Below are 56,431 nucleotides of genomic sequence, written 5' to 3'. Positions count from 1 at the left end.
CGCTCCGAGATGCCGGCCGAGCTGAACTTCACCCCGGAGCAGACCAGTGCCCTGTGCAAGAGCTTCATCGACAAGCTGGTGGAGCTGCACAACGTCGATTACAACGCCTGCGGCCTGGGTGACCTGGGCAAGCCCGAGGGTTACGTCGAGCGTCAGATCAAGGGCTGGAGCGATCGCTACGAGAAAGCCCTGACCCCGGATGCGCCGACCTGGGAACCGGTCAAGGCCTGGCTGAACGACAAGATGCCGGCCGACCACCACAAGCCAGGCATCGTGCACAACGACTACCGCTTCGACAACGTCATCCTCGACCCGAACAACCCGATGCAGATCATCGGCGTGCTCGACTGGGAGATGACCACCATCGGCGACCCGCTGATGGACCTGGGCAACACCCTGGCCTACTGGATCGAAGCCGGCGACCCGGCGCCGGTGCAGCTGATGCGCCGCCAGCCGAGCAACGCCCCCGGCATGCTCACCCGCCAGCAGTTCGTCGACTACTACGCCGAGCAGGCCGGCATCGAGATCAACAGCTTCGATTTCTATTACACCTACGGCCTGTTCCGCCTGGCCGGCATCGTGCAGCAGATCTACTACCGCTTCTATCACGGCCAGACCCAGGACAAGCGCTTCGCCCAGTTCATCCACATGAACAAGCTGCTGGAACAGATGTGCCTGCAGGTCATCGGCAAATCCACTCTCTAACCCCGGGGTAACCACCATGTCCAAGACCCAACTGTTCGATCTCGACGGCAAGATCGCCTTCGTCTCCGGCGCCAGCCGTGGCATCGGCGAGGCCATCGCCAAGCTGCTGGCCCAGCAAGGTGCTCATGTGATCGTCTCCAGCCGCAAGATCGAAGGCTGCCAGGCCGTGGCCGACGCCATCGTCGCGGAAGGTGGCAAGGCCACCGCGATCGCCTGCCACATCGGCGAGATGGAGCAGATCACCAGCGTCTTCGCGCAGATCAAGGAGCAGTTCGGTCGCCTCGACATCCTGGTCAACAACGCCGCCACCAACCCGCAGTTCTGCAATGTGCTGGACACCGACCTGGGTGCCTTCCAGAAGACCGTGGACGTGAACATCCGTGGCTACTACTTCATGTCCATCGAAGGCGGCAAGCTGATGAAGGAAAACGGGGGTGGCAGCATCATCAACGTCGCCTCGATCAACGGCGTCTCCCCCGGCGAGTTCCAGGGCATCTACTCGGTGACCAAGGCTGCGGTGATCAGCATGACCAAGGTGTTCGCCAAGGAGTGCGCGCAGTTCGGCATTCGCTGCAACGCGCTGCTGCCGGGCCTGACCGACACCAAGTTCGCCTCGGCGCTGACCAAGAACGACGCCATTCTCAAGCACGCTCTGCAGCGCATCCCGCTCAAACGCGTGGCCGACCCGAGCGAGATGGCCGGCGCCGTGCTGTACCTGGCCAGCGAAGCCTCCAGCTACACCACCGGTGTGGCCCTCAACGTGGACGGTGGCTTCCTTTCCTGAGGCCCTGGCCAGAATGAAAAAGGCACCCGATGGGTGCCTTTTTCGTTTCAGGACGACCAGCCACACGCACGGACCGGTTTCACTGACGCATCCCGCGACCACTGACCAGCAGGCGGATGCACAGCGTGTAGAGCGCCGCAGTGGCCAGCAGCATGAAACCGATGGCCACGCCGATACGGATGTCCGACACCCCAAGGATGCCGTAGCGGAAGGCGTTGACCATGTGCAGGATCGGGTTGCCCAGCGAGACCGCCTGCCAGAACGGCGGCAACAGGGTGATGGAATAGAACACCCCGCCCAGGTAGGTCAGCGGCGTCAGCACGAAGGTCGGAATGATCGAGATGTCGTCGAAGTTGCGTGCGTACACTGCATTGACGAAGCCACCGAGGGAGAAGATGGTCGCCGTCAGCAGCACCACCAGCACGGTCACGCCGAGGTGATGCACCTGCAGGTGGGTGAAGAACAGCGACAGCATGGTGACGATCACGCCCACCGCCAGCCCGCGCAGCACGCCCCCGACGACGAAGCCGATGAGGATGGTGTGCGGCGATACCGGCGACACCAGCAGCTCCTCGACGTTGCGCTGGAACTTGCTGCCGAAGAAGCTCGACACTACGTTGCCGTAGCTGTTGGTGATCACCGACATCATGATCAGCCCCGGGACGATGTACTCCATGTAGGTGAAACCGCCCATGTCGCCGATCTGCCGGCCAATCAGATTGCCGAAGATGACGAAGTACAGAACCATGGTGATCGCCGGCGGCAGCAGGGTCTGCGGCCAGATGCGCAGGAAACGCCGCACCTCGCGGTGGACGATGGTACGCAGGGCCACCAGGTTGGCGGCGAATTCGCTGTTGAGGTACTGGGTATTCATTGCGCCACCTTGGCCAGGTTCTTTTCCACCAGGGAGACGAACAGCTCCTCCAGGCGATTGGTCTTGTTGCGCAGGCTGAGCACCTGCACCTGCTGCTGCGCCAGTTGCTGGAACAGGGCATTGAGGCCCTGGCTCTTCTCCACCTGCACCTCCAGGGTGTGGTGGTCGAGCAGGCGCGCCGGGTAGCCGACCAGATCAGGCGCCTCGCGGTAGGAGTCCTGCAGGTCGAGCAGGAAGGTCTCGACATGCAGCTTCTTCAGCAGGTCCTTCATGCTGCTCAGCTCGACGATGCGGCCGTGGTCGATGATGCCGATGTTGCGGCACAGCTGCTCGGCCTCCTCCAGATAGTGGGTGGTGAGGATGATGGTGATGCCCTGCTTGTTCAGGTCGGTGAGGAAGCTCCACATCGAGCGACGCAACTCGATGTCCACCCCGGCGGTGGGCTCGTCGAGGATCAGCAGGCGCGGCTGATGCACCAGCGCGCGGGCGATCATCAGGCGCCGCTTCATGCCACCGGACAGCTCGCGCGAGGCGACATCACGCTTCTCCCACAAGCCGAGCTGGGTCAGGTACTGCTCGGCACGCTCCTTGGCGATGGAGCGCGGAATACCGTAGTAGCCGGCCTGGGTGACGACGATGTCGAACACCTTCTCGAACTGGTTGAAATTGAATTCCTGCGGCACCACGCCCAGGCAGCGCTTGAGCGCATAGGGCTCGCGGTCGAGGTCGTGGCCGAACACATTGACCGTACCGCCGCTCTTGTTCACCAGCGTGGAGAGAATGCCGATGGTGGTGGACTTGCCGGCGCCGTTGGGTCCGAGCAAGGCGAAGAAGTCTCCCTCGGCGACGTCCAGATCGATGCCGTGCAGGGCCTGGAAGCCGTTTCCGTAGGTCTTGGTCAACTGGCGAATGGTCAGGGCGGAGCTCATGAAGATGGGGTTTCCCGCGCGAGTGAGGTCGTTGAAGGCAGCTCTGAAAACATGGGCGAAGCAGTCAGCACGATACCGACGGCGGCCCTGCGAGAACAGGCGAAAAGCGCTCGCAGCCGCGCTGCAGATCAGCCGGGCCGGCAAAGCGTTTTCAGAGATGCCTTGTTGATGAGGGCGAAGAGGCGTGATTGCAACCGGGTGTTTCCGCTCTTCGCAGGCATGCACCCTACCGACCCTGGCGTGCGGAGAAAAGGCCGTCGTGACGATCTTGACTATCGACTCAGTCGATAACACCCGCCTCGCGCTGCATGTCGCCGCTGGGTTGCTGCGCGCCCGGCTCGAACAGATGCGGGTAGCAGTGGCGCAGGTGGCCGAAGAACAGCTGCTCGGGCAGGTCCTCGAACTGGCCGTGGTCCTGCAGGTATTCCATGTAGCGCTCGCCCTGCTCGTTGTAGGGGTGGAAAACGCTGTCACAGGTACCGTCAAACGCCAGCGGCGCCACCTTGAACACCCGGCACAGCGCCTCGTTGAACGCAGGTGTGGCCTTGACCCAGCGACCATCGAGGTACAGCTCGGTATAGCCATGCATGGCGAACACCTCGCTGCGCAACAGCTCCAGCAGACGCGGGGTGGACAGGTGATTGCGCACGTCGGCCAGGCCGATGCGCGCTGGAATGCCGCAGTGCCGGGCGCAGGCCGCGAGCAGGATGGCCTTCGGCACGCAATAGGACTCCCCCGCCAGCAGCGCATGGCTGGCCTTCAGCGTCTGTGCATCGAGGCTGAAGGCATAGGGGTTGTAGCGAATCTCGTCACGCACGGCGAGATAGAGTGCGACAACCTGACTGCGCGGTTCTCGTGACGCACCACGGTAACGTTCGGCGAACTCGATTACCCTCGGGTGGTCACTGTCAATGAAGCGGCCGGGACGTAGGTAGGTCTGCATGGGGGCTCCTGAAGTTCGTTTCAGTGTAAACCTGCCGATTGCGCCAACTTAACGACGATCCGGCCAAGCTCACCGCCCTTGCCGCCATTTATGGCTATGCTCGGGGCGTCGCCCGCTCGAATCATGGAGGAATGCAAATGCTCGTCATCTGGTTGCTGGTCCTGCTACTCGGGGTCGTCTATCTGGCCCATAGCCGTACCGCCGCCCTGCCCGCGCTGGGCATCACCGCCGCCTACCTGCTGGCCATGGCCCTGTTCAGCCCGGTACCCGGCTGGCTGCAGCTGCTGCTGTGGATCGTCACCGGCGCGGTCGCCGCCTTCATCCTGCTCGGCGACCTCCGCCGGCAGCTGTTCACCAGCCCGCTGTTCGCCTGGTTCCAGCGCGTGCTGCCGCCCATGTCGAGCACCGAGCGCGACGCCATCGAAGCCGGCACTGTCTGGTGGGATGGCGAGCTGTTCAGCGGCAGGCCGGACTGGGACAAGCTGCTGGCCTACCCCAAGGCCACGCTGAGCGAGGAAGAGCAGGCCTTCATCGACGGCCCCACCGAGGAACTCTGCGGCATGATCAGCGACTGGCAGGTCGGCCAGCAGCTGGACCTGCCGGAGAAAGCCTGGCAGCACATCAGGCAGCACGGTTTCTTCGCCCTGATCATCCCCAAGGAGTACGGCGGCAAGGGCTTCTCCGCCTACGCCCACTCGCAGGTGGCGATGAAGCTGGCCACCCGCAGCGGTGACCTGGCGTCCACCGTGATGGTGCCCAACTCGCTCGGCCCTGCCGAGCTGCTGCTGCACTACGGCACCGACGCGCAGCGCCAGCACTACCTGCCGCGCCTGGCCAGCGGCGAGGACATCCCCTGCTTCGCCCTCACCGGCCCGCTGGCAGGCTCCGATGCCGGCGCGATGCCCGACACCGGGATCATCTGCAAGGGCCAGTGGAATGGCGAGGAAGTCATCGGCCTGCGCCTGAACTGGGAGAAGCGCTACATCACCCTGGGCCCGGTCGCCACCCTGCTCGGCCTGGCGTTCAAGGCCTATGACCCCGAGCACCTGCTGGGCGATCAGGAAGACCTCGGCATCAGCCTGGCCCTGGTGCCCACCGACACCCCCGGCGTGGAAATCGGTCGCCGCCACCTGCCGCTGGGCGCCGCCTTCATGAACGGGCCCAACAGCGGCAAGGACGTGTTCATTCCGCTGGACTACCTGATCGGTGGCCAGGAGTACCTCGGCAAGGGCTGGATGATGCTGATGAACTGCCTGTCGGTCGGGCGCTCCATCTCGCTGCCGGCCGTCGGCACCGGCGCCGCCAAGTTCACCAGCCTGACCACTGGCCAGTACGCCCAGCTGCGCGAGCAGTTCAACGTGCCGCTGGCCGCCTTCGAAGGCATTCAGGAGGCCCTCGCGCGCATCGGCGGCAACGCCTGGCTGATGGACAGCGCGCGCATCCTCACCGCCAATGCCGTCGACCTGGGCGAGAAACCGTCGGTACTGTCGGCGATTCTCAAGTACCACCTCACCGAGCGCGGCCGCGAGTGCATCGGCCACGCCATGGACGTGCACGGCGGCAAGGGCATCATCATGGGCCCGAACAACTACCTGGCCCGCTCCTGGCAGGGCGCGCCGATCTTCATCACCGTCGAGGGCGCCAACATCCTCTCGCGCAACCTGATGATCTTCGGCCAGGGCGCCATCCGCTGCCATCCCTATGTGCTCAAGGAAATGGCCCTGGCAGACCGCGAGGACAAGGACCAGGCGCTGGCCGAATTCGACACGCTGCTGATGAGCCATATCGGCTTCGCCGTGGGCAACGCCGCCAGCAGCTTGCTCCTGGGCCTGACCCTCAACCGCCTGGGCCAGGTTCCCGGCGACGACATCAGCCAGCCCTACTACCGTGCGCTCAACCGCCTGGCGGCTGCGTTCGCCCTGTGTGCCGACAGCAGCATGATGCTGCTCGGCGGCGACCTGAAGCGCCGCGAGCGCCTCTCCGCACGCCTCGGCGATGTGCTCAGCCACCTGTATCTGGGCTCGGCGGCGCTCAAGCGCTATCACGACCTGGACTACCCGGAGGCCCTGCGGCCGCTGCTGCGCTGGGCCATGGAGGAAAACCTGTACCACGCCGAGCAGGCCCTCGATGAGTTGCTGGGCAACTTCCCCAACCGCCTGTTCGGCTGCCTGCTCAAGGTGCTGGTGTTCCCGCTGGGCCGCCGCCATCAGGGCCCGAGCGACGAACTGGATGCCGAAGTCGCCGCGATCATCGGCCGCCAGGCCGGCGACCCGGCCCTGGAGTCGGTACTGGAAGGCTGCTACCGCCCGCAGGCCGACCAGGATTCGGTCGGCGCCCTGCAGCATGCGCTGAACCTGGTGCACGCCAGCCACGACGCCCGCAAGCGCCTGCACCAGGCACTCAAGGATGGCAGCCTGCAACCGGCCCCCGGCCAGGACGCCATCGAAGCGGCGATTGCCGCCGGCATTCTCGACGGCGAGCAAGGCCAGCGCCTGCAGGATGCCGAAGCGGCGCGGCGCCGCGTGATCGACGTCGACGACTTCGCCAAGGAAGAGCTCAAGCTCGGTCGCGGCAAGGTGCGCTGACAGCAGCCGGCACCAGGCCGGCAATCACCCGGACGGGACAGCGGGCGCCAGGAACTCTATACTCCTGCGCCCGTTTTACCCTTCAGGAAATCGCATCATGGCCAGCCATCTCGAACACCACCTCGCCCTGCTCAACCACCTGCGCGGCATCCTCGTCGCCCTGGGCGAAGCCGAACAGGTGCTCGACGACAGCCACGCCCTGTTCCTCGAGCGTTACGACGAACTGCTCGCCGAACTGCCGCGCGACCCGGTCTCTAGCCAGTACCTGGGCCAGGACCTGATCAGCCAGGTGTTCAACCGCTACCCGCAGATCGCCCATCTGGTGCCGCGCGACCTGCTGTGGTTCTTCGGCGGTGATTGCCTGCACTTCATGCCGGACGAGGAAATTGCCCTGTACCAGACGCTCGATGAACGCCGCTTCGCCGCCGAAGAGAACGGCGAGCCGTTCGACTGGCACCAGGAAAAGCAGCTGTTGACGCTGCCCACCGACGGCGCCCGGCACTGATCCGCACCTGAATGCACCACGAGTCGTCATGTCGCAGGTCGTGGCGATGACAGCACGCAGGTTTCGTGCATAAATACCCCCACCAGTATTTATGAGGATCGATCATGCGCACCCTGCTGCTCGCCGCCCTGCTTACCAGCGACACCCTGTATGCCGCCACGCCCTGGCAGGAGGACGCAGCCAAGCAGATACCTGCGTTCGCCGAACAGCTGCTCGGCACCGTGCGCCAGGCCATCGCCGATGGCGGGCCGGGCGCAGCGGTTCAGGCCTGCCACGCACTGGCGCCGCAGATCGCCAGCGAACACAGCCGGCAGGCCTGGCAGATCGGCCGCACGTCACTGAAGGTACGCAACCCGGACAACGCCCCCGATGCCTGGGAGCGCCGCGTACTGCACGATTTTGCCGCAGCAGCCGCCAGCGGCACGCCCGTCACGCAGCTGCGCCATGCCGAGGAAGTCGACGGGCAGTACCGCTACATGCAGGCCATCGCCGTCGGCGAGCCTTGCCTGGCGTGCCACGGTGCGACGATCAGGACAGAGGTAGAGAATGCGATTGACCAGTACTATCCGCATGATCAGGCCCGCGGCTACCAGCTTGGCGAACTGCGCGGCGCCTTCACCCTGAGTCGCCCCATCGCACAGGACACGCCATGACCGAACCTACTGACCTGCACGCACGCATGCTCGAGCAGCAACAAGCGATGCTCAAACGCCTGGCCCGGGTCGAGGGCCAGATACGCGGCATCCAGGCAATGATCAGGCGCGGTGAGGATTGCGCCGCCATCGCCCAGCAGTTCTCGGCGGCGCGCAGTGCGCTGGACAAGTCCTATCGGCTGATGCTCACCTGCCTCATCGAAGAAGCCATGCTCGACCCGGAGCAGGACACCGAAGCGTCACTGCAGCGCGTACGCGAAATCTTCACCAAGTACACCTGATCCCCCTCTCCGGCGTGCGTACGAGTCCGCCGGATCTGGCAAAGCCAAGTCATTCAACGACTTGCAGGACGGTTATGGCCGTCCTGAACAAGGCCACCCTCGCTTATTCCATATCAATCTATGCATAGAACCAAAACACAGTTAAGCTCTTTCTTAACTAAATACTCCCACGAGTATGAGAAGGAGCCTGGTCATGCAGCCCGATGTCGTCGAATTCTTCGATCCTGCCACCTACACCTACAGCTATGTGGTCATTGACCCAGCCTCGCAGCATTGCGCGATCATCGACTCGGTGCTGGACTACGATGCCGCCTCCGGGCGCACCTCGCACGCCAGCGCCGAACGCATCGTCGCCTTCGTCAGGGCACGCGACCTGCACGTCGAGTGGCTGCTGGAAACCCACGTGCACGCCGACCACCTCTCCGCCGCGCCCTTCCTCAAGCGCGAACTGGGCGGCCAGTTGGCCATCGGTGAAAACATCAGGGTGGTGCAGAACACCTTCGGCAAGCTGTTCAACGCCGGCAGCGAGTTCGCCACCGACGGCAGCCAGTTCGACCGCCTGCTTCGCGATGGTGACGAGTTCCGCATCGGTGAGCTGCGTGGCCGGGCCCTGCACACCCCTGGCCATACCCCGGCCTGTATGACTTACCTGATCGGCGACGCCGGCTTCGTCGGCGACACGCTGTTCATGCCGGACTACGGCACCGCGCGCTGCGACTTCCCCGGCGGCGATGCCCATGTGCTGTTCCAGTCGATCCAGAAGCTCTTCGCCCTGCCCGACGACACCCGCCTGTTCATGTGCCACGACTACAAGGCACCGGGCCGCGACGATTTCCGCAACCAGACCACGGTCGCCGAGCAGCGCGCGCACAACGTGCACGTTCACCAGGGCATCGCCGAGGCCGATTTCGTCGCCATGCGGCGCGAGCGCGACGCCACCCTGGGCATGCCCAACCTGATCCTGCCCTCGGTACAGGTCAACATGCGCGCCGGTCAGCTGCCGCCGGCCGAAGGCAACGGCACCCGCTACCTGAAGATCCCTCTCGACGTGCTCTGAGGTCATCACCATGGAATCGCTCAAGCGCCTGACCCCGTTCATCGCCGTGGCAGCCCAGTTGCAGCCGGCGGACATGGGCATGCTCGCCGCTGCCGGTTTTCGCAGCGTCATCAACAATCGCCCCGACGGCGAAGATCAGGGCCAGCCCGGCTCCGCCGAACTGGCGGTCGCCGCCCAGGCCAGTGGTCTGGAGTACTACCACCTGCCCGTGGTTTCCGGACAGATCGGCGATGACGACGTCAGCGCCTTCAATGCCCTGCTGACACAGGCGCGCGGCCCGCTGCTGGCGTTCTGCCGAAGCGGCACTCGCTCGACCAGCCTGTGGGCACTGAGCGAGGCCCACCACCTCGACCCGCAGGTGCTGCTCAGCACCGCAGGCGAGCACGGTTACGACCTCAGTGGGCTGGCGCCACGCCTGCAGCAGCGCTGGCAGCAGGCGCCGCTGCCCCAGGCGCAGTCCGCCAGCACGCCCACCCAGCGCTACGACGTGGTCGTGGTCGGAGGCGGCGCGGCGGGTTGTGCGGTGACTGCCAGCCTGTTCAAGCGCAACCCCGAGCTGCGCATCGCGGTGATCGAACCGCGTGAGCAGCACTACTACCAGCCGGGCTGGACCCTGGTCGGCGCCGGCGTGTTCGACCGCGCCCGCACCGAGCGCCCGATGGCGCGCTGCATTCCCCATGGCGCGCACTGGATCCACGCGGCGGTGGCCGGCTTCGAGCCGGAGCAGCAACGGGTGGTGCTGGAAGACGGCAACCGGATCAGCTATCGCGCCCTGGTCGTGTGCCCCGGCCTCAGCCTGCACTGGGATGGCATCGAAGGCCTCAGGGAGACGCTGGGCAAGAACGGCGTGACCTCCAACTACCAGTTCGAACTGGCGCCCTATACCTGGCAACAGGTACAGAACCTGCGCGAGGGCCGCGCCCTGTTCACCCAGCCGGCCATGCCGATCAAATGCGCGGGAGCGCCGCAGAAGGCCATGTACCTGTCGTGCGACTGGTGGCTCAAACAGGCGGTGCTGGCGCAGATCGACGTCGAGTTCTGCTCGGCAGGCGCGGTACTGTTCGGCGTCGCGGCCTTCGTTCCGCCGCTGATGCAGTACGTCGAGCGCTATGGCGCACAGCTCAACTTCAATACCGATCTGATTGCCGTCGATGGCCCCGCCAGACGGGCCTGGTTCCGGCAGACCGATGCCAATGGCGAAAGCCGGACGATCGAAAAGACCTTCGACTTCCTGCATGCCGTCCCACCCCAGCGCGCCCCCGAGTTCATCCGCCAGAGCCCGCTGGCGGGTGCCGATGGCTGGCTCGAGGCCGATCACGAAACCCTGCGCCACCCGCGCTTCGGCAACGTCTTCAGCCTGGGCGACGTCTGCGCGGCGCCCAATGCGAAAACCGCAGCCGCCGTGCGCAAGCAGGCCCCGGTCGTCGCCGAGAACGTGCTGGCGCTGCTCGCTGGCCGAGGCCCACAGGCGATCTATGACGGCTACGGCTCCTGCCCGCTGACGGTGGAGCGCGGCAAGGTGGTGCTGGCCGAGTTCGGCTATGGCGGCAAGCTGCTGCCGACCTTCCCCCTGGACCCGACCGTGCCGCGCCGCCTGGCCTGGGACCTGAAGGTGAAGATGATGCCTGGCATCTACTTCGACCTGATGCTCCGGGGCCGCGAGTGGCTGGCCGAGCCCAGGCACCTGCCGCATCAGCCCCTGGCGGTGGAGGCACCCGCAGCGTGTGACTTCGACAAGGAGCAGAAATGAAGCTGAGCCACTGGCTGCCCTGTCTGCAATGGGGGCGCACGTACAACCGCGCCAGCGCCTCGCAGGATGGACTGGCCGCGGTGATCGTCACGCTGATGCTGATCCCGCAGAGCCTGGCCTACGCCATGCTCGCGGGCCTGCCGCCGGTGACCGGCCTGTACGCCAGTATCCTGCCGCTGCTGGCCTATGCCGTGTTCGGCACCAGCCGCACCCTGGCCGTCGGCCCGGTGGCCGTGGTCTCGCTGATGACCGCCGCCAGCCTGGCACCGCTGTTCCCTGCCGGCAGCCCGGAATACATCGGCGCCGCGATGCTGCTGGCCTTGCTCTCGGGCCTGCTGCTGGCCGCGATGGCCATGCTGCGCCTGGGTTTCGTCGCCAACTTCCTCAGTCATCCGGTGGTTTCCGGCTTCATCAGCGCCTCCGGCATCCTCATCGCCGTCGGCCAGCTCAAGCACCTGCTGGGCGTCTCCGCCTCCGGCGAGAACCTGCTGCACCTGCTGCCAGAGCTGCTGCAGGCACTGCCACAGACACACTGGCCCACGCTGATCATCGGCCTGCTCAGCCTCGCCTGGCTGGGATGGGCCAGGGGCTACCTCAAGCAGACGCTACAACGCCTCGGGCTGTCGGCGCAGCTGGCCGGCAACCTGGCCAAGGCCGGGCCGGTGCTGGCCATCGTCGTCGCGATCATCGCGGTCAGCCTGCTGCACCTGCAGCAGGCCGGGGTCAAGGTCGTCGGCAGCGTGCCCCAGGGCCTGCCCGGCCTGACACTGCCGACGCTGAACCTGGAGCTGGCCGTGCAACTGCTGCCGGCCGCGCTGCTGATCAGCCTGGTGGGCTTCGTCGAGTCGGTCTCCGTCGGCCAGACACTGGCGGCGAAACGCCGCCAGCGCATCCAGCCGGACAACGAGCTGCTCGGCCTGGGGGCGGCGAACCTTTCCGCAGCCTTCAGCGGCGGCTTTCCCGTCACCGGCGGTTTCGCTCGCTCGGTGGTCAACTACGATGCCGGTGCGCAAACCCCCATGGCCGGCGTGTTCACCGCCATCGGCATCGGCGTCAGCGTGATGCTGCTGACACCCCTGCTGCACGACCTGCCACAAGCGGTGCTGGCAGCCACCATCATCGTCGCGGTGCTCAGCCTGGTGGACCTACGATCGCTGCGCCATACCTGGCGTTACTCGCGCCAGGATGGCGCAGCGCAGGCCGCGACCCTGTTCGGCGTGCTGCTGATTGGTGTCGAAGCCGGCATCCTCATCGGCGTCGGCCTGTCGCTGCTGCTGTTTCTCTGGCGCACCAGCCAGCCGCACATGGCTGTGGTCGGCCAGGTACCGGGCAGCGAGCACTTTCGCAACGTCGAGCGCTTCGCCGTGGTCGAGTCACCCAGCGTGCTGTCGCTGCGTGTCGACGAGAGCCTGTACTTCCCCAATGCCCGCTATCTGGAAGACCGCATCGGCGAGCTGATCGCCAGCCGCCCGCAGGTGCGTCACCTGGTGCTGATGTGTCCGGGCGTCAACCTGATCGACGCCAGCGCCCTGGATTCGCTGCACGCCATCGTCGAGCGCCTGCATGCGGCCGGCGTGCAGCTGCACCTGTCCGAGGTCAAGGGACCGGTGATGGATCAGCTGCGCCGCTCCGACTTCCTCGAACGCTTCGCCGGCCAGGTATTCATCAGCCAGTTCCAGGCGCTCAAGCACCTGGCGCCGCAGCTGACCCGGGAGACCCTGGAACGTGCCGTTACTCCCTCCCCCATACGCGACGAAAGGAACGTTTCATGAAAAGCGCACATGACCTGGTGGCCGCTGCCAGGAGCCGCATCGACGAAGTCGATCTGCCGCAGGCTGACGCGGCCATCCGGGCTGCCGACCTGCTGATCGACGTGCGAGAGGCGGACGAGTTCAGCGCGGCGCACATTCCCGGCGCCGTCCACATCCCTCGCGGGCTGCTGGAGTTCAGGCTGAGCAACGACCCGCAACTGGCCAACCGCGACCTCAGGCTGGTGCTCTACTGCAAGAACAGCGGACGCTCGGCGCTGGCCGCCGACGCCCTGCGGGAAATGGGCTACCGCCAGGTGCTTTCCCTGGCAGGCGGTATCGATGCCTGGCAGGCCGCCGGACGCGACGTGCTCGCCCCCAGCCTGCCGGAATTCGACTGAAACGGCCTGTGACCGGGAACGCCTGTCACCGTCGGCAGGCTAATCGCGGTTCTACTGACCTGCATCAATCCCCGGCACTTCTATACTCCCCCAGGTAATCAGTAACATTAGGACACACACTGCCAGCGAGCGTCGCCCGCTCAGGGCCGCCCGCTGCCGGCAAGGAGCTCCTGGATGTCCGCACGCCAACCCTCCGCCTCCGTATGGCGCATCCCGCTGGTACGCGAGATCGCCGTGATCCTGCTGATCAAGCTGACCCTGCTGCTGAGCATCAAGGCCATCTGGTTCAACGAGCCGACCGTCCCCGGCGACGGCCAGCAACGCGTCGAGGCCCACCTGTTCGGCCCCGCTACCACCCCCTCTTCAATACCCACCGAGGAGAAACCGAGATGATCTCGGAATCAGTCGTCGACCTGTCACGCCTGCAGTTCGCCATGACAGCGATGTATCACTTCATCTTCGTCCCCCTGACCCTGGGCCTGGCCTTCCTGCTGGCGATCATGGAGTCGGTCTACGTGATGACCGGCAAACAGGTCTATCAGGACATGGTCAAGTTCTGGGGCAAGCTGTTCGGCATCAACTTCGCCCTGGGCGTCACCACCGGACTGACCATGGAGTTCCAGTTCGGCACCAACTGGGCCTACTACAGCCACTACGTCGGTGACATCTTCGGCGCGCCACTGGCCATCGAAGGGCTGATGGCCTTCTTCCTCGAATCCACCTTCATTGGCCTGTTCTTCTTCGGCTGGGATCGCCTGTCCAGGCTGCAGCACCTGACCGTGACCTGGCTGGTGGCACTGGGCTCGAACCTCTCGGCGCTGTGGATCCTGATCGCCAACGGCTGGATGCAGAACCCGGTGGGCGCCGAGTTCAACTTCGAGACCATGCGCATGGAGCTGACCGACTTCGGCGCCCTGCTGTTCAACCCGGTGGCCCAGGTCAAGTTCGTGCACACCGTGGCGGCCGGCTACGTCACCGGTTCGATCTTCGTCCTGGCGATCTCCAGCTACTACCTGCTGAAAAAGCGCGACCAGGGCTTCGCCCGCCGCTCCTTCGCCATCGCTTCGGCCTTCGGCCTGGCCTCGATCCTCTCGGTGATCGTCCTGGGCGACGAATCCGGCTACGAGATCGGTGACGTGCAGAAGACCAAGCTGGCCGCCATCGAAGCCGAGTGGGACACCCACCCGGCACCGGCCGGCTTCACCCTGTTCGGCCTGCCCAACCAGCAGGAGCAGCGCACCGACTATGCGGTGAAGATTCCCTACGTACTGGGCCTGATCGCCACCCGCTCGCTGGATGAAGAGGTCAAGGGCATCAAGGACCTGCTCATCGAACACGAGGCACGCATCCGTACCGGCATGAGCGCCTACGCGCTGCTGGAGCGCCTGCGCGGCGGCGACAAGTCGGCAGAGACCATCGCCGCCTTCAACGAGGTCAAGAACGACCTGGGCTACGGTCTGCTGCTGAAGAAGTACACGCCGAACGTGGTCGATGCCAGCGAAGCGCAGATCAGGCAGGCGGCGCTGGACACCATCCCCAACGTGTTCAGCCTGTTCTGGACCTTCCGCATCATGGTCGCCTGCGGCTTCCTCATGCTGGCGCTGTTCGCCTGCGCCTTCTGGGCCTCGGCGAAGAAGAACGAGGAAAGCAAACCCTGGCTGCTGAAATGGGCGCTGTGGAGCCTGCCCCTGCCGTGGATCGCCGCGCAGACCGGCTGGTACGTGGCCGAGCATGGTCGCCAGCCCTGGTCGATCGGCGAGGTGCTGCCGACCCATCTGTCCGCCTCCAGCCTGTCGACCGGCGACATCTGGGGCTCGCTGACGGCGCTGATCGCCTTCTACAGCCTGCTGCTGGTGGTGGAGATGTACCTGATGATCAAGTTCGCCCGCCTCGGCCCCTCCAGCCTGCACAGCGGACGCTACCACTTCGAGCAACAGCAGCCGGCCCACGCCTGAGGACTTCGTCATGTTCGACTACGAAACACTGAAACTCGTGTGGTGGGTACTGATCGGCGTGCTGCTGATCGGCTTCGCCCTGACCGATGGCTTCGACATGGGCGCCATGGCGCTGATGCCCTTCGTGGGCAGGACCGACAACGAACGCCGCGTCGCCATCAACACCATCGCCCCGCACTGGGACGGCAACCAGGTATGGTTCATCACCGCCGGCGGCGCGCTGTTCGCCGCCTGGCCGATGGTCTACGCGGTGGCCTTCTCCGGGCTGTACTGGGCGATGCTGCTGGTGCTGTTCGCCCTGTTCTGCCGGCCCGTCGGCTTCGACTACCGCAGCAAGGTCAGCGACCCGCGCTGGCGCAGCGCCTGGGACTGGGCCCTGTTCGTCGGCGGCGCGGTGCCTGCGCTGGTATTCGGCGTGGCCTTCGGCAACCTCTTCCTCGGCCTGCCGTTCCAGCTCGACGACATGATGCGTTCGACCTACCACGGCTCCTTCTTCGCCCTGCTCAACCCGTTCGCGCTGCTCTGTGGCGTGGTCAGCCTGAGCATGCTCTGCACCCATGGCGGCGCCTGGCTGATGCTGCGCACCGAGGGTGACCTGGCAGCGCGTTCGCGCCGCGCCACCTACCTCTGTGCCCTGGTATTCCTGGTTGGCTTCCTTCTCGCTGGCAGCTGGCTGGCCATGGGCATCGAAGGCATGACCCTGGCCAGCGCCGTGGATGCCGGCGCCGCGCTGAACCCGCTGAACAAGCAGGTGATCGCCGACAACGCCGGCTGGCTCGGCAACTATGCCCGTTACCCGGTGACCCTGGTCGCCCCCGTGCTGGCCCTGCTCGGCGCCCTGCTGGCGATTCTCGCCAGCACCTGGCGACGCGCCGGCCTGGCCTTCGCCGGCAGCAGCCTGATGATAGTCGGGGCCATCTGCACCGCAGGCTTCGCCCTGTTCCCCTTCGTCTTCCCCTCGAGCCTCGATCCGGCCTCCAGCCTGACCCTGTGGGACGCGGTATCGAGTCGCAAGACCCTGGGCATCATGTTCGTCGTCGCCTGCATCTTCGTTCCGCTGATCCTCATCTACACCCTGTGGGGCTACGTGAAGATGTGGGGCAAGCTCAACGAGCAGAGCATCGAAGCCAACCCCCACGGCCTGTATTGAGGAGAAACGCGATGTGGTACTTCACCTGGATTCTTGGCGTGCTGCTGGCCTGCAGCTTCGGCATCATCAACGCCCTGTGGCTGGAAACCACTCAGGACCTCGACACCGAGAGCGAGCATGAGTGAACTGGCCCTGAGCGAGCGCGCGCCACTGCGCGCGCTCTCCTGGCTGCTGGCGGTGCCCATGGCGCTGGTGCTGCTGATCCATCCCGGCGCCATGCTCGACAGCCAGGGAGGCTACAGCCATTCGCTGCTGATGCTGGTGATGTGGGGTGTGTCCTGCGCCTTCATCCACGGCGTCGGCTTCACGCCGCGCCTGCGGCTCTGGCGCACGCTGTTCTCGCCCTGGCTGGGCTGGGGACTGTGCGGGCTGGGCTATGCCCTGCTGGGCCTGGCACAAGCGACCTGAAGGCAAATCGCAGAAACGAAAACGCCGCTCGAATGAGCGGCGTTTTCGTTTATTTGGAGCGGGAAACGAGACTCGAACTCGCGACCCCGACCTTGGCAAGGTCGTGCTCTACCAACTGAGCTATTCCCGCGGTACAACTTGAAGTGGCGTCCCCTAGGGGACTCGAACCCCTGTTACCGCCGTGAAAGGGCGGTGTCCTAGGCCACTAGACGAAGGGGACCTGGAACTTCGTTTGAAACCCTGCCGAAGCAGCATTTCGAAAATCTGGAGCGGGAAACGAGACTCGAACTCGCGACCCCGACCTTGGCAAGGTCGTGCTCTACCAACTGAGCTATTCCCGCATGTACAACTTAAAGTGGCGTCCCCTAGGGGACTCGAACCCCTGTTACCGCCGTGAAAGGGCGGTGTCCTAGGCCACTAGACGAAGGGGACACACCCCGGAACATCAAGCAACTTTCCGGCTTCCTTCGCTCTGTTTCTAGCATTGCGCTGGAAGTGGCGCGCATTCTATGGAGCCTTTCGGAGTCCGTCAACCTCTCTCTAAAAAATTTTTAAAATCAAAGACTTCAGACCATAAATTGACATGGCACTAGGAGCCATGCGGCCAAGCCACTACACTCGGTCGAAAAGTCGATTTCCGAGAGGTCCCAAGCAGTGTCCGCACTCGTGATTACCCTGCTGATCGTCGGCGGCATCGCCCTGTTGATGGTGATTGCCTATATCAACCACGCCGTCGAGAACAGCAAGCTGGAGAAGGCGCGCCAACGTGCCGACCTGCTCGACCGCATCCGGCGCTGCCAGGACCTCTCCGAACGCCTGCCAGGCCAACTGATGACCCCGCAGCTGAAGCTGCTGCTCGCCAAGCTGCAACTGCAGGCCAGTGAACGCCTGCTGCCGCTGGAAAAACAGAACGCCACGCTCAAGACCGACATCGAGACGCTGAAGGCGCAGATCGCGCAAGGCGAATCCATCGCGGTGAAGAATCCCCCACAACCGATCGCCAACGAAGCCAAGGCCAAGGATGTGCGCTTCCTGCTGGAGAACCTTCACGCCCTGGTCACCGGTTCGGTACAAGGCGGGCTGCTGCCGGCCAACGAAGGCAAGCACTGGCTGAAGCAGATCCGCCAGATGCTGGTGCTGGTGCATATCGAGTTCTTCAGCACCCTGGGCCAGGCGGCCCTGCAACAGAAGCAGCCAGGACAGGCCCGCCTGGCCTTCGAGCGAGGCGTCCAGTACCTGCGCAAGCAGCCTGAGCCCGCCCAGTACCAGGCGCAGCTCAAGCGCTTCGAAGAGCAGCTGGCGCGCGCCAACGCCATGGTACTCAACAACAACGCCCCGAGCGTCGAGGAGTCCAGCGAGCTGACCGAAGGCCTGAAGAACCTGGGAGACGACGACTGGAAGAAGAAGAACATCTACGACTGAGCCTCGCGCGACTTCATCCGGCCCAGTCGAAAACACCGTTCGCCGATAGCAAGGAACCGCAATGAGCCTGACCGTCTACGGGGCACCCCTGTCCCCTTTCGTCCGCAAACTCTGCCTGTGCCTGATCGAAAAGGAGCTGGATTACGAGCTCGAGGTGGTCATGCCCTTCGGCCAACCCGACTGGTTCCGTGAGCTCAACCCGCTGGGGCGCATTCCGGCCTTTCGCGACGGCAACCTCAAGCTGGCCGACTCCAGCGTCATCTGCCAGTACCTGGAAGAACGCTACCCCGAGCGCAAGCCTCTCTATGGTGCGGACGCGCAGCAGCGCGCCAAGGTTCGCTGGCTGGAGAAGTACGCCGACTACGAGCTGGCCCCCTTGTGCACCTTCACCGTGTTTCGCCATCGCGTGCTGAAAACCAGCATGGGCCAGCCCTGCGACGAGGACAAGGTGCAGCAGACGCTCAAGGACAAGCTGCCCGGCCATTTCGACTATTTCGAGACAACCCTGGGCGACGCGCCCTACTTCCTGGGCGAGCAACCGAGCATGGCCGACCTGGCGCTGGCCAGCCAGCTGCTGAACATGGAACACGGCGGGGAGACGCTGGACACTGCGCGCTGGCCGAAGCTGGCCGCTCACTACCAGCGCATCAAGGCCAGCGCTTCGATGCAGCAATTGCTCCCGCGCGAACTGCGCACGCTGGAAAAGATCGGCATCAAGCGCTGAACCGGGAACGCCCGCGCGGGCAAACAACCCCGCCGAAACGCCCCCTGAAAGAACAATGCCCCTGATCCTTGCGAGGATCAGGGGCATTTCACGTCACCTGAGCGCTGCGCTTACCAGTCCTTCAGCGCCGCCTCGGCAGCAGAATTCATCGGCTCGGCCAGCAGCCCGGTCGGGGTCAGGCTCACGCTGTACACGGCATCCGCCGCGATCGGCAGGTAGGTCACGCGCAGCGCCTGCGGATCGAACAGCAGCAGGTCACGCTGGCTCAGGCGCAACCAGCGCCACAGGTCGACGCCATAGGGGCTCTCGGCCAGCTGCACGCGGCCATGCTGCGCCAGTGCCTGCTGCTCGATGGCGAGAAAACGCCCGGAAAGGCGCTCCAGGCGGTAACCGGGCTCGAGGCCGATCAGCTCGGCCAGGCCCTTCCAGCGAATCAGCCGGCCATCGAGCTGCCACATGTCACCCTCGAGGGTGACGACCCGCTCCCGCCCGCCTTCCAGCAGGCTGACCCGATAGCGCTGCGGGCCATCCGCCTTGAAGCTCAGCGTCACCAGCGGCTTGCCCGGCTCCAGCGGCTCGTAGGTATACAGATCGTAGGCCACCAGGCCTATCAGGCCGGCCAGTGCGAGAAACGCCAGGCCGCAGGTGCCGCGCAGCCAACCGAGGAACCAGCCTGTATTGAGCAGAACGCGCAATGCCACCAGTAGCGCCAGCACGGCCAACAGCGCCACGGCCCAGGCCAACCCATCGTATTGCATCGCTCGCATTCCTTCTCTGACGAAATCCCGGCATTATGCGCAGCTCTCCCTGCCACGAACAGCCGCCAGGCTGCGCACTTGCCCACAAGTCGACATTTTTAATATGCCCCTGCTCGAACTCGCCATCGACCCCAGCACGCTGGCCATCCTCGCCCTGGTTGCCTTCATCGCCGGTTTTATCGACGCCATCGCCGGCGGCGGTGGCCTGCTGACCATCCCGGCACTGCTGACCGCTGGCCTGCCACCGCACCTGGTGCTGGGCACCAACAAGCTCTGCGCCACCTTCGGCTCGGGCACCGCCGCACTGACGTTCTACCGGCGCAAACTGTTCGATCCGAAACAGTGGCGCAACGCCCTGCTGGCTACCCTGATCGGCGCCCTGCTCGGCGCCGTCATCGCCCACTGGATGCCGGCCGCCTGGCTCAATCAGATGCTGCCAGCCGTGGTCTTCGCCTGCGGCATCTACCTGCTGTTCGGCCGCATGCCGGAGGCCCCGGCCGAACACGACCTGCCGATCGCCAAAGCCCGCCAGTGGCCTCAAGGCCTGGGGCTCGGTCTATATGACGGGGTGGCCGGCCCTGGCACGGGCGCATTCTGGACGGTCAGCAGCCTGCTGATGTACCCGCTGGACCTGGTTCGTGCCAGCGGCGTCGCACGCACCATGAACTTCGTCAGCAACGCGGCGGCACTGGTGGTCTTCATCGCCTTCGGCCAGGTGGCCTGGGTGCTCGGCCTGAGCATGGGCGCAGCCCTGATGATCGGCGCCTTCCTGGGCGCGCGCACCGCGATCAAGGGCGGCTCGAAATTCATTCGCCCGGTGTTCATTCTGGTGGTATTGGCACTGACCGCCCGCCTGGTCTGGCAACACTGGGTCGCCTGAGCGACCTCGCACCGCGCACGAGCAGGCCTTGCGCCTGCTCTGTCAGGCCTGCAGTTCGGGCTCCGGCAGACCCAGGCGGCGTGCCACGTAGAGATCGATCAGGTAACGCGCGATAGAGCGCGAAGCCGGCAGCGGCGGCAGGTCGTCGACACGGAACCAGCGCGCGTCCTCGATCTCGTCCTCCTGCATGACGATGTCGCCGCCGGCGTACTCGGCATGGAAGCCCAGCATCAGCGAGTGCGGGAACGGCCAGCCCTGGCTGCCGATGTACTGCAGGTTCCGCACCTCGACACCGACTTCCTCGCGCACTTCACGCGCCACGCAGTGCTCCACCGACTCGCCTGGCTCGACGAAACCGGCCAGGGTGCTGTAGATCCCCGTGACGAAGCGCGGCGAGCGCGCCAGCAGGACCTCGTCGCCGCGCGTGACCAGGACGATCATGCTTGGTGAAATCCGTGGATAGTGCTGCGATTCGCAGTTGTCGCAGCGCATCGCCCGCTCGCCGGGCAACTGCCGGGTCGCAGCCCCGCAGCTGCCACAGAAACGGTGCTCGGCATACCAGGTGCCGATCTGCGCGGCGTAGGCGAGCATGCGGAAGGTTTCCGCCTCGCCCTGCAACATGAACTGACGCAGGCTCTGCCAGCTGCAGCCCTCGAGCTGGGTCGACGGTTTCACCTGCAGCAGGTAGACCGCATCCTCGCCGAAGTAGCCAATGCCTTGCTCTCCGACTATTTCCAGGTCCTGGCGCTTGATCCAGTCACGCGGGAACAGGACGCCGTTGCTGTCGGCCAGAAAGTGCTGCTGGTTGTACAGCAGCGCCCAGCCCCCCGCCTGCGCGGGGTCGAGAAAGGCATTGCGCCAGGCCATCAGGCGGCCACCGGCATGCCCAGCGCCTTGACGCTTTCCTCGGCCAGGTCGAGCACGCTGGGCCGCGTTTCCGGACGCATCACGGCACCGGCTTCCAGGTAGTACTCCAGGCTGCTGAGAGCATCCGCCAGGGTTTCGAGCATCTGCTCGGAGGGCATCTGCCCCGAATCGAGCATGCGCGTCTGGATGTAGTCCGCGCAGGCACCGACCAGGTTCGCCGCACGACGCTGCTCGAGGAACCACAGACCACCCCGGACCGCCTGCAGGCTGAACGGTACGTTGGCCAGGTGCATCTTGTCGCCGCCCGCTTCCAGGTAGGCGGTGATGGCCCGCTTGGCCAGCGCCAGGCCGGCCTGAGCCTCGTCGACCACCACGATGCGCGCTTCGTTGAGCTGGTGATGGGCGAAGGAGTCGGCCTCGTTGCCAGGCTCGGCCGCCGCCGGCCGCGCCTCTCGCCCTTCACCCCGCTCCAGGCTGGCCACCATGCCCTCGACATACAGCACCGCGTCGGCAAGCTTGTGCAGCTGCTCCGGTTGCGGCGGTGTCTCGGCATTCCAGGCGGCGACGTGCGGCAACTGGGCGCTGAGCGAGTTGCCAGCGGAATTCAAGCCGACCATGCCAAGGGTCTTGGCCAGCTTGCCCAGCAACGCATGCAGGGTACCCAGGGTCTCGCCCTGCAGGGTGCCGCGCTCGAGCAGGTCGAGCATGTCCTTGACGCTGGCCAGCTCCTCGCGGATCGCCGAGGACAGCGAACGCATCACCGCCTTGCCCGGCCCGGACAGGCGCTGGTATTCCTCTTCCAGCAGGTGATCGGTGAACGGCAGCGGCGTCAGGCCGAATACCTCGCGCATGGCGCTCGCCTGGGGGCCGTGGCTGTCCGCCAGCGCGACGAGGTACAGCAGCTCCTTCAGCAGGCTGCGCGGGGCTTCGTACTGCGGGTTGCCCAGCATCAGCTTGAGTTCGCGGTCGACCCGCGAGAACAGCTGCTTGCGGGACTTGCGCGCCAGCAACTGCGCGTCGCACTGCGCCTCGATGGCCGCCGCGCCGATCCAGCACATGCGCCCGCGCGGCTCGTTGGCGAACAGGCTGTCGAGGCGCACCATCGCCCGCACCATCAGCTTCAGACTGGCCTGCGGGTTCTGTTCACGGATGAAGCCCAGCAGGCCGACCTGGTACATGTGACGCAGGCGCTTGCCTTCCGTCAGCTTGGCCGCGCCATCGAGTGGCTGGGTCGCGGTGTGCGGCCGCGCATGATCGAGGCGCACGCTGAAGAAGAAGCTCTCCGGCAGGGGCTGCTGTGCCCCGGCCTGACGCAGGTCATTGATCGCCGGCAGCAGCAGCTCGGGCATTTCCTGGCGATGGGCATCGACGTTTTCCAGGTAGCGGCGCAGCACGTGCAGCGCATTGCTCAGCGCCGCCAGTTGCACGTCACGCTCCTCGCCCGCCCCGACCGGAATGTCGGTGGCCTGGTCCAGCACTTCCTGAGCCAGCAGCTCGGCTCCGGCCAGCTCGATCAGGTTGAGCGTGCCGCGCACCTGCTGCAGGCTCTCTACCGCCTGCTGCAGCAGGCTGCCGTTGTGCCGCTCGGCAATGAAATGCTCCAGGCTCTGCTCGGCCTCTTCCATGGTGACGAACAGCTCGTCGCGCACCAGACTCAGGGATGTGGCTCCACTTACCATGCTCTATGCACCTCGCGGTTCGCTCGCATCAAACGACAGTGGAACGGCATCAGTCGGCGAACTCCGGCTTCTGCTTGCTCATGTGCGCGGTCATCGCCAGGCGCAGGTCTTCCGACTGCAGCATGGCGGCATTCCAGGTGGCAATGTACTCGAGACCATCGTCGACCCGATGATCACGCATGTAGCGAATCATTTCCTTGGTTCCTCGTACCGCAACCGGTGATTTGCTGGCGATCTCCGCGGCGATGCCCATGACCCCGTCCAGCAGCGCTTCCTGGCTGGCATAGGTGCGGTTGACCAGGCCGATACGTGCGGCCTCGGTGCCATCGATGCTGCGCCCGGTGAAAGCCAGCTCGCGCATCATGCCATCGCCGATGATACGCGGCAGACGCTGCAGGGTGCCGACATCCGCGGCCATGCCCATGTCGATCTCCTTGATGGAGAACTGCGCATCGACCGTCGAATAACGCATGTCGCAGGCGCTGACCAGGTCGATGGCACCACCGATGCAGTAACCCTGGATCGCCGCCAGCACCGGCTTGCGGCAGTTGTCGACGGCATTGAAGGAGGCCTGCAGCTCGAGAATCTTGCGGCGCAGGGCGTCGGCGTTGCGACCGACGTCCTTGCCCAGCTGCGCGCCGACCGAAGCCAGCAGCATCAGGTCGATGCCCGAGGAGAAATGCTTGCCCGCACCGGAAAGCACCACGACACGCACTGCGTCGGTGGCATCGACCCAGCGGAAGATCTCGATGATCTCCCGCCAGAAATCGGCGTTCATCGCGTTGACCTTTTCCGGACGATTGATCTGCACATGGGCGATCTTGTCCGCCAGGTCGACGCGGAAGGCTTTGTAGTCGGACATGGCAGGCATCCTCAGCCGCAGCTCGGCACAATAATTATTTTGTGATTAATAACCGAGCAACTATAACAAGCACGCCATAAAAGTCGATGCTTGCCAGTGTGACGCAGGGCACGCCCCGGATGTTAACGAACGCTTTGAATATCCGTGGTAAGGGTTTGATCTGCCGAGAATCCCGCTCCCCGGCAGAGCGACCCTGCGGTCATTCCACCAGGCAATCCACGCAGTACTGCCCCGCCTCGGTCTGCAATCCGTGCACGTCGATGTCGAAGCCCGGGAAGGCCTGGTCGAAGGTCCGCGCGAAGGCCAGATAGTCGAGAATAGAGCGCGTCGCTGCCGTGAAGCGCTCGCCCGGCATGATCAGCGGAATGCCCGGCGGATAAGGCACCAGCATCACCGCCGCGATGCGCCCCTGCAGCTGATCGATGGGCACTGCCTCGACCTCGCCGCGCACCAGCCGATCATAGGCGTCGGCCGGCTTGATCGCCACCTCGGGCAGCGCCGTGTACATGCTCTTCAGCGCCTTGGCCGTGGCGTTGTCGCGGTAGCAGCCATGCAGCGCATCGCACAGGTCGCGCAAGCCCATGCCCTGGTAGCGCCCGGCGCCGGCATGGGCGATGGACGGCAGCACGTCGATCAGCGGCAGGTTGGCATCGAAGCTGCGTTTGAACTCCAGCAGCTCGGTCAACAGCGTGCTCCACTTACCCTTGGTGATGCCCATGGAGAACAGCACCAGGAAGGAGTACAGGCCGGTCTTCTCCACCACCAGGCCGCGCTCCCAGAGGAACTTGCTGACCACGGCGGCGGGAATGCCCTGTTGCTCCAACTTGCCCGCCGCGTTCAGGCCGGGCATGACCAGCGTGACCTTGATCGGATCGAGCAACACGTAGTCGTCGGCCACCTCGCCGAAGCCATGCCAGTCGGCATCCGGCTGCAGCACCCAGTCGGCCGTGGCCAGCTCATCGGCGCCGTCGACCGCCCCCGGCTGCCAGATGCTGAACCACCAGTCGTCAGCACTGAGGTTGCGGCGCACGTTAGCCAGGGCGCGGCGGAAGCTCAGCGCCTCGTCGAAGGTTTCCTGGATCAGCGAACGACCGGCCGGCCCCTCCATCATCGCCGAGGCCACATCCAGCGAAGCGATGATGCCGTACTGCGGCGAGGTCGAGATGTGCATCATGAACGCCTCGTTGAAGCGATCACGGTCGAGCTGGCGCTGCCCGCCATCCTGCACATGGATCATCGACGCCTGGCTGAAGGCCGCTAGCAGCTTGTGCGTCGAATGCGTGGTGAACACCAGCGGCGAGTGCTCGTCGCACTGGGTGCCCATGCCAAAGCGCCCGGCGTAGAAGTCGTGGAAGGCGGCGTAGGCGTACCAGGCCTCGTCGAAGTGCAGCACCTCGACCGAATCGCCCAGGGCCTGCTTGACCATCTCGGCGTTGTAGCAGAGCCCGTCGTAGGTGGAGTTGGTCACCACGGCCAGCTTGACCTTCGGCGCCCGGCCGCGCGCCAGCGGGCTGGCGTCGATCTTGGCCTGGATCGACTCCCGGCTGAACTCGCTCAGCGGAATGGGGCCGATGATGCCCAGCTCGTTACGCTCGGGGCAGAGATACAGGGGAATCGCCCCGGTCATGATGATCGAATGCAGGATCGACTTGTGGCAGTTACGGTCGACCAGCACCAGGTCGTCACGGCCAACCATCGAGTGCCAGACGATCTTGTTCGCCGTGGAGGTGCCGTTGATCACGAAGAAGGTGTGATCGGCGCCGAAATTGCGCGCAGCCCGTGCTTCGGCCTCGGCCAGCGGCCCGGTGTGATCGAGCAGCGAGCCCAGTTCCGGTACCGACACTGAGAGGTCCGAGCGCAGCGTGTTCTCCCCGAAGAACTGGTGGAAGGCCTGGCCCACCGGGCTCTTGCGATAGGCCACGCCACCGCCGTGCCCAGGCGTGTGCCAGGAGTAGTTGGACTGCGCGGTATGCTGCACCAGCGCCTTGAAGAAGGGCGGCAGCAGGCCTTCCAGGTAGTTGTGAGCGGCACGCGCCACCTGCCGCGCCAGGAAGGACACGGTGTCTTCGTAGAGGTAGAGGATGCCACGCAGGTGGTTGAGATCGGCCATCGCCTCGGCCGGCGCATTCTCGATGGTGACCTGTTCGCCGAGGGCGAAGATCGGCAGCTGCGGCGCCCTGACCCGCGCCACGCGAATCAGCTCGACCATGTCCTGCAGCAGCCGGCTGTTCTCACCGGCGCCTTCGGCGGCGACGAGGATGCAGGCCAGGCCATGGTGGGTCGAGGCGACGATGCGCCCCTCGGCCGCACTGGCCGTGGGCAGGATGCTGAAGCCGTCCTGGGTGAGTTCCTGAGCGATGGCGCGCACCCGATCACCGGCCACGGTGTCGGCCTTGATGTCGCGGTGCACGATTAGGACGGGAAACTTGAGATCTTTATACATTGTGACGTCCTGAAGGCTGGCAGGCCTGGCCTGCCCATCGCCTCAGGTTAGAGGCTCCCCCCTGGCGGCGGAACCCCCTGTGCATCACGCTATAAGAAAAGGTCGCAATTGCGCTGTTCGGTTATTCCGGCGCCTTTTCCAGCTGGGCCCACAATGCCGGGCCGCCGGAGGATTTCTCGATGGCGGCGAGCCGCGTCAGATGCGCCGCCAGCTCGTCTTCACTGGCGCGGATGACCCGCGTGCGAGGACGAGCGGCATCCAGCCGGCGAATCGGCGTGGCCTGCTGGCGCCCGCTGCCATCGCCATCACCGCCCTCGCCCGCCAGCGACAGGTGGGTCTGCCCACCGGTCATGGCCAGGTAGACGTCGGCCAGGATCTCGGAGTCGAGCAGTGCGCCGTGCAGCTCACGGTTGGAGTTGTCCACGCCGTAACGCTTGCACAGCGCATCCAGGCTGTTGCGCTGCCCCGGATGGCGCTCGCGCGCCATCATCAGGGTATCGAGCACCGAGCAGTAGTCACTGACATCGGCGCGCTCGCTCTGCCCCAGCAGGGCGAACTCGTTGTTGATGAAGCCGACGTCGAACGCCGCGTTGTGGATGATCAGCTGGGCGCCCTTGATGAACTCGTAGAATTCATCGGCCACTTCCCTGAAGCGCGGCTTGTCGGCCACGTAGTCGTTGGTGATGCCGTGGACCGCGATGGCGCCTTCGTCGATCTCGCGGTCCGGATTGAGGTAGACATGGAAGTGACGCCCGGTCAGGCGCCGCCCCAGCAGCTCGACACAACCGATCTCGATGATCCGGTGCCCGTCCGTGACCGGCATGCCCGTGGTTTCGGTATCCAGCACCACATAGCGGTTGGGGGTGTTATCGGTCGTCACGCCTTGTCTCTCTCATCGTTCAGGTTGCCGCAGAAGCGCGACATGTTAACCCAGGTTGCCGGGCATCACTCAGCGCGCTGCGCGCACCTCGTCGACCCCGCGATTGGCCAACTGGTCGGCACGCTCGTTGCCCGGATGCCCGGTGTGACCACGCACCCACTGCCAGCTGACCTGGTGGCGATTCACCTCCTCGTCCAGCTTCTGCCAGAGGTCGGCATTCTTCACCGGCTCCTTCGAGGCGGTTTTCCAGCCACGCTTCTTCCAGTTCGGCATCCATTCCTGAATACCCTTCATCACGTACTGCGAATCGGTCACCAGCTTCACCGCGCAAGGACGGGTCAGCGCGATCAGGCCGGCAATCGCGGCCATCAGCTCCATGCGATTGTTGGTGGTACTCGGGTCGCCGCCCCACAGTTCCTTCTCCACGCCCTTGTAGACCAGCAACGCGCCCCAGCCGCCGGGGCCGGGATTGCCCTTGCAGGCGCCATCGGTGTAGATCACCACTTCATCGGTTTCAGACATTCATCAGCTCTGTACGGGTTTGACCAACCGGGGCGCGGTGCCTAGCTGTCCAGATCGCGCCGGCTGACCTTCGCCACCGGCATCGGCAACAGCTTGCCCATCGGCTCGCGGCGCGCCTGCCGCAGCGGACGCAAGCCGACCACCAGCTTGCGCGCCACCAGCAGGTAGAAGCCGGCACCCGGCAGCTGCCAGGTATCGCCCCAGCGCTCCATCCGGCGCAGGCGCATCTGCCAGGCCAGTGAAGCGAGCGGCGGACGATAGCACCCGAACCGGCGTTTCTCCAACGCAAAGCCGAGCAGCGCCAGCCAGTCGCCAACGCGCCCGGGGTCGATGCAACGCGCCTTGCTCAGGCCATCGCGCGCGAACAGACGGCGAGCGCCCCAAGCGCTCCAGGGGTGAATGCCCAGAATCAGCAGATGCCCACCGGGCCTGACGCTGCGCGCCGCCTCGCGCAGCAGGCCGTGAGGCGACAGGCTGAAGTCCAGGCCGTGCTGCAGCAGCACCACATCGGCGGCGTGCTCGCCCAGCGGCCAGGACTGCTCTTCGCAGACGATCTGCACACCGGGCAGCGGTGCCCCCAGGCGCACGTTGTGCTGAATCTGCCCGGCCTCCGGCGTGCGCTCGGCACCCGGACCGTAACTCACCAGATAGCCGCCGAAGAAACGCGCCAGCTCGTCTTCCAGCAAGCGCCGCTCCTCCTCCAGCAGCAACTGCCCGAGTGGTCCGGAAAGCCAGTCGCGCGCCTCGCTGATGAGCTTGAGCCACTCAGGATCGGCCTGAGCGAATACCTGATCGGTCATCGCTGCCTCCGCATGACAGTCTCTGCATCCAGTGTCTAAGATGCACCTTTATATCCAGCTTAGCGACCCACAATGATTCAGATCGACGCGCTACCGGCCTTCACCGACAACTACCTCTGGCTGCTGCAGGAGCCGACCAGCAAGCGCTGCGCAGTGGTCGACCCGGGCGATGCGGCGCCGGTGCTGGCGTGGCTGGAGGCGCACCCCGACTGGTGCCTCAGCGACATTCTCATCACCCACCATCACTTCGACCATGTCGGCGGCGTCGAGACGCTGAAGAACGCCACCGGCGCCCGCGTGGCCGGCCCGGCGGCGGAGAAGATCCCGGCACGCGAGCTGGACCTGGGCGACAACGACACGCTCGAGGTGCTCGGCCTGCGCTTCCAGGTCCTTGCCGTTCCGGGGCACACCCTCGGCCACATCGCCTACTACAACGCCGAGCAGCAGCTGCTGTTCTGCGGCGACACCCTGTTCGCCGGTGGCTGTGGCCGCCTGTTCGAAGGAACGCCGCAACAGATGCACGCCTCGCTCGGCCGCCTGGCTGCCCTGCCCGGGAGCACGCAGGTCTACTGCACCCACGAGTACACCCTGAGCAACCTGCGCTTCGCCCATGCCGTGGAGCCGGACAACCCGCGCCTCAGCGAGCGCCTGGCCGAAGTGACGCGCTGGCGCGAGGCGGGCCGCATCAGCCTGCCCTCCTCGATCGAGCTGGAACTGGCTACCAATCCGTTCCTGCGCACCGACGCGCCAGACGTCATCGCGGCGGCTGCGAACCGTGCGGGCGAATCCCTCGACGAAGCCAGCGCGGTGTTCGCCAGCCTGCGTGCGTGGAAGGATAAATTCTGATTCGCCGACGAACGCGCTGGCGCCTTGCCAGCAGCGGTTTTCTGGCGCCATGACCCAGGCATATTGAACCAAGTGAGGGGGATGCAGGTCACAATTGGCTGGTGAAAACTTGACCAACCTTGACCCGATTCCTAGAATCGCCCGATCTTTTTGTCGGGAAAAACACCTCACCCAATGCCTTTTTTGTCACGTAAGCCATTGAATTTCAAGGCATTGGCGCGAAGCTCTCGAGTGCTCGCGGTGATGTGTTGCATAACCCTGGCCGGCTGTCAGAGCCTGCCCAGCGAGGGCCCGGACGGCGCGACCGATACCTCGCGCGCCGTCGGCCTGGAGCGCGAGCCCGAGTGGCTGAGCAACGAGATCAAGCCGCGCGAGTACAACGATATCTGGGAGCGTCTGCGCGATGGCTTCCAGCTGCAGGACGAGATCGGCGTCAACCCGCGCATCGAGCGCCTGCGTCTCTGGTACGCCAGCAACCCCCGGCACGTCAACGCCGTCAGCGAACGCAGCGCGCCGTACATCCACTACATCGTCGAGCGACTGGCAGAGCGCGACATGCCGATGGAACTGGCGCTGCTGCCGGTCATCGAGAGCGCCTACGACCCCCAGGCCTATTCCCCGGCGAACGCCGTCGGCCTGTGGCAGTTCATCCCCTCCACGGGTCGCCACTTCAATCTGCGCCAGACCAACTGGTATGACGGCCGCCGCGACGTCACCGCCTCCACCCAGGCGGCGCTGAACTACCTGAGCCGCCTGCACGAGATGTTCAATGGCGACTGGCTGCTCGCCCTGGCCGCCTACAACGCAGGCGAAGGCCGCGTCAGCCGCGCCATCGAACGCAACGAGAAACTCGGCCTGCCCAGCGACTACTGGAACCTGTCGCTGCCCAAGGAAACCGAAGATTACGTGCCCAAGCTGCTGGCCCTGTCGCAGGTGATCCTCACCCCCGAGGCCTACGGCGTGAACCTGGCGCCGATCGCCGACGCGCCCTACTTCGAACAGATCGCCATCAAGCAGCACATGGACCTGTCCCGCGTGGCCAAGCTGGCCGACCTGGACGAGGAGGAACTGCTGCAACTGAACCCTGCCTACAAGCGCGGCATCACCCTGGACGGCCCGCAGCACCTGCTGGTGCCTACCGACAAGGCGGAAATGCTCAGCGCCAACCTGGCCCTGATGAAGCCCCAGGAGCTGGTCGATTGGCAGACCTATACCGTGCGTTCCGGCGATAGCCTGCATGCCATTGCCAATCGCAATCACCTGACCGTCAGCATGCTCAAGGACGTCAACCGTCTGAGCAGCAACAACCTGCGCATCGGCCAGGTGCTGACCATTCCGGGCAAACCCGGCGCCCAGCCGAGCGAGCCGCTCTACCAGCAACGCAGCACGCTGGCCAGCGCAAGCCGCACCTACAAGGTGAAGAACGGCGACAACCTCTGGCAGATCGCCCGCGAACACCAGGTTGCCGTGCATGACCTGCGCCGCTGGAACGCACTGCAGGGCAACAACCTCAAGGTTGGCCAGGTGCTCAATCTGGCCGCCGCCGAGAGCGCACCACAGGCCGTCGCCACGACACGCCGGCAGAACGCCGCACGCGACAAGGCGACCTACTATCGCGTGCAGCAAGGTGACTCGCTCTACGTCATCGCCAAGCGCTTCAAGATCGAGCTCAAGCACCTGCAGGCCTGGAATCCGCGCAGCAACACGCTGCGCCCAGGGCAGATGCTGACGCTCTACCTGCCCTGATCAGCGTTTGCTGATCGCCTCCAGGCAACGCCCGGTCAGCTGGGTAAAACGCTGGAACGCCACGAACTGCTCGTGGCGCAAGGCGCGGCCGGACAAGCGACTGTCGGCATAGAGCACGCCGATCTCCCGCGTACCCGCGACGATCGGTGCGATGAAGAACATGCCACTGCCGAGGCTGCGGCGAATCGGCTGGGTGACCAGCTCGGCCAGGTTGTAGCTGGCCGGCACACCCATCCAGATCGCTTCGCGATGGCGCAGTACGTAGCTGAAGATGTGCGGCTGCTCCGTCTGCTCCGCCGGCAGGACGAAGTCCTCCAGCCAGTGCTGGGTGTCTTCGCCAACCACGCGCTTGGCGCGAAAGCGACTCTGGCCATCGGCCAACACCGTGAGCATGACCCGCTCCAGCCCCACACCTCGATGCAGGCCTTTGAGCAGGGTATCGAGCACCAGGCCGACATCGGCTCGCGCACTGACCATCAGCCCCAGGTCCTGCAGCGCCTGCTGCATCAGCAGCAGGTCCGGCTGCAGCAGCCGCGCGCGCCGCTCCTCCTGCTGCAGACGAATCTGCTCCGGGTCGGTATTGGGTATCAGGCGGCACAGCTTGCTGGCACCGAAGGTTGAGGCGACCTTGACGGCCTCCTCGGCGCTGGCCAGTACCTGCTGCAGGGTTTCCTCCTGGGTCAGCGCGGTGAAGCTGGCCACCTTGGCCAGCACCTCCTCCATCTCTGCGCAATCCCAGCCATCGAGCGCAGCCTCGCTGATACGCACGCCCAACTGCACGGCATAGGCGGCGGGGTCGTGCTGATTGCTCCCGGCCTGCGCCAGGCTGGCGGTCTCACCCAGGTTCCAGCTCTTCAGCAAGGCCTGCGTCAGCTGCCGAAAGCTGGTGCCGAGAACCTCGCGCACCGCTTCATCGACGTCCACCCCTGGCCGCTCGAGCACCGCGACCAGCTCATCGGCCTGCTCGCCAGCGCAGCCCCAGAACGCCAGCTCACCCAGGTGATGCAGCAAGGCGGCGATGAACACCTCCTCGGCATGCCCGGAGAGGGCGTAGCCCGCAATGTTGCGCGCCTGCACGGCGGCGTGGAAGGAACGCGCGAGCAGCATCTGCAGCTGCTCGCGCGGGGTTCGGGTCAGCAACCCGTCGATCAGGCTGACCGACAGGCCGATCAGGCGTACGTTCTCGAAACCGATCAGGACGATGGCCCTGGAGATGGTCTTGATCGCTTCCTGCGACGGGTTGTAATAGACGCTGTTGCCGACGCGCAGCACCTTGGACGTCAGCGACGCGTCGCGCAGCAGCACATCGGCCAGTTGCTGCACCGAGGCGGAGTCCTGCTGGGCAAGGCGCTGCAGGTCCTGCACGACGGCGGCCAGCGCGGGGAGTTCGGCTTGGTTGAGGCGATCGATCCATGACTGCAAACCATGGCTACGTTCCGGCAAAATCTTACCCTCTAGGTGTATCCTTCAAGTGTATGTCAAAGCGCCACGACTGCTCGCTCGCCAGCCCACTCTTTTTCCTGCCGATACAAGCTGTTACTGTACCGCTCAAGAAGCCCAAACGCCGCCATGGATCGGATCTCACCTCCCGATGCGACCCCTCCTCCTGCTGTTCCTCAGCCTGGCCTTGAGCTTTCCCGCCTCTGCGACTATCAGCGAGAGCCACGGCTACGCCCAGTTCGGGACGCTCAAGTACCCTGCCAGCTTCAGTCACTTCGACTGGGTCAACGCCGACGCGCCCAAGGGCGGCACGTTGCGCGTCATGGCGTCCGGCACCTTCGATACGCTCAACCCCTACACGTTCAAGGGTACCAGCCCGATCTCCACTGCACATTTCCTGCAGTACGGCGTCAATGAACTGAACGAACCGCTGATGGTGGGCACCGGCGCCTACGATCCCTCGGGTGACGAGCCGGCCTCCAGCTATGGCCTGATCGCCGGAAGCGTGGAGTACAGCGAAGACCGCAGCTGGGTGGTCTTCAACCTGCGCCCGGAGGCGCGCTTCAACGATGGCAAGCCGATCACGGCCTATGACGTGGCCTTCTCCTATCGCCTGCTGCTTGCCGAAGGCCATCCGCAGTACCGGACCAACCTGCAGGAGGTGAAGCGTGTCGACATCCTCGGCCGTCACCGCATTCGCTTCGTCTTCAAGCGTGCCGGCAACCCCCTGCTGATACTGCGCCTGGGTGAACTGCCGGTCCTGCCGCAGCACTACTGGAAAGGCCGCGACTTCAAGAGCACCACCTTCGAGCCACCACTGGGCAGCGGCCCCTACCGCATCGTCGAGGTCGTGCCCGGGCGACGCCTGGTGTTCGAACGGGTGAAGAACTGGTGGGGCAAGGACCTGCCGGTCAATCGCGGCAAGTACAACTTCAACCGGGTTGAAGTGGAGTTCTACCGCGACAACAACGTGGCCTTCGAAGCGTTCAAGGCCGGTGAATTCGATTTCTACATCGAGAACCAGGCGAAGAACTGGAGCAACGGCTACAACTTCCCGGCCGTCGCCCGCGGCGAGGTGGTCCGCGCCGAGATTCCGCACCGCATCCCGACCCAGACCCAGGCACTGTTCATGAACAGCCGGCGCGCCCTGTTCAGCGACCGCCGAGTGCGCGAGGCACTGGGCCTGATGTTCGACTTCGAATGGACCAACCGCACGTTGTTCAACAACGCCTACGTGCGCGCCGCCAGCTACTACCCCAACAGCGAATTCTCGGCGACCGGCAAGCCCGAGGGCGCCGAGTGGCTGCTGCTGTCACCGCACCGCGACAAGCTCCCCGCCCGCCTGTTCACCGAGCCACCGACCCAGCCGGTGACCAACGGCCGTGGCATCCCCCGGGAAACCTTGCGCCGTGCCCTCGGTCTATTGGCCGAAGCCGGCTGGAAGCCGGTCGGTCAGGAGCTGCGCAATGCCCGCGGGCAGCGTCTCGAATTCGAGATCATGCTGGTCAACCCCAGCCTCGAGCGCATCCTCCAGCCCTACACCGCCAACCTTGCCAGCATCGGCATACAGGCCAACCTGCGTACCGTGGACCGCGCCCAGTACAAGCAACGCCTCGACCAGTTCGACTACGACATGATTCTGCTGACCCTGCCACAAACCCTCAGCCCGGGCCTGGAGCAGTCGCTGTACTTCCACTCCAGCCAGGTGAACGTCAAGGGCGGCAAGAACTACGCCGGAATCAACGACCCGGTAGTCGACGAGATGATCGACAAGCTGCTCTCGGCGCAGACCCGCGACGAACAGATCGCCGCCACCCGCGCCCTCGACCGCGTGCTGCTGTGGCAGTACTACAGCATCCCCAACTGGTACATCAATTATCACCGCCTGGCGTACCGCAATCGGTTCGCCTTCGTCACCACGCCGCCCTACACGCTGGGCCTGCGTACCTGGTGGCTGAAGCCAACGGAGAACGCTCGATGACCCACCCGCTGCGCAGTTTCCTGCTTCACGGCAGCAGCCTCATTCTGCTCGGCCTGGCCGGCCTGGCCTTCGCCGCCCCGCAACACGCCGTCACGCTGTATGACGAACCGCCCAAGTACCCCGCCAACTTCACCCACTTCGAGTACACCAATCCCGATGCGCCCAAGGGCGGCACTTTCCGCGAGGCCGGTTTCGGTGGATTCGACAGCCTCAACCCGTTCATCAGCAAAGGCGTGGCCGCCGACGACATCGGCCTGATCTACGACACCCTCGCCGTACAGAGCATGGATGAGCCCTTCACCGCCTACGGCCTGATCGCGGAGAAGATCGAGAAGGCGCCGGACAATGCCTGGGTGCGCTTCCTGTTGCGCAAGCAAGCGCGCTTTCATGACGGCACCCCCATCACCGCCGAGGACGTCAAGTTCACCTTCGATACCCTGATGGAAAAAGGCGCGCCCATGTACCGCGGCTACTACGCCGACGTCGACCACGTCGAGGTGGAGTCGCCACACAGCGTGCGCTTCGTGTTCAAGCATGCCGGCAACCGCGAGCTGCCGCTGATCGTCGGCCAGTTGCCGGTACTGCCCAAGCACTGGTGGGCCGAGCGCGACTTCGCCAAGGGCAATCTCGATGCTCCGCTGGGCAGCGGCCCGTACCAGGTCGGCCGGGTCCAGGCCGGGCGCAGCATCCGCTACGAACGGGTCAAGGACTGGTGGGCCAAGGACCTGCCGGTCACCCGTGGTTTCTACAATTTCGACGCCATCCAGATCGACTACTACCGCGACAATACCGTGGCCCTGGAAGCGCTCAAGGCGGGCCAGTTCGACTATTGGCTCGAGACCAGCGCGAAGAACTGGGCCACGGCCTACAACACGCCGGCCGTCGCCAACGGCCAGCTGATCAAGGAAGAGATCCAGAACCGCAACCCCACCGGCATGCAGGGCTTCATCTTCAACACCCGCCGCCCGCAGTTCCAGGACCGCCGAGTGCGAGAGGCGCTGGGCCTGCTGTTCGACTTCGAGTGGGCCAACAAGCGCCTGTTCAACGGTGCCTACAGCCGCACCCACAGCTACTTCGACAACTCCGAACTGGGCTCCAGCGGCTTGCCGGGCGACGAGGAACTGGCGATTCTCGAGCCGCTGCGCAACCAGATTCCGCCCGAGGTGTTCAACGAGGAGTTCCGCGTGCCAGTCACCGACGGCAGCGGCATCATCCGCGAGCAGCAGCGCCGCGCCTATCAGCTGCTGCAACAGGCCGGCTGGCGCATCGACGGCGACCGCATGCTCGACGCCAACGGCCAGCCGGTGACGTTCGAATTCCTCCTCGCGCAGACCGAGTTCGAGCGCATCCTCCTGCCCTTCAAGCGCAACCTTTCCGACCTCGGCATCGAACTGGTCATCCGCCGTGTCGACGTCTCGCAGTACATCAACCGCCTGCGCTCGCGTGATTTCGACATGATCGTCGGCGGCTTCGGCCAGTCCAACTCGCCCGGCAACGAGCAGCGCGAGTACTGGCACTCCTCCAGCGCCGACAACCCGGGCAGCCGCAACTACATCGGCCTGAAGGACCCGGCCATCGACCAGCTCGTCGAAGGCCTGATCAACGCCGACTCCCGGCAGGACCTGATCAGTCACACCCGCGCCCTGGATCGCGTGCTGCTGTGGGGCTACTACGTGATCCCCAACTGGCATATCAAGACCTGGCGCGTGGCCTACTGGAATCGCTTCGAGCATCCCAAGGTCACTCCGCTCTACGACATCGGCCTGCATACCTGGTGGGTGCGCCCCGGTCTCGAGCAACCGGACGAAGAGCAGCAGCAAGCCGCTGAACAGGCGGAGCAATAAGCATGCTGGCCTATATCATCCGCCGTTTGCTGCTCATCATTCCGACCCTGTTCGGCATTCTGGTGATCAACTTCATCATCATCCAGGCCGCGCCTGGCGGCCCGGTCGAGCAGATGATCGCCAAACTCGAGGGCTTCGAGGGCGCCACCAGCCGCATCGCCGGTGGCGGCGCCGAAGTCTCGGTGGCCGGCTCCAACTACCGCGGTGCCCAGGGCCTCGACCCGCAGCTGATCAAGGAAATCGAGAAGATGTACGGTTTCGACAAGTCGGCGCCGGAACGCTTCTGGATCATGCTGAAGAACTACGCGCAGCTGGACTTCGGCTCCAGCTTCTTTCGCGACGCCCAGGTCATCGACCTGATCATCGAGAAGATGCCGGTCTCCATATCACTGGGCCTGTGGAGCACCCTGATCATGTACCTGGTCTCCATCCCGCTGGGGATCGCCAAGGCCACCCGGCACGGCAGTGCCTTCGACATCTGGACCAGTTCGGCGATCATCATCGGCTACGCCATTCCCGCCTTCCTCTTCGCCATTCTGCTGATCGTGCTGTTCGCCGGCGGTAGCTACTGGGACTGGTTTCCGTTGCGCGGCCTGACCTCCAACGACTTCGAGTCGCTCAGCCTCGGCGGCAAGATCCTCGACTACCTCTGGCACCTGGTGCTGCCGGTCACGGCACTGGTCATCGGCAACTTCGCCACCCTGACCCTGCTGACCAAGAACAGCTTCCTCGACGAGATCAACAAGCAGTACGTGATCACCGCCCGCGCCAAGGGCCTGACCAACCACCGCGTGCTCTATGGTCACGTCTTCCGCAACGCCATGCTGCTGATCATCGCCGGCTTCCCGGCGGCCTTCATCGGCATCTTCTTCACCGGCTCCCTGCTGATCGAAGTGATCTTCTCCCTCGACGGCCTCGGCCTGATGAGCTTCGAGGCGGCGATCAACCGCGACTATCCGGTGGTCTTCGGCACCCTGTTCATCTTCACCCTGCTGGGGCTGATCGTGAAACTGATCGGTGACATCACCTACACCCTGGTCGACCCCCGTATCGACTTCGAAAGCCGGGAGTGTTGAGCATGAAACTGTCCCCGCTCAATCGCCGCCGTCTCGACCGCTTCAAGGCCCACAAGCGTGGCTGGTGGTCGCTCTGGCTGTTCCTCATCCTGTTCGGACTGAGCCTCGGCGCCGAACTGATCGCCAACGACAAGCCGCTGGCCGTGCGCTACGACGGCGAGTGGTACTTCCCCGTACTCAAGCGCTACCCGGAGACCGTGTTCGGTGGCGAATTCCCGCTGCAGGCCAACTACAAGAGCCCGTACATCCAGGACCTGATCGCGGAGAAGGATGGCTGGATGCTCTGGCCGCCGATCCCGTTCAGCTATTCGAGCATCAACTACGACCTGGAAGTCCCGGCCCCGGCGCCGCCCTCGGCGCAGAACTGGCTCGGCACCGACGACCAGGGGCGCGACGTGCTGGCACGGGTCATCTACGGCTTCCGCATCTCGGTGCTGTTTGCCCTGACACTGACCCTGGCCAGCTCGGTGATCGGCGTCATCGCCGGCGCCCTCCAGGGCTTCTATGGCGGCTGGGTCGACCTGCTCGGCCAGCGCTTCCTGGAAATCTGGTCCGGGCTGCCCGTGCTCTATCTGCTGATCATCCTGGCCAGCTTCGTGCAGCCGAACTTCTGGTGGCTGCTGGGCATCATGCTGCTGTTCTCCTGGATGAGCCTGGTCGACGTGGTCCGCGCCGAGTTCCTCCGTGGGCGCAACCTGGAATACGTGCGCGCCGCACGCGCGCTGGGCATGGGCAATGGCGCGATCATGTTCCGCCACATCCTGCCCAACGCCATGGTTTCGACCATGACCTTCATGCCCTTCATCCTCACCGGCGCGATCGGCACCCTGACCGCCCTGGACTTCCTCGGTTTCGGTCTGCCTCCGGGCGCGCCCTCGCTGGGGGAACTGGTCGCCCAGGGCAAGAGCAACCTGCAGGCGCCCTGGCTGGGTATAAGCGCCTTCGCCGTGCTGGCGCTCATGCTGAGCCTGCTGGTGTTCATCGGCGAGGCCGCCCGCGATGCTTTCGACCCGAGGAAATGACATGAGCCAGAACGAAACCCTGCTGCAAGTTCGCGACCTGGCCGTCGAGTTCGTCATGGGCGAGCAGTGCCAGCGCGTGGTCGAGGGCGTCAGCTTCGACATTCACAAAGGCGAGACCCTGGCCCTGGTCGGCGAAAGCGGCTCGGGCAAGTCGGTCACCGCGCATTCCATCCTGCGCCTGCTGCCCTACCCCCTCGCGCGCCACCCGTCCGGCAGCATCGAGTACGCCGGTGAAGACCTGCTCAAGCTCGGCGAGGGCCGCCTGCGTGGCATTCGCGGCAACCGTATCGCCATGGTATTCCAGGAGCCGATGACCTCGCTCAACCCGCTGCACAGCATCGAGAAACAGATCAACGAGGTGCTGGCCCTGCACAAGGGCCTGCGCGGCAAGGCAGCCAGTGCGCGCACGCTGGAGCTGCTGGAGCTGGTCGGCATTCCCGAGCCGAAGAAACGCCTGAAGGCCTACCCCCACGAACTGTCCGGCGGCCAACGCCAGCGCGTGATGATCGCCATGGCCCTGGCCAACGAGCCACAGCTGCTGATCGCCGACGAACCGACCACCGCGCTGGACGTCACGGTGCAGTTGAAAATCCTCGAGCTGCTCAAGGATCTGCAGGCGCGCCTGGGCATGTCGTTGCTGCTGATCAGCCACGATCTCAACCTGGTACGCAGAATTGCGCATCGCGTATGTGTCATGCAGCGCGGTCGCATCGTCGAACAGGCGTCGTGTGAAGAATTGTTCCAGGCTCCGCAGCATCCCTATACCAGGGAACTGCTCGGTGCCGAGCCCAGCGGCGAACCTGCGGCCAACCCCGTGGGCCAGCCACTGCTGGAAGTGGACGACCTGCGCGTGTGGTTCCCGATCAAGAAGGGCCTGCTGCGTCGGACGGTGGATCATGTCAAAGCGGTGGACGGCATCAACTTCAGCCTGCCCCAGGGCCAGACCCTGGGCATCGTCGGCGAGAGTGGCTCCGGCAAATCCACCCTGGGCATGGCCATTCTGCGGCTGCTCGCCAGCCAAGGTGACATCCGCTTCCAGGGCCAGCATCTGCAGGGCCTTAGCCAGCAGCAGGTACGTCCGCTGCGCCGGCAGATGCAGGTGGTGTTTCAGGACCCCTTCGGCAGCCTGAGCCCACGCATGTCGGTGAGCCAGATCGTCGGTGAGGGTCTGCGCATTCACGGTATGGGCAACGAGGCGGAACAGGAGCAAGCCATCATCGACGCGCTTTTGGAGGTAGGGCTGGACCCGCAGACGCGGCATCGCTACCCCCACGAGTTTTCTGGCGGGCAACGGCAGCGGATTGCCATTGCCCGAGCACTGGTGTTGAAACCGGCGCTGATCCTGCTGGACGAGCCCACTTCGGCGCTCGACCGCACGGTACAGCGTCAGGTGGTGGAGTTGTTGCGCGGCTTGCAGGCCAAGTACAACCTGACCTATCTGTTTATCAGCCATGATCTGGCGGTAGTCAGAGCGCTGAGCCATCAGCTGATGGTGGTCAAGCAGGGCCAGGTAGTCGAACAGGGGTCTGCCGAGTCGATCTTCAGTGCACCGCAGCACCCTTATACGCAGCAGTTGCTGGAAGCCGCTTTCATGGCCCCGGCAACGGCTCACTGATCCTTGAAACAGGAAGAGGAATAGCACAATGGGTTTTCTAACCGGTAAGCGCGTACTCATCGTTGGCGTAGCCAGCAAACTGTCCATCGCCTCGGGTATCGCCGCCGCCATGCACCGCGAAGGTGCCGAGCTGGCTTTCACCTACCAGAACGAAAAGCTCAAGGGTCGCGTCGAAGATTTCGCTGCCGGCTGGGGCTCCAGTGCCGACCTGTGCTTCCCTTGCGATGTGGCCAGCGACGAGGAAATCGCCGCGGTATTCGAAGCGCTGAGCAAGAAATGGGATGGCCTGGACTGCATCGTCCACTCCGTCGGTTTCGCTCCGGGTGACCAGCTGAACGGCGACTTCACCGACGTCACCACCCGTGAAGGCTTCAAGATCGCCCACGACATCAGCGCCTACAGCTTCGTCGCCCTGGCCAAGGCCGGTCGCGAGATGATGAAAGGCCGCAATGGCAGCCTGCTCACCCTCTCCTACCTGGGTGCCGAGCGCACCATGCCCAACTACAACGTCATGGGCATGGCCAAGGCCAGCCTGGAAGCCGGCGTTCGCTACCTCGCCGGCAGCCTCGGCCCGGAAGGCACCCGCGTCAACGCCATCTCCGCCGGCCCGATCCGCACCCTGGCCGCCAGCGGCATCGCCAGCTTCCGCAAGATGCTGGCTGCCAACGAGAAGCAGACCCCGCTGCGCCGCAACGTCACCATCGAGGAAGTCGGCAACGCCGGCGCGTTCCTCTGCTCCGACCTGGCTTCGGGCATCAGCGGTGAAATCATGTACGTCGACGGCGGCTTCAACACCACCGCCATGGGCGCCATGGAAGACTGATCCGCGCCGCTCCCGGCAGAGCAGTTGCCGGGAGCGTCTCGCTGTCATCCCCGGATGGCAGGCAATAAAAAACCCGCACGCCGTGCGGGTTTTTTATTGCCTGTTCCAGCACCTCGCCAGAGGCACTGGAGGAGCGACTCAGAAGCGCTCGATATCGGCTTCGGCGGCCAGCTGCTTGCGCAGTGCAGCGAAGTCCTGCTGGCCTTCGCGCGACGCCAGGAAGTTGCGGTACATGGCCAGTTGCTCGGCCGCCAGCGCTTCTTCCGGCACGTTGACGCCGTCCAGGCGCAACAGCACGTAGTCACCCGTGTTCAGGGTCACACCGGCAAAGGTCGGCTCGCCCGCCTTGCTCGGCTTGGCCATGCGGAACAATGCCTGCAGTACCTTGGGCTCCACGCCGTCCTGGCTGCGGGTAGCCGCTTCCTGGACCTGCCAGCCGGCATCCTGGGCCTCGCCGGCCTGGGCTGCGGCCAGGCGCTTCTCACCCTCGGCCTTGGCTGCCGCGCTTGCGCGCTCCTGCAGCAGATGACTGCGAATGCTCTCGGCAACCTGCTCCAGCGGCAACTGCTCAGGCTGGTTGTGCTCCTTGACGCGAACGACGACGACGGTGCTCGGGTCCAGCTCGATGGTCGAGCTGTTGGCGCCATCCTCGAGAACCTCGGGGCTGAATGCCGCCTGCAGTACCTGACGATTGGCCGTGATGCCGGTAGCGCCGCCTTCGCGACCAACGGGCTCGCTGACCTTGACCTCGAGACCGAGATCCTGAGCCGGCTGCGCCAGATCCGAAGCCTCGAACGCCGCATCTTCCAGTTGTTTGGTCGCCTCGACGAAACGCTGCTCGACCTGCTGCGCCTTGAAGTCACGCGCCAGCTTGTCCTTGAGGCTGTCGAAGCTCGGCACCTCAGGCGACTGGACACCCAGCAGCTTGATCAGGTGCCAGCCGAACGCGCTCTTCACCGGCGCGGAGACCTGCCCCTGCTGCAGTGCGTAAAGCGCCTCTTCGAAGGCCGGATCGTAGACGCCAGGGCCGGCATAGCCCAGATCACCGCCGTCGGCGGCCGAACCCGGGTCCTGGGAGAACTCCTTGGCCAGTGCCGCGAAGTCTTCGCCAGCGTCGATGCGCGCCTTGATTTCCTCGGCCTTGGCACGGGCCGCCTCGTCATCACCCTCGATGAGGATGTGCGCGGCATGGCGTTGCTCGGCGAGGTTGGCGATCTCGCTCTCGTACGCCGGCTTGAGGTCCTCGTCGCTCACTTCGATCTGATCGAAGAAGCTGTCCTTCTTCAGCTCGACGTACTCCAGCTCCACCTGTTCAGGGCTCATGAACTCGCTGGCGTGCTCGTCGTAGTAAGCCTTGACATCGCCGTCGCTGAGCTCGACCGCAGCGGTGTCGGCCTTGATGGTCAGGCTGGCGAAATCACGCGTCTGACGCTCGAGATTGGCGAAGGCAAGCGCCTGCTGCTCGGTGACGAAGCTGCTGGCACCGATGCCTGCGCGCAGCTGCCCGATCAGCATTTCCTCTTCCAGCATCTGGCGGAACTGCAGGCGGGTGTAGCCCATCTGGCGAATCACCTGGTCGAAACGCGCCGCGTCGAAGCGGCCTTCGGCCTGAAACTCCGGCGTCTGCAGGATGACCTGGTCGAGCGCGGGCTGCGAGAAGGCGAAACCGGCGTCGCCAGCGGCCTGCAGCAGCAGCTTGCGGTCGATCAGACCTTTGAGCGAAGACTCGCGCAGCAGCTTGTCGTCGAGCAGCGAGGCATCGAAATCACGCCCCAGTTGCTGCAGCAGCTGACGACGCTGCATCTCAACGGCCTGGTTCAGCTCGTTGAGGGTAATGGTGTCACCGTTCACGTCCGCAGCGTTGTTGCGATTGCTGGTCCCCGTGACGATGGCTTCGAAACCGGTAAAGGCCATCAGCATGACGATGAGGCCGATGATGGTTTTGGCAATCCAACCGCGTGAATTGTCCCTGATGTTTTGCAGCATGCTTCCCCCAGAACGACTGTACAGAGCCACCAGCCGCGCAGTGTGGGTAATGTCCAGATAGAAGAAAGGCGCATCCTTGGATGCGCCTTCTCGTAACGCGTTAAGCGGTCAGTGCAGAAGAGTCGAAACCACCTGCTCTGCCTCCTAACAGCCGCTGGGCATGGCCCTGACGGCGAGGCAAACCCGGAAGACGCTTAGTTGACGGCGTCTTTCAGAGCCTTGCCAGCTTTGAAGCCTGGGATCTTGGCGGCGGCGATGCTGATCGGCTTGCCGGTCTGCGGGTTGCGGCCAGTGCGAGCAGCACGCTCTTTGACAGCAAAGGTGCCGAAGCCAACCAGGACAACGGAGTCACCAGCCTTCAGGGCGCCAGTGACGGATTCAATCACTGCATCCAGCGCGCGGCCAGCAACAGCTTTCGGGATATCAGCAGATGCAGCGATGGCATCGATCAGTTCCGACTTGTTCACTCTAAGTCCCCTTATTTCTGTTGAGTTTGTTTCTTGATTTTTAGTGTAAGCAAAGCGGGTGCTGGATGGCCTGCCGACACAATAAAAGCCGCTTTATAGCAAGGGCTGAAAAATTGTGTCAAGAAAGCCCCCCGGCTAATGCGTGCTGATTCGCTCCTTGGAATCAGACTCGCGCTTGTCATCCGTTGCAACCATCTCGGGAGCCGCATCAGGCAAGGGCTCCGGGGCGTATTGCAGCGCAATTTGCAGGACCTCGTCAATCCATTTAACCGGTTTAATCTGCAGGTCTTGCTTAATATTTTCCGGAATTTCTTTCAGGTCACGCACATTTTCTTCCGGAATGATCACCGTCTTGATCCCACCACGGTGAGCGGCCAGAAGTTTTTCCTTGAGCCCGCCAATCGCCAGCACCTGACCACGCAGGGTGATTTCCCCCGTCATGGCGACGTCCGCGCGCACCGGAATCTGCGTCAGCGCCGACACCAGCGCCGTGCACAGGCCGATGCCTGCACTCGGGCCATCCTTGGGCGTCGCACCTTCCGGCATATGGATGTGAACGTCGCGCTTCTCGTTGAAATCGCTGGGAATTCCAAGGCTTCTGGCGCGACTGCGGACCACCGTCATGGCAGCCGTCATGGACTCCGCCATGACATCGCCGAGGGAACCGGTCTTGATCAGATTGCCCTTGCCCGGCACCACCGCCGTCTCGATGGTGAGCAGCTCGCCACCCACCTGAGTCCAGGCCAGGCCGGTCACCTGACCGATCTGATCCTGCTGCTCGGCAAGGCCATAGCGATGCTTGCGCACGCCCAGGAAGTGCTCCAGCGACTCCGCCGTCACCGTGACCTGGAAGCGCTTCTCGCGCATGTGCTCCTTCACCGCCTTGCGGCACACCTTGGCAATCTGCCGCTCCAGGCTGCGCACACCCGCCTCGCGAGTGTAGTAACGAATGATGTCGCGAATCGCCGCCTCGTCGAATGCCAGCTCGCCCTTCTTCAGGCCGTTGGCCTGGATCTGCTTGGGCGCCAGGTACTTGATGGCGATGTTGACCTTCTCGTCCTCGGTGTAACCCGGCAGGCGGATGATTTCCATCCGGTCCAGCAGCGGGCCGGGGATGTTCATCGAGTTGGCCGTACAGAGGAACATCACGTCCGACAGGTCGTAGTCGACCTCCAGATAGTGATCGTTGAAATTGTGGTTCTGCTCGGGATCGAGGACTTCGAGCAGCGCCGAGGCGGGATCGCCGCGCATGTCCTGGCCCATCTTGTCGATTTCATCGAGCAGGAACAGCGGGTTGCGCACGCCGACCTTGGTCAGCTTCTGGATCAGGCGCCCGGGCATCGAACCGATGTAGGTGCGGCGATGGCCGCGGATCTCGGCCTCGTCACGCACGCCACCCAGTGCCATGCGCACGAACTTGCGGTTGGTCGCGGTAGCGATGGACTCGGCCAGCGAGGTCTTGCCCACGCCAGGCGGCCCCACCAGGCACAGCACCGGCCCCTTGAGCTTCTTCACCCGTTTCTGCACGGCGAGGTACTCGAGAATGCGTTCCTTGACCTCTTCGAGGCCATAGTGGTCGGCATCGAGGATGCTCTCGGCACGGGCCAGGTCGAGGCGCACCTTGCTTTCGGCCTTCCACGGCACGTTCACCAGCCAGTCGATATAGGAGCGCACCACGGTGGCTTCGGCGGACATCGGCGACATCTGCTTGAGCTTGTTCAGCTCCGCATTGGCCTTGGTCAGCGCCTCCTTGGACAGGCCCGCGTTGTCGATGCGCTTGCGCAGTTCATCGAGCTCGTTGTGCCCCTCGTCGATGTCGCCCAGCTCTTTCTGAATGGCCTTCATCTGCTCATTCAGGTAGTACTCGCGCTGGCTGCGCTCCATCTGCTTCTTGACGCGACCACGGATGCGTTTCTCGACCTGCAGCAGGTCGATCTCGGCATCCAGCAGGGCCAGCACGTGCTCGACACGCGCGGACAGGGAGGTGATTTCGAGGATTTCCTGCTTCTGCTCGATCTTCAGCGCCATGTGCGCGGCCATGGTGTCGACCAGGCGACTGGGCTCATCGATGCTGTTGAGCGACGAAAGCACCTCGGCGGGCACCTTCTTGCCCAGCTGCACGTACTGTTCGAACTGGCTCAGCAGGCTGCGCGTGAAGACTTCGGACTCGCGCTCGGCGGTTTCGCCCTCTTCGATCAGCAGCACCTCGGCACGGCAGTGCTCGTCCACTTCGAGGACACGCTCGATGGAGCCGCGCTGCTCGCCCTCGACCAGCACCTTGACGGTGCCATCGGGCAACTTGAGCAGCTGCAGCACGGTGGCGACGGTGCCAACGCGATAGAGGTCCTGATCATCCGGATCATCGACCGCCGGGTTCTTCTGGGCCACCAGCAAAATCTGCTTGTCACCCGTCATCGCGGCCTCGAGGGCCTCGATGGATTTCTCACGCCCGACGAAAAGCGGGATGACCATGTGCGGATAGACCACAACATCGCGCAACGGCAGGAGAGGCAATTCGATGGTTGTCTTCATGATTTCGGCTCAGCGGCGGCCATAAGGCCGTAAACAGGCGGGATTACCCTTGGCTTTTAAGATGGGGGCAGTGCCCGTAAAAAACAAGCGCAATGTCCAGAAAAGCGAAGGGGCCCTGGGGGCCCCTTGCGTGCATCGTGTGACAGGCGTTACGCGTCTGGCGCGGCCTTTGCAGGCGGCTCGCTGTTCTCGTAGATCAGCAGCGGCTTGGAAGATCCGTCGATGACGCTCTCGTCGATCACCACCTTGCTCACGTCCTGCTGGGACGGGATTTCATACATGGTGTCGAGCAGAATGCCTTCCAGGATCGAACGCAGGCCACGTGCGCCGGTCTTGCGCTCCAGGGCCTTCTGCGCCACGGATTTCAGCGCATCCGGACGGAACTCCAGGTCCACGCCTTCCATCTCGAAGAGCTTGCCGTACTGCTTGGTCAGCGCGTTCTTCGGCTCGGTCAGGATCTGCACCAGGGCCGCCTCGTCCAGCTCTTCGAGGGTCGCGATGACCGGCAGACGACCGACGAACTCGGGAATCAGGCCGAACTTGACCAGATCGTCCGGCTCGACCTCACGCAGCGACTCACCGATCTTCTTGCCTTCCTGCTTGCTGCGCACCTCGGCACCGAAGCCGATACCGCCTTTGGTGGAGCGGGCCTGAATCACCTTCTCCAGGCCAGCGAAGGCACCGCCGCAGATGAACAGGATGTTGCGCGTGTCGACCTGCAGGAACTCCTGCTGCGGGTGCTTGCGACCGCCCTGCGGCGGCACCGAAGCCACGGTCCCCTCGATCAGCTTGAGCAGGGCCTGCTGCACGCCCTCGCCCGATACGTCACGAGTGATCGACGGGTTGTCGGACTTGCGCGAAATCTTGTCGATTTCGTCGATGTAGACGATGCCCATCTGGGCCTTCTCGACATCGTAATCGCACTTCTGCAGCAGCTTCTGGATGATGTTCTCGACATCCTCGCCCACGTAACCGGCCTCGGTCAGCGTGGTCGCATCGGCGATGGTGAACGGTACATTGAGCAGGCGCGCCAGGGTTTCCGCCAGCAGCGTCTTGCCCGAACCGGTCGGACCGATCAGCAGGATGTTGCTCTTGCCCAGCTCGACATCGTCTTTCTTGTCGCGCTGATTGAGACGCTTGTAGTGGTTGTACACCGCTACCGACAGCACCTTCTTCGCACGCTCCTGACCAATCACATACTGATCGAGGATGCTGCTGATTTCCTTGGGTGCCGGGAGTTTGTGCGCGCTGCTCTCGGCCTGGGCTTCCTGCACCTCCTCACGGATGATGTCATTGCACAGGTCGACGCATTCGTCGCAGATGAAGACGGAAGGACCGGCGATCAACTTGCGCACTTCGTGCTGGCTCTTGCCGCAGAAGGAGCAATAAAGCAGTTTGCCGCTGTCCTCACCGTTACGGGTATCAGTCATTCGATCAATCCAATACGGTAGGCTTGAAACACAAGATGAAGGCAAATGCGGGCATTTTCAAGGGCACGAATCGTCCCCGTGCAGAATGCCCGCAGCCGGCGCCTCATCTACACCGGCATTTGACGCTTCTCATGCACCGCATCGACCAGGCCGTACTCGACGGCACGCGACGCGCTCATGAAGTTGTCGCGGTTGGTATCACGCTCGATGGTTTCCAGGCCCTGGCCCGTGTGATGCGCCAGCAACTCGTTCAGGCGCTCACGGATGAAGAGGATCTCCTTGGCGTGGATCTCGATATCCGAGGCCTGGCCCTGGAAGCCGCCCAGCGGCTGGTGGATCATCACGCGCGAGTTCGGCAGGCAGAAACGCTTGCCCTTGGCGCCACCGGCCAGCAGGAAAGCGCCCATGCTGCAGGCCTGACCGATGCAGGTGGTGGACACGTCCGCCTTGATGAACTGCATGGTGTCGTAGATGGCCATACCGGCCGTCACCGAACCACCCGGCGAGTTGATGTACAGGTGAATGTCCTTGTCCGGGTTCTCTGCTTCCAGGAACAGCAGCTGGGCGCAGATCAGGTTGGCCATGTAGTCCTCGACCTGACCCACCAGGAAGATCACACGCTCCTTGAGCAGGCGCGAGTAGATGTCATAGGCACGCTCGCCACGAGCGGACTGCTCGATGACCATCGGCACCAGGCCGCCAGCGGCCTGGATTTCAGGCATGTTTTGCATAAAAGGATTGTGGGACATGTCTTGCGCTCACTCCCTAATAGTCATGTCTCAAATACACATAAGCCAGCACGGAGGCTGGCTTATGGTGGTGTTCTCGAACGAGGTGACCCGATCAGTCGGCTTTAGGAGCTTCCGCCGGCTTGACTGCGTCTTCGTAGGAAACCGCTTTATCGGTCACGTTGGCCTTCTGCAGAACAGTATCTACAACTTGTTCTTCCAGTACAACCGAACGCACTTCGTTCATCTGCTGATCGTTCTTGTAGTACCAGGCGACCACTTGCTCGGGCTCCTGGTAGGCGGAGGCCATCTCTTCGATCAGCTCGCGCACGCGGGCTTCGTCAGGCTTCAGCTCGAACTGCTTGACCACTTCCGCGACGATCAGGCCCAGCACGACGCGACGCTTGGCCTGCTCTTCGAACAGCTCGGCCGGCAGTTGGTCTGGTTTGATGTTGCCACCGAACTGCTGAACGGCCTGCACGCGCAGACGATCCACTTCGTTGCCGATCAGCGCCTTCGGCACTTCGACCGGGTTGGCAGCCAGCAGGCCGTCCATTACCTGGTTCTTGACCTTGGACTTGATGGCCTGGCGCAGTTCGCGCTCCATGTTCTTGCGAACTTCGGCGCGGAAGCCTTCCAGACCGCCTTCCTTGATGCCGAACAGGGCGAAGAACTCGTCGTTCAGCTCAGGCAGCTGCGGTGCGGAAACGCTGTTCACGGTCACGGTGAACTCGGCAGTCTTGCCGGCCAGATCGAGGTTCTGATAGTCCTCGGGGAAGGTCGGGTTGATGACGCGCTCTTCACCCGCCTTGACGCCGACCAGAGCCTCTTCGAAGCCCGGGATCATGCGGCCGGAGCCCAGCACCAGCTGAGTACCCTTGGCGCTGCCGCCGGCGAAGGCTTCGCCGTCGATCTTGCCAACGAAGTCGATGTTCAGCTGGTCGTCGTTCTCGGCAGCACGCTCGACGGTTTCGAAGCGGGTGTTCTGCTTGCGCAGGATGTCCAGCATGTTGTCGACATCGCTGTCAGCCACGTCGGCCTGCAGGCGCTCGATGGCGATGGAGTCGAAGCCGGAAACCTCGAACTCGGGGAAAACTTCGAAGGTCGCGACGTATTCCAGATCCTTGCCCTTCTCGAAGGACTTCGGCTCTACCGCAGGAGCGCCGGCCGGGTTCAGCTTCTGCTCGACCACGGCTTCATAGAAGGTGGCCTGAATCAGGTCGCCCAGTGCTTCCTGACGAGCGGCGTCTTCGTAACGCTGACGAATGACGCTCATCGGCACCTTGCCAGGACGGAAGCCAGGAACCTTGGCACGACGGGCAGTCTGTTGCAGACGCTTGTTGACTTCGGTCTCGATGCGCTCGACGGGGACGCCGACGGTCATGCGGCGCTCAAGAGCAGAAGTGCTTTCAACAGAAACTTGCATGGATATTCCTCGTTGCACAGACATAAGCCGGCTCGAACCGGCCCCGAATCAAGGCCAAGCATTCTAGAGGGTCGATATGAAGAAGTCACCCTAGAAACAGGCGGCAATGCGGGGGGATTTGTAAGATGGTGCGGACGGAGAGACTCGAACTCTCACACCTTGCGGCGCCAGAACCTAAATCTGGTGTGTCTACCAATTTCACCACGTCCGCGTGGTTTCAAGCTAAAAACAAAAACGCCAGGCTTTTGGCCTGGCGTTCTGGAATATGGGGTGGACGATGGGAATCGAACCCACGACACCAGGAGCCACAATCCTGTGCTCTACCAACTGAGCTACGCCCACCATATTGCATTGCTTACTCAAATTGCCTGACCGCCAAATGGCGCACCCGGCAGGACTCGAACCTGCGACCATCCGCTTAGAAGGCGGATGCTCTATCCAGCTGAGCTACGGGCGCTTATCCATCCGCTAATGCAGACTTAGAAGCTTTCGGCTCCAGCCTCACCACGGGGGCTTGGCTCTTGCCGTCTCACCCAGCGAGTGGCTGTTCCTGAGAAGCGGGGCGAATGTTATAGACGCTTACGCACCTCGTCAACAGAAAAAATCAAAAAAATTCAGCGATATAAAGGAGTTACGCGAAAACGACGGCAGGCGCCTTTGCCCGGGTGAGCACCCATGCGAGAATGCGCGTCCTTTTTTCATCCTTATTAATGGTTAACCAGCGTAATGACCGCACAACTGATCGATGGCAAGGCGATCGCCGCCAGCCTCCGCCAGCAGATTGCCAAACGCGTCGCCGAACGCCGCGAACAAGGCCTTCGCACTCCGGGTCTGGCCGTGATCCTGGTCGGTACCGATCCTGCCTCCCAGGTCTATGTGTCACACAAACGCAAGGATTGCGAGGAAGTCGGCTTCCTCTCGCGCGCCTATGACCTGCCGAGCGACACCAGCCAGACCGATCTGCTGGCCCTGATCGACGAGCTCAACGACGACCCGGCCATCGACGGTATTCTGGTGCAGTTGCCGCTGCCCGAGCATCTGGACAGCTCGCTGCTGCTCGAGCGCATTCGCCCCGACAAGGATGTGGACGGTTTCCACCCCTACAACATCGGCCGCCTGGCCCAGCGCATGCCGCTGCTGCGCCCCTGCACGCCCAAGGGCATCATGACCCTGCTGGAGAGCACCGGCGTCGACCTCTACGGTCTGCACGCGGTGGTGGTCGGCGCCTCGAACATCGTCGGCCGCCCAATGGCCATGGAGCTGCTGCTGGCCGGCTGTACGGTCACTGTCACCCACCGTTTCACCAAGGACCTCGCCGGCCATGTCGGCCAGGCCGACATCGTCGTGGTCGCCGCCGGCAAGCCGGGGCTGGTCAAGGGCGAGTGGATCAAGCCGGGTGCCATCGTCATCGATGTCGGGATCAACCGCCAGGAAGACGGCAAGCTGGTCGGCGACGTGATCTACGAGACCGCCCTGCCCCGCGCCGGCTGGATCACCCCGGTACCGGGCGGTGTCGGCCCGATGACCCGCGCCGGCCTGCTGGAAAACACCCTGCACGCGGCCGAGCACCTGCATGAGTGATCGCTGCGGCTGAATCGAAAACGGCACCCAAGGGTGCCGTTTTTTTTCGCGGCTGAAACCGCTCCTACAACACAGGCATCGGCCTCACTTGCGCGCCTGTTCCCAGGACTTGAGCAGCTCGTCGTAGGCGATGGTTTCGCCCTTGGGCTTCTCGTTGGCCAGCTTGGGCTTGGGTGCACCCGGCTGATCGAACCAGTACTGCGGATCACGCGGCTCGTTCAGCTTCGGCCCGCACTCGCCAAGCACGTTGGAGCGCTCCAGGCGACCGAGCATGGTGTCCTGCGCGGCAGCCAGGCCATCGAGCGCCTGCTGCGGCGTCTTGTCGCCACTCGCGGCTTCGGCGATGAACTGCCACCACAGCTGGGCCAGACGCGGATAGTCCGGCACGTTGGTGCCGGTCGGCGTCCACTGCACGCGAGCCGGGCTGCGGTAGAACTCCACCAGACCGCCCAGCTTCGGCGCTATGTCCGTCATGGCCTGCGAGTTGATGTCCGATTCGCGAATCGGGGTCAGGCCGACCAGGGTCTTCTTCAGCGAGACGGTCTTGGAGGTGACGAACTGGGCGTACAGCCAGGCCGCCAGGCGCTGCTTCTCCGGGGTCGACTTGAGGAAGGTCCAGGAACCGGTGTCCTGGTAGCCGAGCTTCATGCCCTCCTCCCAGTACGGTCCCTTCGGCGACGGTGCCATGCGCCATTTCGGCGTGCCGTCCTCGTTGACCACCGGCAGGCCCGGCTTGGTCATGTCGGCGGTGAAGGCGGTGTACCAGAAGATCTGCTGGGCAATGGCGCCCTGCGCCGGCACCGGACCGGCCTCGGAGAAGGTCATGCCCTGGGCTTCCGGCGGTGCGTACTGACGCATCCAGTCGACGTACTTCTGCGTGGCGAACACCGCCGCCGGACCGTTGGTATCGCCGCCACGGGCAACGCTGGAGCCCACCGGGCGGCAGCCGTCGACGCGAATGCCCCACTCGTCCACCGGCAGGCCATTGGGCAGGCCCTTGTCGCCGCCGCCAGCCATGGAGAACCAGGCATCGGTGAAGCGCCAGCCCAGCGACGGGTCTTTCTTGCCGTAGTCCATGTGGCCATAGACGCGCTGGCCATCGATTTCCTTGACGTGCTTGGAGAAGAACTCGGCAATGTCTTCATAGGCCGACCAGTTGACCGGCACGCCCAGCTCGTAGCCGTAGATTTCCTTGAACTTGGCCTTGAGTTCCGGGCGCTCGAACCAGTCGGCGCGGAACCAGTAGAGGTTGGCGAACTGCTGGTCCGGCAGCTGGTACAGCTTGCCGTCCGGCCCGGTGGTGAAGGACGTGCCGATGAAGTCCTCGAGATCCAGGGTCGGCGAGGTGTAGTCCTTGGCTTCGCCGGCGATCATGTCGCTGATGGCGACCGCCTTGCCGTAGCGCGCATGGGTGCCGATCAGGTCGGAGTCGTTGACCCAGCCGTCGTAGATGTTCTTGTCCGACTGCATCTGCGTCTGCAGCTTCTCGACCACGTCGCCTTCCTGCAGCAGGTCATGGCGCAGCTTGATCCCGGTGATCTCGCTGAACGCCTTGGCCAGCACCTTGGACTCGTACTCGTGGGTGGTGATGGTTTCCGACACCACGCTGATATCCATGCCGCGGAACGGCTCGGCGGCCTTGATGAACCACTGCAGTTCGGCGAGTTGCTGCTCGGGTGTCAGGGTCGAGGGGTTGAACTCCTCGGCGATCCATTTCTTGGCGGCCTCTTCATAGGCATCCGCCCAGGCCGCACCGCTCAAACCGGACAACGCCAGCAAGGCGGCCAACGCCATGCTATGTCGGGTCTTGTTGTTATTGTCGAACATAGAGACCTCCATCTCAGGATATGGGAGAGGCAAACCGGTGGCAGCCCGGCTCAGCCCCAGCGCATGACTGCGCACAACCACAACAGCGATAGCAGTGACGCTATCCACACGCTCCAGTCGGTCACGCCTATCACCAGCAGGTGCAGGTAGGCGCTACCGAGCAGACCGATGAACAACCGGTCGCCACGGGTCGTGGCGATCGGCAGAAACCCCTTGCGCTCCACGCAAGGCCAGCGCAGCTCCACCAGCGTCATGCCGGCCAGCAGCACGGCGATGACGGCGAAGAACAGCGCAGTCGGCAGAGTCCAGGCCATCCAGCTCATGACGAACCTCCTTATACGCGACCGAGGGCAAAGCCCTTGGCCACATGATTGCGAACGAACCAGATCACCAGCATGCCGGGAATGATGGTCAGCACCCCGGCGGCGGCCAGCACGCCCCAGTCGATCCCCGACGCGGATACCGTACGGGTCATCACAGCGGCGATGGGCTTGGCGTCCACGGATGTCAGGGTGCGCGCCAGCAGCAGCTCGACCCAGGAGAACATGAAGCAGAAGAAAGCCGTGACGCCGATGCCGGAACGGATCAGCGGGATGAAGATCTTCACGAAGAATTTCGGGAAGCTGTAGCCGTCGATATAGGCCGTCTCGTCGATTTCCTTGGGCACGCTGGACATGAACCCCTCCAGGATCCACACCGCCAGCGGCACGTTGAACAGGCAGTGCGCCAGCGCCACGGCGATGTGGGTGTCGAACAGGCCGATGGACGAATACAGCTGGAAGAACGGCAGCAGGAACACCGCCGGCGGCGCCATGCGGTTGGTCAGCAGCCAGAAGAACAGGTGCTTGTCGCCGAGGAAGCGGTAGCGCGAGAAGGCATAGGCCGCCGGCAGCGCCACGCTGAGCGAGATCAGGGTGTTGAGGCTGACGTAGTACAGCGAGTTGAGATAGCCCTCGTACCAGCTGCGATCGGTGAAGATCACCCGGTAGTTTTCCAGGGTGAAATGCTGCGGCCACAGGCTCAGGCCACCGAGAATCTCGGTGTTGCTCTTGAACGACATGTTCAGCAGCCAGTAGATCGGCACCAGCAGGAAGAGGAAGTAGATCAGCAGAGCCAGGCGTTTGCGTAGCATCATGGTCGGCCTCAGCGATTCTTGTCGTCGTGGGTCATGGCGGTATAGAACAGCCAGGACACCAGCAGGATGATCAGGAAGTAGACCAGCGAGAACGCCGCCGCCGGGCCCAGGTCGAACTGACCGATGGCCATCTGCGTCAGGGTCTGGCTGAGGAAGGTGGTGGCGTTGCCCGGGCCGCCCCCGGTCAGCACGAACGGCTCGGTGTAGATCATGAAGCTGTCCATGAAGCGCAGCATCACCGCGATCAGCAGCACGCTCTTCAGCTTGGGCAGCTGGATATGGCGGAACACCGCCCAGTTCGACGCACGGTCGATGCGCGCCGCCTGGTAGTAGACGTCGGGTATCGCCCGCAAGCCCGAGTAGCACAGCAGCGCCACCAGCGACGTCCAGTGCCAGACGTCCATGATCAGCACCGTCACCCAGGCATCCATGGTGTTGGCGGCATAGTTGTAGCTGAGGCCCAGCTTGTTCAGCGCCCAGCCCATCAGGCCGATGTCGGCACGGCCGAAGATCTGCCAGATGGTGCCCACCACGTTCCATGGAATAAGCAGCGGGATGGCCATCAGGATCAGGCACAGCGACGCCCAGCGCCCACGGGTCGGCATGCACAGGGCGATGGCGATGCCCAGCGGAATCTCGATCAGCAGCACGCAGGCGGAGAAGATGAACTGGCGCAGCAGCGAGTCGTGCAGGCGCGGGTCCTGCAACACCTGGCGATACCAGTCGACGCCGACGAAGTAGCGCGTGGCTGGATCGAAGATGTCCTGCACCGAGTAGTTGACCACCGTCATCATCGGCACAATGGCACTGAAGGCCACCAGCAGGAACACCGGCAGGACCAGCCACCAGGCCTTGTTGTTCTGTACTTTCATGGCGCCACCTCCACCAGGTAGTCATCGGCATAGAGCATCAGCCACTGCGCCGGAAAGTTCAGGTAGACCTGTTCGCGTGGCACCGGCTGGTCCTCCTGCAGGCGCGCCTTGAGCACCTGGCCGTCGAGGTCGAAGGTGAGGATCTTGTAGGTGCCGAGGTCCTCGACGTGCAGCACGCGCCCGCACAGCGCGTCCTCATAGGCGCCGTCCCAGACATGCACGAACTCGGGACGGATGCCCACCTGCAGCCGCCTGCCTTCCAGTTCGGCCAGGCGCTGGTTGAGCGCCTCGGAAAGCGGCAGCACGGTATCGGCGAAACGCACGCCACCCTCGCAGCGCTGCACGTCGATCAGGTTCATCCCCGGGCTGCCGATGAAGTAGCCGACGAAGGTATGTCCGGGGCGCTCGAACAATTCGCGCGGCGTACCGAACTGGACGATCTGCCCGCCGTACATCACCGCGATCTTGTCGGCGAAGGTGGAGGCCTCCAGCTGGTCGTGGGTGACGTAGACCATGGTGATATTGAACTGCTCGTGGATCTGCTTGAGCTTGCGCCGCAGCTTCCACTTCAGGTGCGGGTCGATCACCGTCAGCGGCTCGTCGAAGAGAATCGCCGACACGTCGTCACGCACCAGGCCACGCCCCATGGACACCTTCTGCTTCTCGTCGGCGGTGAGGTTGCGCGCCTTCTTGCGCAGCAGCGGATGGAGTTCGAGCACCTCCGCGATCTCATGCACCTTGCTGGTGATGCGCGCCTCGTCCATGCCCTGGTTACGCAGCGGGAAGGCCAGGTTGTCGAACACCGTCATGGTGTCGTAGACCACCGGGAACTGGAACACCTGGGCGATGTTGCGCTGCTGTGGCGACAGTGCGTTGACCGCCTTGCCGTCGAACTGCACCTCGCCCTGGGACGGGCTGAGCAGGCCGGAGATGATGTTGAGCAGGGTCGACTTGCCGCAGCCCGAGGGGCCCAGCAGCGCGTAGGCGCCGCCCTGCTGCCAGATGTGGTTCATCTCGCGGATCGCATAATCTTCCGGCGCCTTCGGCGCACCGCTGTAGCTGTGCGCAAGGTTGTGCAGACGAATCTCGGCCATCAGGCAGCCCTCCCCTGGCGACGACTGGGTGCCTGGACCAATTGCCCATCGGCGGCGAAGACGAACAGCTTGTGGGTCGGGATGTAGATGAGTATCGGCGTGTCCACCGCGTACTCGTGCACGCCTGGCAGGTGCAGTACCAGCACGAACTGTTCGTTGCGCACGTGCAGGAAGGTTTCCGAGCCACTGATCTCGGCCAGCTCCACGGTGACCGCGAGTTCCAGGTCATCGTCGTTCGACGGCACCAGGCCGATATGACTCGGGCGCACGCCGAAACGGTACTCGCCCTCGGCGATGTCGCGCAGGTCCTGATTGAGCGGGAAGTGCACGCAGTCGGCAAAGCTCACCTCGCTGCCGCTGATCCGCCCCGGCATCAGGTTGATCGCCGGCTCGGA

At 64.1% G+C, this 56,431-nt stretch carries 51 protein-coding genes and 7 tRNA genes (2 of these 58 cut by a window edge); 27 read left to right on the top strand and 31 right to left on the bottom strand.

The window, feature by feature from the left end:
- Together FIV02_RS10865 and FIV02_RS10860 are read left to right on the top strand one after the other, a co-directional pair.
- On the top strand, positions 1-705 hold the 3' portion of the coding sequence (locus FIV02_RS10865; protein ID WP_037051858.1) for a phosphotransferase family protein. Its footprint begins 363 nt before the window's first position; only the last 705 of its 1,068 coding nucleotides appear in the window; the start codon falls outside the window, past its left edge; the stop codon is at positions 703-705.
- Positions 706-721: 16 nt separating this feature from the next.
- Positions 722-1,489 (top strand): SDR family oxidoreductase, encoded by a 768-nt coding sequence (locus FIV02_RS10860; RefSeq protein ID WP_037051857.1) that lies wholly within the window; start codon positions 722-724, stop codon positions 1,487-1,489.
- 79 nt (positions 1,490-1,568) lie between these two features.
- Here FIV02_RS10860 and FIV02_RS10855 read toward each other — a convergent pair whose 3' ends face one another.
- The 3 genes from FIV02_RS10855 to FIV02_RS10845 form a co-directional block, all read right to left on the bottom strand.
- Positions 1,569-2,363, bottom strand: coding sequence for an ABC transporter permease (locus FIV02_RS10855; RefSeq protein ID WP_037051856.1), 795 nt, complete (start codon positions 2,361-2,363; stop codon positions 1,569-1,571).
- Positions 2,360-3,292, bottom strand: coding sequence for an ABC transporter ATP-binding protein (locus FIV02_RS10850; protein WP_152488600.1), 933 nt, complete (start codon positions 3,290-3,292; stop codon positions 2,360-2,362). The genes FIV02_RS10855 and FIV02_RS10850 overlap by 4 nt, the downstream gene beginning before the upstream one ends.
- A gap of 280 nt (positions 3,293-3,572) precedes the next feature.
- Positions 3,573-4,235: a transglutaminase family protein gene (locus tag FIV02_RS10845; protein ID WP_047589316.1), complete on the bottom strand. Its 663-nt coding sequence runs from the start codon at positions 4,233-4,235 to the stop codon at positions 3,573-3,575.
- A 137-nt stretch (positions 4,236-4,372) separates the two neighbouring features.
- Here FIV02_RS10845 and FIV02_RS10840 point away from each other — a divergent pair, with 137 nt between their 5' ends.
- The 13 genes from FIV02_RS10840 (at position 4,373) to FIV02_RS10780 (ending at position 16,728) form a co-directional block, all read left to right on the top strand.
- The gene (locus FIV02_RS10840) at positions 4,373-6,820 is read left to right on the top strand and encodes an acyl-CoA dehydrogenase (RefSeq protein ID WP_134675945.1); all 2,448 of its coding nucleotides are present in this window, start codon (positions 4,373-4,375) and stop codon (positions 6,818-6,820) included.
- Positions 6,821-6,914: 94 nt separating this feature from the next.
- Positions 6,915-7,325, top strand: a complete 411-nt coding sequence (locus FIV02_RS10835; RefSeq protein WP_134675946.1) for a PA2817 family protein — start codon at positions 6,915-6,917, stop codon at positions 7,323-7,325.
- Positions 7,326-7,429: 104 nt separating this feature from the next.
- Positions 7,430-7,978 (top strand): DUF3365 domain-containing protein, encoded by a 549-nt coding sequence (locus FIV02_RS10830; RefSeq protein ID WP_152488599.1) that lies wholly within the window; start codon positions 7,430-7,432, stop codon positions 7,976-7,978.
- Positions 7,975-8,259 (top strand): metal-sensing transcriptional repressor, encoded by a 285-nt coding sequence (locus FIV02_RS10825; protein ID WP_037051846.1) that lies wholly within the window; start codon positions 7,975-7,977, stop codon positions 8,257-8,259. The genes FIV02_RS10830 and FIV02_RS10825 overlap by 4 nt, the downstream gene beginning before the upstream one ends.
- A 193-nt stretch (positions 8,260-8,452) precedes the next feature.
- Positions 8,453-9,316: an MBL fold metallo-hydrolase gene (locus tag FIV02_RS10820; protein ID WP_152488598.1), complete on the top strand. Its 864-nt coding sequence runs from the start codon at positions 8,453-8,455 to the stop codon at positions 9,314-9,316.
- A gap of 10 nt (positions 9,317-9,326) precedes the next feature.
- Complete coding sequence (locus FIV02_RS10815; RefSeq protein WP_152488597.1) at positions 9,327-11,066, top strand: bifunctional protein tyrosine phosphatase family protein/NAD(P)/FAD-dependent oxidoreductase; 1,740 nt, start codon at positions 9,327-9,329, stop codon at positions 11,064-11,066.
- Entirely contained in the window at positions 11,063-12,838 is a 1,776-nt protein-coding gene (locus tag FIV02_RS10810) for a SulP family inorganic anion transporter (protein WP_152488596.1), read from the top strand. Before FIV02_RS10815 ends, FIV02_RS10810 begins: the two co-directional genes overlap by 4 nt.
- Positions 12,835-13,215 (top strand): rhodanese-like domain-containing protein, encoded by a 381-nt coding sequence (locus FIV02_RS10805; protein ID WP_152488595.1) that lies wholly within the window; start codon positions 12,835-12,837, stop codon positions 13,213-13,215. Before FIV02_RS10810 ends, FIV02_RS10805 begins: the two co-directional genes overlap by 4 nt.
- 174 nt (positions 13,216-13,389) lie before the next feature.
- Positions 13,390-13,608 carry a cytochrome oxidase putative small subunit CydP gene (gene cydP / locus FIV02_RS10800; protein ID WP_047589332.1) on the top strand — a complete coding sequence of 73 codons (219 nt, stop codon included), beginning with the start codon at positions 13,390-13,392 and terminating at the stop codon, positions 13,606-13,608.
- Positions 13,605-15,170, top strand: coding sequence for a cytochrome ubiquinol oxidase subunit I (locus tag FIV02_RS10795; RefSeq protein WP_150609409.1), 1,566 nt, complete (start codon positions 13,605-13,607; stop codon positions 15,168-15,170). The genes cydP and FIV02_RS10795 overlap by 4 nt, the downstream gene beginning before the upstream one ends.
- A gap of 10 nt (positions 15,171-15,180) precedes the next feature.
- Positions 15,181-16,320 carry a cytochrome d ubiquinol oxidase subunit II gene (gene cydB / locus FIV02_RS10790; RefSeq protein ID WP_152488594.1) on the top strand — a complete coding sequence of 380 codons (1,140 nt, stop codon included), beginning with the start codon at positions 15,181-15,183 and terminating at the stop codon, positions 16,318-16,320.
- Between the two features lie 11 nt (positions 16,321-16,331).
- Entirely contained in the window at positions 16,332-16,445 is a 114-nt protein-coding gene (gene cydX, locus FIV02_RS10785) for a cytochrome bd-I oxidase subunit CydX (protein WP_037051820.1), read from the top strand.
- A complete protein-coding gene (locus FIV02_RS10780) occupies positions 16,438-16,728 on the top strand; it encodes a cyd operon YbgE family protein (protein WP_037051816.1) in 291 nt (96 codons plus the stop codon). Before cydX ends, FIV02_RS10780 begins: the two co-directional genes overlap by 8 nt.
- A gap of 54 nt (positions 16,729-16,782) precedes the next feature.
- On the opposite strand, the gene FIV02_RS10775 is transcribed toward FIV02_RS10780, so the two are convergent.
- From FIV02_RS10775 to FIV02_RS10760, 4 genes are all read right to left on the bottom strand, one after another.
- Positions 16,783-16,858, bottom strand: a tRNA-Gly gene (locus tag FIV02_RS10775).
- Between the two features lie 14 nt (positions 16,859-16,872).
- A tRNA-Glu gene (locus tag FIV02_RS10770) sits at positions 16,873-16,948 on the bottom strand.
- A gap of 45 nt (positions 16,949-16,993) precedes the next feature.
- A tRNA-Gly gene (locus FIV02_RS10765) sits at positions 16,994-17,069 on the bottom strand.
- A 15-nt stretch (positions 17,070-17,084) separates the two neighbouring features.
- Positions 17,085-17,160: transfer RNA gene (locus FIV02_RS10760), tRNA-Glu, on the bottom strand.
- Between the two features lie 222 nt (positions 17,161-17,382).
- Between FIV02_RS10760 and FIV02_RS10755 the strand changes: the two genes are divergently transcribed.
- Complete coding sequence (locus FIV02_RS10755) at positions 17,383-18,150, top strand: hypothetical protein (protein WP_371923250.1); 768 nt, start codon at positions 17,383-17,385, stop codon at positions 18,148-18,150.
- A 61-nt stretch (positions 18,151-18,211) separates the two neighbouring features.
- Positions 18,212-18,874, top strand: coding sequence for a glutathione S-transferase family protein (locus FIV02_RS10750; protein ID WP_152488593.1), 663 nt, complete (start codon positions 18,212-18,214; stop codon positions 18,872-18,874).
- Positions 18,875-18,984: 110 nt separating this feature from the next.
- On the opposite strand, the gene FIV02_RS10745 is transcribed toward FIV02_RS10750, so the two are convergent.
- A complete protein-coding gene (locus FIV02_RS10745) occupies positions 18,985-19,632 on the bottom strand; it encodes a membrane protein (protein WP_047589564.1) in 648 nt (215 codons plus the stop codon).
- A gap of 103 nt (positions 19,633-19,735) precedes the next feature.
- On the opposite strand from FIV02_RS10745, the gene FIV02_RS10740 reads away from it, so the two are divergent.
- Entirely contained in the window at positions 19,736-20,512 is a 777-nt protein-coding gene (locus tag FIV02_RS10740) for a TSUP family transporter (protein WP_037052932.1), read from the top strand.
- A gap of 42 nt (positions 20,513-20,554) precedes the next feature.
- Here FIV02_RS10740 and nudC read toward each other — a convergent pair whose 3' ends face one another.
- The 7 genes from nudC to FIV02_RS10705 form a co-directional block, all read right to left on the bottom strand.
- Complete coding sequence (gene nudC, locus FIV02_RS10735) at positions 20,555-21,379, bottom strand: NAD(+) diphosphatase (RefSeq protein ID WP_152488592.1); 825 nt, start codon at positions 21,377-21,379, stop codon at positions 20,555-20,557.
- A complete protein-coding gene (locus FIV02_RS10730; RefSeq protein WP_152488591.1) occupies positions 21,379-23,058 on the bottom strand; it encodes a ferrous iron transporter B in 1,680 nt (559 codons plus the stop codon). Before FIV02_RS10730 ends, nudC begins: the two co-directional genes overlap by 1 nt.
- A 49-nt stretch (positions 23,059-23,107) precedes the next feature.
- Complete coding sequence (locus FIV02_RS10725) at positions 23,108-23,920, bottom strand: crotonase/enoyl-CoA hydratase family protein (RefSeq protein ID WP_037052935.1); 813 nt, start codon at positions 23,918-23,920, stop codon at positions 23,108-23,110.
- A 199-nt stretch (positions 23,921-24,119) separates the two neighbouring features.
- Positions 24,120-26,363 (bottom strand): Orn/Lys/Arg decarboxylase N-terminal domain-containing protein, encoded by a 2,244-nt coding sequence (locus FIV02_RS10720; RefSeq protein WP_037052936.1) that lies wholly within the window; start codon positions 26,361-26,363, stop codon positions 24,120-24,122.
- Positions 26,364-26,484: 121 nt separating this feature from the next.
- Positions 26,485-27,186, bottom strand: a complete 702-nt coding sequence (dnaQ, locus tag FIV02_RS10715; protein ID WP_052178381.1) for a DNA polymerase III subunit epsilon — start codon at positions 27,184-27,186, stop codon at positions 26,485-26,487.
- 126 nt (positions 27,187-27,312) lie between these two features.
- Complete coding sequence (gene rnhA / locus FIV02_RS10710; protein WP_037052942.1) at positions 27,313-27,765, bottom strand: ribonuclease HI; 453 nt, start codon at positions 27,763-27,765, stop codon at positions 27,313-27,315.
- 41 nt (positions 27,766-27,806) lie between these two features.
- Positions 27,807-28,565, bottom strand: a complete 759-nt coding sequence (locus tag FIV02_RS10705) for a class I SAM-dependent methyltransferase (RefSeq protein ID WP_152488590.1) — start codon at positions 28,563-28,565, stop codon at positions 27,807-27,809.
- Between the two features lie 72 nt (positions 28,566-28,637).
- Between FIV02_RS10705 and gloB the strand changes: the two genes are divergently transcribed.
- Together gloB and FIV02_RS10695 are read left to right on the top strand one after the other, a co-directional pair.
- Positions 28,638-29,411 (top strand): hydroxyacylglutathione hydrolase, encoded by a 774-nt coding sequence (gloB, locus tag FIV02_RS10700; RefSeq protein WP_152488589.1) that lies wholly within the window; start codon positions 28,638-28,640, stop codon positions 29,409-29,411.
- A gap of 174 nt (positions 29,412-29,585) precedes the next feature.
- Positions 29,586-31,157 carry a lytic transglycosylase domain-containing protein gene (locus FIV02_RS10695; protein WP_150609395.1) on the top strand — a complete coding sequence of 524 codons (1,572 nt, stop codon included), beginning with the start codon at positions 29,586-29,588 and terminating at the stop codon, positions 31,155-31,157.
- Here the strand turns inward: FIV02_RS10695 and FIV02_RS10690 are convergent, their stop codons facing one another.
- Positions 31,158-32,600: an HDOD domain-containing protein gene (locus FIV02_RS10690; protein WP_152488588.1), complete on the bottom strand. Its 1,443-nt coding sequence runs from the start codon at positions 32,598-32,600 to the stop codon at positions 31,158-31,160.
- Positions 32,601-32,748: 148 nt separating this feature from the next.
- On the opposite strand from FIV02_RS10690, the gene FIV02_RS10685 reads away from it, so the two are divergent.
- From FIV02_RS10685 to fabI, 6 genes are read left to right on the top strand one after another with little or no spacing between them, the layout of a single operon-like run.
- A complete protein-coding gene (locus tag FIV02_RS10685; RefSeq protein ID WP_152488587.1) occupies positions 32,749-34,578 on the top strand; it encodes an extracellular solute-binding protein in 1,830 nt (609 codons plus the stop codon).
- Positions 34,575-36,422 (top strand): extracellular solute-binding protein, encoded by a 1,848-nt coding sequence (locus FIV02_RS10680; protein WP_152488586.1) that lies wholly within the window; start codon positions 34,575-34,577, stop codon positions 36,420-36,422. The genes FIV02_RS10685 and FIV02_RS10680 overlap by 4 nt, the downstream gene beginning before the upstream one ends.
- 2 nt (positions 36,423-36,424) lie before the next feature.
- Positions 36,425-37,498, top strand: a complete 1,074-nt coding sequence (locus FIV02_RS10675; protein WP_037052957.1) for a microcin C ABC transporter permease YejB — start codon at positions 36,425-36,427, stop codon at positions 37,496-37,498.
- A gap of 2 nt (positions 37,499-37,500) precedes the next feature.
- On the top strand, positions 37,501-38,520 hold the full coding sequence (locus tag FIV02_RS10670) for an ABC transporter permease (protein WP_037052959.1): 1,020 nt from the start codon (positions 37,501-37,503) through the stop codon (positions 38,518-38,520).
- 1 nt (position 38,521) lies between these two features.
- A complete protein-coding gene (locus tag FIV02_RS10665) occupies positions 38,522-40,135 on the top strand; it encodes an ABC transporter ATP-binding protein (protein WP_037052961.1) in 1,614 nt (537 codons plus the stop codon).
- 28 nt (positions 40,136-40,163) lie between these two features.
- Positions 40,164-40,958 (top strand): enoyl-ACP reductase FabI, encoded by a 795-nt coding sequence (gene fabI / locus FIV02_RS10660; protein WP_003461408.1) that lies wholly within the window; start codon positions 40,164-40,166, stop codon positions 40,956-40,958.
- 138 nt (positions 40,959-41,096) lie between these two features.
- Here the strand turns inward: fabI and FIV02_RS10655 are convergent, their stop codons facing one another.
- From FIV02_RS10655 to FIV02_RS10615, 9 genes are all read right to left on the bottom strand, one after another.
- Entirely contained in the window at positions 41,097-42,944 is a 1,848-nt protein-coding gene (locus FIV02_RS10655; protein WP_152488585.1) for a SurA N-terminal domain-containing protein, read from the bottom strand.
- Positions 42,945-43,138: 194 nt separating this feature from the next.
- Entirely contained in the window at positions 43,139-43,411 is a 273-nt protein-coding gene (gene hupB / locus FIV02_RS10650; protein WP_003239952.1) for a nucleoid-associated protein HU-beta, read from the bottom strand.
- A gap of 135 nt (positions 43,412-43,546) precedes the next feature.
- Positions 43,547-45,943 carry an endopeptidase La gene (gene lon / locus FIV02_RS10645; protein ID WP_152488584.1) on the bottom strand — a complete coding sequence of 799 codons (2,397 nt, stop codon included), beginning with the start codon at positions 45,941-45,943 and terminating at the stop codon, positions 43,547-43,549.
- Positions 45,944-46,092: 149 nt separating this feature from the next.
- The gene (clpX, locus tag FIV02_RS10640) at positions 46,093-47,373 is read right to left on the bottom strand and encodes an ATP-dependent Clp protease ATP-binding subunit ClpX (RefSeq protein WP_152488583.1); all 1,281 of its coding nucleotides are present in this window, start codon (positions 47,371-47,373) and stop codon (positions 46,093-46,095) included.
- Between the two features lie 107 nt (positions 47,374-47,480).
- Positions 47,481-48,122 carry an ATP-dependent Clp endopeptidase proteolytic subunit ClpP gene (gene clpP / locus FIV02_RS10635; protein ID WP_152488582.1) on the bottom strand — a complete coding sequence of 214 codons (642 nt, stop codon included), beginning with the start codon at positions 48,120-48,122 and terminating at the stop codon, positions 47,481-47,483.
- Between the two features lie 94 nt (positions 48,123-48,216).
- Positions 48,217-49,527: a trigger factor gene (gene tig, locus FIV02_RS10630; protein WP_037052976.1), complete on the bottom strand. Its 1,311-nt coding sequence runs from the start codon at positions 49,525-49,527 to the stop codon at positions 48,217-48,219.
- 126 nt (positions 49,528-49,653) lie between these two features.
- Positions 49,654-49,738, bottom strand: a tRNA-Leu gene (locus FIV02_RS10625).
- A gap of 55 nt (positions 49,739-49,793) precedes the next feature.
- Positions 49,794-49,869, bottom strand: a tRNA-His gene (locus tag FIV02_RS10620).
- A gap of 38 nt (positions 49,870-49,907) precedes the next feature.
- A tRNA-Arg gene (locus FIV02_RS10615) sits at positions 49,908-49,984 on the bottom strand.
- Between the two features lie 269 nt (positions 49,985-50,253).
- On the opposite strand from FIV02_RS10615, the gene folD reads away from it, so the two are divergent.
- Entirely contained in the window at positions 50,254-51,108 is an 855-nt protein-coding gene (gene folD, locus FIV02_RS10610; RefSeq protein ID WP_134675966.1) for a bifunctional methylenetetrahydrofolate dehydrogenase/methenyltetrahydrofolate cyclohydrolase FolD, read from the top strand.
- 84 nt (positions 51,109-51,192) lie between these two features.
- On the opposite strand, the gene FIV02_RS10605 is transcribed toward folD, so the two are convergent.
- The 6 genes in view from FIV02_RS10605 to FIV02_RS10580 are tightly spaced (at most 50 nt apart) and all read right to left on the bottom strand, a layout consistent with a single transcriptional unit that may run on beyond the window.
- A complete protein-coding gene (locus tag FIV02_RS10605) occupies positions 51,193-52,935 on the bottom strand; it encodes an ABC transporter substrate-binding protein (RefSeq protein WP_037053052.1) in 1,743 nt (580 codons plus the stop codon).
- Between the two features lie 50 nt (positions 52,936-52,985).
- Positions 52,986-53,258, bottom strand: coding sequence for a DUF2160 domain-containing protein (locus FIV02_RS10600; protein ID WP_134675967.1), 273 nt, complete (start codon positions 53,256-53,258; stop codon positions 52,986-52,988).
- An 11-nt stretch (positions 53,259-53,269) separates the two neighbouring features.
- Positions 53,270-54,070: a carbohydrate ABC transporter permease gene (locus FIV02_RS10595; RefSeq protein ID WP_037053055.1), complete on the bottom strand. Its 801-nt coding sequence runs from the start codon at positions 54,068-54,070 to the stop codon at positions 53,270-53,272.
- A gap of 8 nt (positions 54,071-54,078) precedes the next feature.
- Positions 54,079-54,942: a carbohydrate ABC transporter permease gene (locus FIV02_RS10590; RefSeq protein WP_037053057.1), complete on the bottom strand. Its 864-nt coding sequence runs from the start codon at positions 54,940-54,942 to the stop codon at positions 54,079-54,081.
- Positions 54,939-56,036 (bottom strand): ABC transporter ATP-binding protein, encoded by a 1,098-nt coding sequence (locus FIV02_RS10585; protein WP_152488581.1) that lies wholly within the window; start codon positions 56,034-56,036, stop codon positions 54,939-54,941. The genes FIV02_RS10590 and FIV02_RS10585 overlap by 4 nt, the downstream gene beginning before the upstream one ends.
- Positions 56,036-56,431, bottom strand: partial view of an ABC transporter ATP-binding protein gene (locus tag FIV02_RS10580; protein ID WP_037053060.1) — the final stretch only. The gene runs 699 nt beyond the window's last position; 396 of the gene's 1,095 nt are visible here — the last part of the coding sequence; its start codon lies off the right edge, out of view — the gene reads right to left on this strand; the stop codon is at positions 56,036-56,038. Before FIV02_RS10580 ends, FIV02_RS10585 begins: the two co-directional genes overlap by 1 nt.

Origin of the sequence: Pseudomonas sp. THAF187a, from assembly GCF_009363395.1 — a bacterium.
GTDB lineage: Bacteria > Pseudomonadota > Gammaproteobacteria > Pseudomonadales > Pseudomonadaceae > Aquipseudomonas > Aquipseudomonas khazarica.
Note: the sequence above shows the minus strand (reverse complement) of the source record. Positions and strands in the feature narration are given on the sequence as shown.

Bases quoted from the DNA above. Each gene is read 5' to 3' on its own strand.
- FIV02_RS10825 (WP_037051846.1), top strand. From the start codon at position 7,975: ATGACCGAACCTACTGACCTGCACGCACGCATGCTCGAGCAGCAACAA.
- FIV02_RS10815 (WP_152488597.1), top strand. From the start codon at position 9,327: ATGGAATCGCTCAAGCGCCTGACCCCGTTCATCGCCGTGGCAGCCCAG.
- FIV02_RS10600 (WP_134675967.1), bottom strand. From the start codon at position 53,258: ATGAGCTGGATGGCCTGGACTCTGCCGACTGCGCTGTTCTTCGCCGTC.
- FIV02_RS10860 (WP_037051857.1), top strand. From the start codon at position 722: ATGTCCAAGACCCAACTGTTCGATCTCGACGGCAAGATCGCCTTCGTC.
- cydX (WP_037051820.1), top strand. From the start codon at position 16,332: ATGTGGTACTTCACCTGGATTCTTGGCGTGCTGCTGGCCTGCAGCTTC.
- FIV02_RS10670 (WP_037052959.1), top strand. From the start codon at position 37,501: ATGAAACTGTCCCCGCTCAATCGCCGCCGTCTCGACCGCTTCAAGGCC.
- clpX (WP_152488583.1), bottom strand. From the start codon at position 47,373: ATGACTGATACCCGTAACGGTGAGGACAGCGGCAAACTGCTTTATTGC.
- FIV02_RS10740 (WP_037052932.1), top strand. From the start codon at position 19,736: ATGCCCCTGCTCGAACTCGCCATCGACCCCAGCACGCTGGCCATCCTC.
- FIV02_RS10850 (WP_152488600.1), bottom strand. From the start codon at position 3,292: ATGAGCTCCGCCCTGACCATTCGCCAGTTGACCAAGACCTACGGAAAC.
- FIV02_RS10665 (WP_037052961.1), top strand. From the start codon at position 38,522: ATGAGCCAGAACGAAACCCTGCTGCAAGTTCGCGACCTGGCCGTCGAG.
- FIV02_RS10685 (WP_152488587.1), top strand. From the start codon at position 32,749: ATGCGACCCCTCCTCCTGCTGTTCCTCAGCCTGGCCTTGAGCTTTCCC.
- FIV02_RS10745 (WP_047589564.1), bottom strand. From the start codon at position 19,632: ATGCAATACGATGGGTTGGCCTGGGCCGTGGCGCTGTTGGCCGTGCTG.
- folD (WP_134675966.1), top strand. From the start codon at position 50,254: ATGACCGCACAACTGATCGATGGCAAGGCGATCGCCGCCAGCCTCCGC.
- FIV02_RS10725 (WP_037052935.1), bottom strand. From the start codon at position 23,920: ATGTCCGACTACAAAGCCTTCCGCGTCGACCTGGCGGACAAGATCGCC.
- FIV02_RS10730 (WP_152488591.1), bottom strand. From the start codon at position 23,058: ATGGTAAGTGGAGCCACATCCCTGAGTCTGGTGCGCGACGAGCTGTTC.
- FIV02_RS10820 (WP_152488598.1), top strand. From the start codon at position 8,453: ATGCAGCCCGATGTCGTCGAATTCTTCGATCCTGCCACCTACACCTAC.
- FIV02_RS10845 (WP_047589316.1), bottom strand. From the start codon at position 4,235: ATGCAGACCTACCTACGTCCCGGCCGCTTCATTGACAGTGACCACCCG.
- FIV02_RS10595 (WP_037053055.1), bottom strand. From the start codon at position 54,070: ATGATGCTACGCAAACGCCTGGCTCTGCTGATCTACTTCCTCTTCCTG.
- FIV02_RS10585 (WP_152488581.1), bottom strand. From the start codon at position 56,036: ATGGCCGAGATTCGTCTGCACAACCTTGCGCACAGCTACAGCGGTGCG.
- FIV02_RS10720 (WP_037052936.1), bottom strand. From the start codon at position 26,363: ATGTATAAAGATCTCAAGTTTCCCGTCCTAATCGTGCACCGCGACATC.
- cydP (WP_047589332.1), top strand. From the start codon at position 13,390: ATGTCCGCACGCCAACCCTCCGCCTCCGTATGGCGCATCCCGCTGGTA.
- FIV02_RS10855 (WP_037051856.1), bottom strand. From the start codon at position 2,363: ATGAATACCCAGTACCTCAACAGCGAATTCGCCGCCAACCTGGTGGCC.
- FIV02_RS10605 (WP_037053052.1), bottom strand. From the start codon at position 52,935: ATGTTCGACAATAACAACAAGACCCGACATAGCATGGCGTTGGCCGCC.
- FIV02_RS10675 (WP_037052957.1), top strand. From the start codon at position 36,425: ATGCTGGCCTATATCATCCGCCGTTTGCTGCTCATCATTCCGACCCTG.
- FIV02_RS10840 (WP_134675945.1), top strand. From the start codon at position 4,373: ATGCTCGTCATCTGGTTGCTGGTCCTGCTACTCGGGGTCGTCTATCTG.
- FIV02_RS10750 (WP_152488593.1), top strand. From the start codon at position 18,212: ATGAGCCTGACCGTCTACGGGGCACCCCTGTCCCCTTTCGTCCGCAAA.
- FIV02_RS10830 (WP_152488599.1), top strand. From the start codon at position 7,430: ATGCGCACCCTGCTGCTCGCCGCCCTGCTTACCAGCGACACCCTGTAT.
- FIV02_RS10695 (WP_150609395.1), top strand. From the start codon at position 29,586: ATGCCTTTTTTGTCACGTAAGCCATTGAATTTCAAGGCATTGGCGCGA.
- FIV02_RS10590 (WP_037053057.1), bottom strand. From the start codon at position 54,942: ATGAAAGTACAGAACAACAAGGCCTGGTGGCTGGTCCTGCCGGTGTTC.
- fabI (WP_003461408.1), top strand. From the start codon at position 40,164: ATGGGTTTTCTAACCGGTAAGCGCGTACTCATCGTTGGCGTAGCCAGC.
- FIV02_RS10795 (WP_150609409.1), top strand. From the start codon at position 13,605: ATGATCTCGGAATCAGTCGTCGACCTGTCACGCCTGCAGTTCGCCATG.
- gloB (WP_152488589.1), top strand. From the start codon at position 28,638: ATGATTCAGATCGACGCGCTACCGGCCTTCACCGACAACTACCTCTGG.
- FIV02_RS10780 (WP_037051816.1), top strand. From the start codon at position 16,438: ATGAGTGAACTGGCCCTGAGCGAGCGCGCGCCACTGCGCGCGCTCTCC.
- clpP (WP_152488582.1), bottom strand. From the start codon at position 48,122: ATGTCCCACAATCCTTTTATGCAAAACATGCCTGAAATCCAGGCCGCT.
- FIV02_RS10705 (WP_152488590.1), bottom strand. From the start codon at position 28,565: ATGACCGATCAGGTATTCGCTCAGGCCGATCCTGAGTGGCTCAAGCTC.
- lon (WP_152488584.1), bottom strand. From the start codon at position 45,943: ATGAAGACAACCATCGAATTGCCTCTCCTGCCGTTGCGCGATGTTGTG.
- FIV02_RS10810 (WP_152488596.1), top strand. From the start codon at position 11,063: ATGAAGCTGAGCCACTGGCTGCCCTGTCTGCAATGGGGGCGCACGTAC.
- tig (WP_037052976.1), bottom strand. From the start codon at position 49,527: ATGCAAGTTTCTGTTGAAAGCACTTCTGCTCTTGAGCGCCGCATGACC.
- cydB (WP_152488594.1), top strand. From the start codon at position 15,181: ATGTTCGACTACGAAACACTGAAACTCGTGTGGTGGGTACTGATCGGC.
- rnhA (WP_037052942.1), bottom strand. From the start codon at position 27,765: ATGTCTGAAACCGATGAAGTGGTGATCTACACCGATGGCGCCTGCAAG.
- FIV02_RS10680 (WP_152488586.1), top strand. From the start codon at position 34,575: ATGACCCACCCGCTGCGCAGTTTCCTGCTTCACGGCAGCAGCCTCATT.
- FIV02_RS10655 (WP_152488585.1), bottom strand. From the start codon at position 42,944: ATGCTGCAAAACATCAGGGACAATTCACGCGGTTGGATTGCCAAAACC.
- dnaQ (WP_052178381.1), bottom strand. From the start codon at position 27,186: ATGCCGGTCACGGACGGGCACCGGATCATCGAGATCGGTTGTGTCGAG.
- FIV02_RS10805 (WP_152488595.1), top strand. From the start codon at position 12,835: ATGAAAAGCGCACATGACCTGGTGGCCGCTGCCAGGAGCCGCATCGAC.
- nudC (WP_152488592.1), bottom strand. From the start codon at position 21,379: ATGGCCTGGCGCAATGCCTTTCTCGACCCCGCGCAGGCGGGGGGCTGG.